This window comes from Pseudomonas sp. ICMP 3272 (assembly GCF_001466905.1).
Lineage (GTDB): Bacteria > Pseudomonadota > Gammaproteobacteria > Pseudomonadales > Pseudomonadaceae > Aquipseudomonas > Aquipseudomonas amygdali.
Genome location: NZ_LKEK01000062.1, coordinates 1 through 55809, shown reverse-complemented (window position 1 = coordinate 55809; position 55809 = coordinate 1). Strand labels below are relative to the sequence as shown.

Below are 55809 nucleotides of genomic sequence, written 5' to 3'. Positions count from 1 at the left end.
TGAACAATGCCGCCAGGGTCGGCGCCAGGGTCAGGGAGACGACCACCGAAATCAGAATGGTTGCAGTGGCGGTCAGGGCGAATTCCTTGAACAGCCTCCCGACCACGCCGCCCATGAACAACAGCGGAATGAACGCGGCCACAAGCGAGAAGCTGATCGACACCACGGTAAAGCCGATTTCCCCCGCGCCCTTTATGGCGGCCTCGCGCATGCCTTGTCCGGCTTCAAGGTGGCGATGGATGTTCTCCACCACCACGATGGCGTCGTCCACCACGAACCCTACCGCGACCACGATGGCTACCAGTGTCAGGTTGTTCAGGCTGAAGCCGAACAGGTACATCATCGCAAAGCTGGCGATCAGCGATACCCCGAGCACCGCGCTGACGATCAGCGTGGCCGACAGCTGGCGCAGAAACAGCGCCATGACCGCCACCACCAGCAGCACTGCGATCATCAGGGTCAGTTCCACTTCGTGCAACGAGGCGCGAATGGTGCGGGTCCGGTCGTTGAGTACCGAGACGTCAACGGTGGCCGGGAGCATTTCCTGTAACCGTGGCAGCTCACGCTGGATGCGGTCCACGGTGTCGACAATGTTGGCGCCCGGCTGACGAAAAATAGCAATGTTGACGCCTTGCTGGTCGCCGGACCAGGCCTTGACGTAGGCGTTTTCCGAACCCGCGACCACCCGCGCCACATCCTTGAGCTGGACGGGAGCACCGTTCTTGTAGGAAACGATCAGTTGCGCGTAGTCCTGCGGCTTGAATAACTGATCGTTGGACGACAGTGTCGAGATGCTGTCCTTGCCGTACAAGGCACCTTTGGCCAAGTTGAGGCTGGTCTGTTGCACCGCCAGGCGAATGTCGGCCAGGGTCAGCCCCAGCGCGGCCAGTTTTTCGGGGGCAGCCTGCACACGAATCGCTGGCCTTTGCTGGCCGGTGATGAACACCTGGCCCACGCCTTCGATCTGGCTGAGCTGGCGCGCCAGGATGGTTTCGGTGACATCGCTCAGCTCCGTGCCGGGCATCAGGCTGGAACTGACACTCAGGATCAGCACCGGGCTGTCAGCCGGGTTGACCTTGCGCCAGGTCGGCAGGCTCGGCATGTCGGCTGGCAGACGCCCCGCCGCAGTGTTGATGGCGGCCTGGACTTCCTGGGCGGCAGTGTCGATGCTTTTGTTGAGGGTGAATTGCAGCGTCAGGTTGGTGGACCCCAGCGCGCTGCTGGAGGTCATCTGGGTCATGCCGGGGATCGCGCTGAACTGCACTTCCAGCGGTGTGGCAACCGAAGACGCCATGGTTTCCGGGCTGGCACCGGGCAACTGCGCGGTAACCTGAATGGTCGGGAACTCCGCTTCCGGCAACGGCGCAATCGGCAGTCGTGGAAAGGCAATGACCCCCAGCAGTACCAGCGCGAAGGTCAATAACAAGGTGGCCACCGGGTGGTCGATGCACCACGCCGATACCGAGCCTCGGCCACTCATCGTGCGTGCTCCACTTGCGCGCTCGCGACATCCGGGGCGGGTGCGCTGACCACTTCGACAGTTGCCCCAGGCCGCAGTCGCGACTGGCCGTCGCTGACCAGCACATCTCCGGCATTTGGACCGCTGATCAACGTCTGCTCGCTGTCCTGATAAAGCACCTTGACCGGTACGACTTCCACTTTTTTATCAGCAGTGAGTCGATAGACGAAGTGCTGATCGATGCCGCGCTGCACTACTTGTGGCGGTACTTTGAGCGAGTTGAATTCGACACCGGTCTGGATCTTCACCGTGACCAGTTGCCCAGGCCAGAGTTGTTCGCCGGGGTTTTTGAATTGAGCCTTGGCGCGGATCGTGCCGGTGGTTGCCGAAACCTGATTGTCGATCAGCGAAAGCGTGCCTTCACCCAAAAGCAGTCCGTTGGCCGCGCCGTCGCCCTGATACGCCTTGACGGTCGCAGCGCTACGCTCGGCAATCAGCCCCTGCAGGGTCGGTAACATCTGCTGAGGCAGAGAGAATTCCACCGCAATCGGGTCGATCTGTGTCACCGAAAACAGCCCGGTAGCATCGCTGACGCGCAGGAAGTTGCCTTCATCGACATTGCGGATGCCGACCCTGCCCGCAACCGGCGAGCGAATCTGGGTGTAGGAGAGCTGCACCTGTGAGGCGTTGATGCTTGCTTCGTTGCCTTTCGCCGTGGCTTCGAGTTGCCTGACCAGTGCCTGCTGCTGATCGAATGTCTGACGCGAAATACCGTTGTCCTGAGTGAGCTGGCGATAGCGTTTCAGGTCCAGTTGCGCGACATCAAGCTGCGCCTTGCTCTGCGCCAGCTGGGCGCGTGCCTGCTCAAGCGAGGCGCGGATCGAGCGGTCATCCAGCGTCGCCAGCAACTCGCCGGCCTTGACCTGTTGACCTTCCTTGACCAGCACGCGCGTCAGTACGCCATCTACCTGAGGACGGATCACCACACTTTGCAGCGACAGCACCGAGCCGATCCCGGTGACGAAACGTGGTACGTCCTCAATGCTGACCGTGATCACCTTGACAGGCACCGCAGTCACGGAGCTTTTCGGGAGTGTGGCAGGGCGTGTCAGTTTCCATCCGGCAATGGCCACGCAGGCTATCAGCAGGACTACAGCGGTGACGGTCAGGGTCTTTCTGCGCATATGAAGAAAACGCCAAATGTCGGTACGGGAGTAATATTTTTTTACGGCTTCCTTATAGCCTGCAAACCCGGTCAGCAGAATGACTTTTAGCTGTCAGGTTTGTCAGAAAGCCTCCACTGCGCATGGCGTGCAGTCAAGAAAATCCGCTAACGGACGATATCTATGTTGAAGAGCTATTTGTCCAGATGTTTATAAAGTCCTAAGAGTTTTCCTACATTTTCCTAGGTCGGCTTCTGGCAGCTAATTCTCCCATCAACTTAACTCACTGTATGAGCCTATGAGTGGAGAACGCCATGAACAGTAAAAAATCGACCTGGAAAGTTATGTTGAAATGTTTGTTTCTTCGCCAGGGTTTGGGGGCCGTCATGGTGTCGGTTCCCTTGCTGGCTGCGCCTGCTTTTTCATGGGCAAAGGACGGCGCATTGACGTTGCATGGCAGTATCGTCAACAGCAGTTGCGTGATTTCCGACATTAATGTGAATGCGCCTGTTGCTCATGCGCGCATTCTGCAAGTTGCACCGGGCATCAATATGCAGGTGAGCACCGAACACAATGCATGTGGTGATCAATTCGTGCCGTTTGTCGCGCACTATCAGGTACTTCCGGTCGCCGAGACCGACGGCGAGGCCCTGCAGGCCCGCGCTGGAGTCATCACGTTGAGCTATCAATAAATACAGATCTGTACTATTTTTTCGACCGGACTGTCACCCACGTTTAAGTGACGGTCCAGTATCCAGTCAGCCCTTTCAAAACTGAAATCGCCGCGGTTTAAAACATCGGCGCCCCACTGTGTAACAGCCTTAATTAGCCTACTTGCGCAAGACGCCTGGTATTCCTACAGACCTGTCCTGCGTGTCGTGTTGTGTTGTCTGCGGGTTAAAAGTTATCCAGCTGACAGCATCGAAATAGACCTGGATCTATAGTGCTCACCGTCCGATAGCGGGCACACACGACATAACACAAGGAAGGTCGTTAGCATGAAAAAGCTCTCTCTTACATTGGCAGTTCTGGGCGTAATGGGCGTTGGTATGGCGGGTACCGCCAGTGCGGCGAACAACGGAAAAATGGTCTTCAACGGCACCCTGACCAATATCTCCTGCGATGTGGGACCGGGCACGGGCGTCAGTGCGGGCACCAACCCTGGCGAAATCAATGTCGACCTGGGTAACGTCTCCTTCTCTGATATTGGTGTATCGAGTGAAAGTCGATTCGAAACGGCTACGCCTATTCAACTGCTGGTCAACTGTAGCGCGGGCGCAGATCAATACAGCATGGTCAAGATGCGCCTTACTGCCCGTAACGGCAGCGGTCTGGACAATAACGATGCCAAACTTCTGCGCACTACCGGCGCGGCAGATGGCGTCGGTATCGGCCTGCTCAATGCCTCAAGCGTTCTGATGGATCTGAGCGGTGCTGAAACCGTCGACACCACGCTCATCAAGGATGGTGCCAGCGGTGCGACTGCTGAAATCAATTTTGGCGCGGTCTATGTGCTCAACGGCACGCCGACCAATCCGGGTAATGCCGACGGCTTCCTGCCGTTCGTGATGGATTACGAGTAACCGTGTCGGACAGGGCGGGCACGCTCGCCTTGTCCCTTATCGAATTCAAGGCGAACGCCAGTATGTTTCCTGATTTTTTTCGCTACACGATGCTGGTTGCGACAGTGTGCTGTGCGTCCTCTGTTCAGGCGGGCATCGTATTGAATACGACGCGCGTTATTTATCAGGGTAATGAAAAAGAGGTCAGCCTGGGTGTTCACAACAGTGGCGGGGGAGAGATTCTCCTGCAGTCCTGGCTTGAATCTCCGACAGTGGCGACCAACAAGACTGACAACAACGACACCCCAGCCTATTTGCCTTTTATCGTTACGCCTGCGCTGACGCGCATGGCCGGAGGTGGCAAGCAACTGTTGCGCATCATTCATTCCGGTGCAGACATGCCCACTGATCGTGAATCGGTGTTATGGCTCAATGTGCAGGAAATCCCCCAGACCGCCGCAGAGAACACGCTGCAGATTGCGATACGTCAGCGCATAAAAGTGTTCTTCCGGCCGGACGGTTTGCAGGGCGATCCGCAGCAGGCACCTGAACAACTGAACTGGCAATCAATCGATAACGCGGGTGTGCAGGTGGAAAATCCGGGGCCCTATCACGTGTCCATGCTGAGGATTTCCATACGCCAACACGATAGTGAGCTTGCCCGTCTCGACAGTCAGATGCTTGCCCCCCATCAGCGCTTGCGTATCCCGTTGCTGCACACCCCGGGAAGTGCACCGTTGCTGGTGAGTTTCGTCAGTATCAATGACTACGGCGGGCAAGTGCCTTATCAAGTGACACTGGCCGATAAAGAACCGGGTCATGCCCGCAAGGCCTTGCCTCGATAACCTGCCGCCTCACACGTCAGCGTTCACTTTTCAAACCGTTGGGCCTGCGTGACAAACCGGCCCGGCAGACCTGCGTCTGTGTAAAGGATTGCGCGGCGCGCGCGACAGCCGAAGTAGAGTGAAGACCGCTATGGAATGGCGCAAAAAAGATCACAAGGGAGTCATTGCACAGTTCGCTCTGCCTCACCCACGACACTGTCCGCTGGGTATCGGCCTGGGGTTGACGTTGATGTTTTCGCTCAGCGCGTTCGCAGCCCCGCCCGGCGGTACTCGGGCTGACGGGACAGTCAAATTCAATACGGCGTTTATCCAGGGAAGCGATCAGCCGCCTGACCTCCAGGAGTTTCTGCGTACCAACAGCGTACTGCCCGGCACTTATCGGGTTGATATTTACGTCAATCGCAAACTGAGCGGCAGGCGAGATATCACTTTTTCAAAAAATAGAGTGTCAGGCCTGATTGAACCCTGTCTGTCGCTTGAAATGCTGCAGAGCTTCGGTCTGGACCTGAGTCGCCTGCCTTCAGATGAAGGCGCTGCTCAGGGCTGTTTCGATTTGCCTGCGCGTGTCGAGTTTGCGCGTGTCGACTATCAGCCCGGTGCGTTGCGACTCGCTATCAGTGTGCCGCAAGCCGTTATGTCGCGGGGCGCGCGCGGTTATGTTTCACCGGAGCTTTGGGACCAGGGTGAGACGGCAGGTTTTATCAATTACAACGCCAATGGCAGCAGGCGCCGTAACAAGGGGCTGGAAACGGACCAGTATTATCTCGGGATGCGCAATGGCCTGAACCTCGGGGCATGGCGATTGCGCAATGAGTCCTCGCTGGTCGGCGGCAGTGATCGGCCCTGGCGTTATCGCAGCAATCGTACTTTCGCGCAGCGTGATATCACTTTCCTGAAAAGCCAGTTTACGGTGGGGGAGACCTTCAGCGATTCGCAAGTTTTCGACAGTGTTCGCTTCAAGGGCGCTGCACTGGCTTCTGACGATGGCATGTTGTCCGACAGCGAGCGCGCTTATGCCCCGGTCATCCGCGGGATTGCCGAGACCAACGCCACGGTGGAAGTTCGTCAGAACGGTTTTCTGTTGTACAGCGGCAGCGTTTCACCCGGGCCTTTCGAAATTGCCGATATCTACCCCAGCGGTTCCAATGGTGATTTGTCGGTGTCGGTCATTGAGGCCGACGGGCGCATACGGACTTTTACCGAGGCCTACGCATCGCTGCCGATCATGATTCCTTCGGGATCCTTGCGTTACAGCCTGGCCGTCGGGCAGGTCGATAGCAACGACGATGTTCAGGCCTCTCCCGATTTTGCCAGCACGGCCCTGATTTATGGGCTTTCCGAGCGGATTACCGGGTTCGGTGGTCTGCAACTGGCCGAAGATTACCAGGCCGCGAATATAGGTGCCGGGATCAATACCGGGCTGGGCGCAGTGTCGCTGGATATCACCCGGTCAGTCAGTCAGGTGGCTCAACAGTCGCGCAGCGGCCAAAGCCTGCGGGTGCGTTATGCCAACACGCTGGACGTTACCGACACCACGCTGGCCGTGGCAGGTTACCGCTACTCCACTGAAGCGTACCGGACCCTGAGCCAGCACGTCAGCGATACCGACCCGCAGAGACATGCGCTGTCCGCTGGCCTGGCTCGGGATCGGCTTGAGCTAAGTGTTACCCAGATAGTGTCGAGCCACGCCGCATCGCTGAGTTTGACCGCTTCCGAGCAGCGCTACTGGAATCTGCCCGGCAAAACCCGGCAACTTTATCTGTCATATAACGCTGCCTGGCAGACCGTCAATTACAGCCTGTCCATTGAACGCAACGAGGACTTCGGGCGAAACGGTGAAGCGAGCACCGACAATCGTGTTGCCTTGAGCGTGACCCTGCCACTCGGATCGAGCCCTGGTTCGTCGCGACTGTCTTTCAATGCCGTGCGCGACAGCACCGGTGAGTACAACGCTCAGACCGGGCTCAACGGCCAGGTGCTGGGGGATCGTGATACGTTTTATTCGGTACAGGCCGGGCATGACAGCAGCTCCGGCAGTTTCGGTGCCGGGAAGATCAGTACCACCACCGGGTTCGGTCGCTTCGAGGCAGGTTATAGCCAGGGCCAGGACTACGATGCATTCAGCCTGTCTGCGGCGGGTTCGCTGGTGGCTCACCCCGGAGGTGTGAACCTAGGGCAGGCGCTGGGTGAAACCTTCGCCCTGGTTCAGGTTCCGGACGTCAGCGGGGCTCGGTTGAAGTCCTTCAGTAACGTCGAAACCGCAGGCAACGGCTATGCGGTTCTGCCCTATGCGCAGGCCTACCGGACCAATTGGGTCAGCCTGGATACCCGCCAGTTGGGTGCTGATGTCGACCTGGAAAATGCCATCACCCAGCTCGTACCGCGCCGGGGAGCGATACCGGTAGTGCGCTTCAAAGCCATTGTGGGCCGCCGCGTCCAGTTTGAACTGGTGCGCGCCGACGGCAGCAAGGTACCGCTGGGTGCCAGTGTCGAGGATGAACAGGGCAGGGCGCTGGCGGTGGTCGACCCTGGCAGTCAGGCGCTGGTGCTCAGTGAGCAGGATGTCGGCAGCTTGCGGGTTCGCTGGTCTGATCAAAGTTGTCAGGCAGCATTCTCGCTGCCGCCCAGAGATCCGGCCCGTGCCTACGAGCGAATCAGGGTGACATGCCAATGAGCGCGCTTGCTGATTCACGCCCGGCGGTGTTGGCGGCGCTGCTGCTGGCGGGCAGCGTTGGCGCACAAGGGGCGATTTCGCTGAGCGGAACACGACTGGTCTTTGATGGCCAGTATCACGAAGCCAGTATCGAGGTGCGCAATCGAGGTGATTCGGAGGCGCTTTTTCAGGCCTGGCTAAGTGATGCCCAGGATGACGACGACACTCCACTGGTTCGGCGTAGAACGCTGCCGTTCGTGGTCACGCCGCCGCTTTCACGTCTGCCGGGCGGCGGCAGGCAGGTCCTGCGCGTGTTGTATCAGGGTACAGGCATGCCGCAGGGGCGCGAGTCGCTGCTGCATTTGTATGTGCTTGAGGTGCCTCGACGGCAGGAAGGCACTCGTCAGTTGAATGTCGCCGTGCGTCAGCGCATCAATGTGTTTTACCGGCCCGTTGGTCTAGAGGGGGATCCGGCTGACACTGGCGCAAAGTTGCAGTGGACACTGACTCATGACGAGGCAGGCGTTTCCTTGCTGTCGGTCCGTAACCCAATGCCTTATCACGTGTCTCTGCAAGCGTTGCGCATTGACGCTGTTCAACTCAGCGCGTACCTGCTGCTGGCACCGGGTGCCCATTTTGAAATGGTTCTACCAGCGAACGTTCTGCCCTCCGCAACCCATCGTTTTTCATACAAGGCGCTGACCGACTATGGCGGTCAGCGTACTTATTGCACACCGCTCAAGGGGCAGGCGGCCTTTACGGCCCGCTTGCTGGAGCCCCATTCCTTTCAGGACGAATGCTGATATGAAACGACTGTCTGCCAGACGCTGGCTGCTATCCACTGTGGTGTTGCTGATGCTGAATCCGGCTTCCGTCTTCGCGTTGGTCTGTACCACTCAGGGGACGGGCGAAACCGAAATTCACGATGATCTGGGCAGCACGGTGGCGATCCCGGAGTCGATTCCCAACGGGGAAGTGGTGTGGCGTTCCGAGCCTGTGAATGTTCAGGTCGAATGTGCCAAGGACGGCTCGCAGTCTGTCGAGGAAGAGATTTTCATCTACCTGAACCCGGACAATCGTTTGATCGGTCAGGGTATCCGCGCTGGCATGACGCTTCAGGGCACCGATCATCTGCAAGGCAGCGGACGGGTCAGTACCGGGAGCTACTTGCCGGCCTGCCATGAAGGCGACAGCAATATCGAAAATTGTCCAAAGGTGCGCTTCAATCTGGCGTTTTCCGTATTTATCCAGAAGTTCGGCGCAACACCACCCTCTGGCGTGGCCAGTGATCTGCTGGATTACCGGTTTTTTCAACTGGGTGGTGCGACGGACTCAAGCCGGGTGCCGGGGCGCAGCCTCAGTTACGTGATCAACAACCTGCGGGGGCTGCGGTTCGTGGCCTGCGACGCCGACCTTCAAGTGCTCCCCGAAACCGTGGAGTTCGGCGACGTTGCCATACATCAGGTGACCATTGGCAAGGTAATCGCCACGCAGACATTTTCTTTGCTGACCAGTCGTGCGTGCGATTCGCCGTTCAGCATTGATGCGCGTTTCAGGCCGGTGACAGGCAATCTGTCCGGCGAACTGCTCGTTCCCTCCGGCAATGATTCGCTGGGGATTCGTATTGCCAGCGCTGTCAGTGGCCAGCCGTTACGTTACAACGAACCGTTCCATCTGGCAGAACTGCTGGGTGAAACCAACGCTGCCAGTGCTGACTTCAATGCGCAGTTGCTGTGGAATTCCAATACACCGACGCCGGGACCGTTCAATGCCGAGATCATGGTCGATCTGTTCTACAAATGACGGCGACAGGAGGCTCGGGCGGTTACGCGGCGATTGATGTATGCTGCGCGACCGCGGGCATGTGCCCGGCCAATTCGACTTTCTGGTGACACCATGACCACTCCTGAACAACCCCCTGTTCAAGACGCCGCAGCCGACTCCGTCGCAGACACTGAAAAGAAGGCTGTCATTGCGCCTTTCAGCTTTCCGTTCAAGCCTTCGGAGTTCGCCCAGGCCAAAAAGGAACCCGCATGGCATCAGAAAGCCAACAAGCATGGTCATCACAAGACCCCTGGCGTAGCCCCGGCGGGCACGCGCAGATCGATGGGCAAGCGCTGATCGCGTGAATAATCCTGTTCAGGCTGCCTGCAAGGGTATGAACAGGTAGGAAACCGGCTCCCGATCCGTAACGTCGGCACCCTCCTGTTGCAGGGTGTCCAGAACCTGCTGTCCCGCCACATGAAATTCCCAGTGCGAGCCATTGGGTTGCATATCCTGCGCACGGTTTGCGACCTCCGCGATGGCGGTCGCAAATGCGTTCATGTCCGGCAGATACGCGACGAAGCCGTTGCCCTTGAGGGCGGTGGTGCGTATGCCCAGTTGCTGACAGATCAACTGTTTGGTCTCTATCTCATCCCGATCGGCCTGACGGGACTGTTCGATCAGGTCCATCAACTGCGTATCAACCAGCCTGTCGCCAATGATCAGGTCTGGACCCTGCTCCCAGGACTCTGGCGGGCAGCCCTTGGTTTCGGGGCGTAATGGAATGTGCGGATTGATCTCCATCGGATAGATCCGGCACACCAGCGGCCTGCGCTCGTAAATGCGACACAGGTTTTTCTCGTCAAGATTCCGGCAACGCCCAACGTTGTAGGCCGCGAAGGTGATCGCCACGAAGGCTCTTGTGCTGCCGCTGTTCACCTGCGTCGAGCGCCGGCTGGCATGGGTCAGTTGGGCCTCGGAAACGCCATAGCCATTGCTCAGAAAAGCTTCGGTCAAGACAATCACGGTGCCGCCGTCTGCCGCCCATTGTGCGGCTTCGCCAAGCGTAAGAGGCACGTGGTGGTCGGTGCAGCAACCGCCGCAACCCACACAGGAAAACTTGGTGTCCATTGTCTCGATGACCCTTTCAGAGCTGCGCGCCGAGCGACAACAATTGGTCACTCTCCTGGCTGATACAGCTCAGGAAGCAAGTTGTGCGCCAGTCGCTGGTTGGGTCAACGGTCCCGTCAGGCTTCGGGAATATCGAAACGTTTCAGGTAGGACATCCCTGATTTCTCGTAAAGACGCCGTGCCTTGAGGTTGTTTTCCATGACGTGAAGATCGACCGCTGCTTCGCCGCATGTACTCAAATGGGCGAACAGGTGGTTGAGCAGAGCGGAGCCTATCCCGCTGTGTCGCACTTCGGGATGCACGACCAGGTCTTTGATGAATGCGCTGGTCCAGCAGACGATCACGCCCACCACTGTTTCGTCGAGCACGGCCAGAAAGCACCGCGACGTGTCGAATTCCGGGTCTTGTTCGAAGGCGGCTCGCCAGTGCGGATAATCCGGCACACTGCCTGCCGCGCTGGCATGACCCTGTGTCAGCAGGCGGTGAACCTCTGGAGCTTGCTCAAGGGTGAAAGGTCGCAGCAGGACACGCGGCGGCCAGATCGCAGCGGGTACGGGTAAGGCGAGAGTCCGACGCATCAGCCAGTAATGTCCGGCAGATGCGTCGGTAAGGTTCGGACGTTGCGTCGGTGCTCGCTCAGGGATCAGAGCCCTTGGGCGACCACCGTACGTGCGGCCTCGATCAGGCATTTGGTCAACTCGGGTGACGAGAACTTGGTCAGCACAGCGTTGGCCCCGGCGATCTGCGACTTCTCGCTGTTCATCGCGCTGTCGAGCGAGGTGTGCAAGAGGATATACAGATCGCTGAAGTCGGGCGTGTCGCGCAGAGTCCGGGTAAGCGCGTAGCCATCCATTTCCGACATCTCGATGTCGGACACCACCACGTTGATCTGCCGATCAGTACCTTGAAGATCCAGCAGAACGTCGATGGCTTCCTTGGCACTGCGCGCCGTGTGGCATTCGATGCCCAGATTGCGCAAGGTGATGATCGACTGCTGCAGGGCAACCTGGCTGTCATCGACGACCAGAATCCGCGCCTTGCCGAGCATTTCGGCATCCTCTTTGGCCAGCTCCGTCGACTGCACGACGATCTGCGCCGGAGCAATACCGTGAATCACTTTTTCGATATCCAGAACCTGTACCAGCACGCCATCGACCTGAGTGACCCCGGTGATGAACGATTTGCTGCTCGACCCGTAGGGTGGCGGACGGATATCGGTGGTCAGGCAGTGCACAATCTTGCTCACGGCCTGAACGTGCAGTCCCTGTTTGGAGCGGCTGACATCGGTAACGATCAGGCAGCCACCATCGGGATCGGCCAAAGGGCGCTCACCGATTGCACGACTCAGGTCAATGACCGACAGTGATGAGCCGCGCAACGTGGCGATACCTTTGACGTGCGGGTGCGATTCGGGAAGATGGGTCAGGGGAGGGCAGGGAATGATCTCACTGACCTTGAGCAGGTTGATCGCCATCAGCTTGCCGCTGCGCAACGTGAAGAGGAGCAGCGACAGTGAATCTGCTCGGACGTTATTGGACATATGAACCTTCTGGCTGTAGGTGTTTCGTCGCCTGGAAGCGGCAAACAACTTTCTATGACAGGTTATCGACCTGCGACAGGCAGGCTTGAGGATTTTTAACGGACGGCTGGCCGCGTCGCTCGCTGGTCCTTGAAAGTTGTTTCAACACGTAACGGCAGCCAGCATGAGCTGCCAGTGCAAGCGTGAATAGTGGCAGTCTGGCTCCGGTCCAGTCAAACCGGGCGAGATGCGGCACACTGTCGCTCTGCGCATTCCGACAGTCAGCGTCGCAGGTTCGTACGCGACTGTGCTTTGACATCAGTATGCCCTGCGACAAAATACCGCAGCTATATATAGAAGAAGAGCTGCGACAAACTGACGCACCCTTCTATATATAGAAGGGCATTGCATCCGGCTCCCGCAAAAATGTCCTGTTGGTCGTGGATCTGCTGACGCGCAGACCATCCGGCGGGCAAATGTGTCCGTATGGCTGGCGAGCGCTTGAGTTGCCGAATCAGACAGATGATCATCGCGCACGCTTCGGTGCGACCGGGCCGTACACTCCTGTTTCAGGCTTCGCCCATACGTAGCAGGGCGTTGACCAACCACCTCATCAGTTCAGTAAGGTATGTGAATGAGCGACAACACGTTGTACCTGAGACGCGAAAAGCGCTTTCTGGTTTTGCTGGGGATTATCTGCCTGGCCTTGATCGGCGGTGCCCTGTACATGCAGATCGTGCTGGGTGAGGCGCCTTGCCCGCTGTGCATCCTGCAGCGCTACGCACTGCTGTTCATCGCCATTTTTGCATTCATCGGTGCTGCAATGTCCGGACGTCGCGGCGTTACGGTGTGTGAAACGCTGGTCACCCTCAGCGCACTGGGCGGAATTGCCGCGGCCGGTCGGCATGTATGGATCCTCGCCCATCCGTCCGACAGCTGCGGTATCGACGTGCTGCAACCGATCGTTGATGGCCTGCCATTGGCTACACTGTTCCCTACAGGGTTTCAGGTCAGCGGTTTCTGCACGACGCCATATCCGCCGGTTCTCGGATTGTCACTCGCGCAATGGGCGCTGACGGCGTTTGTCCTGACCGCAGTTCTGGTACCGGCGTGCATCATTCGCAATCGCCGCAAACCTTACTAACTACAGGGGCTTTCGCAAAAATTGCCCCGTGAATACGGGGCTTTTTTCGAGTGAAATGAGGCGATTGCAAGACGATTGTTACGAATATAGAGAATAACTGTTACAAAATTAGGCATAGTCATTAAAAATTTACGTATCTACAATCCCCGTCACTTGTCGTTCAGCTTGGCCGAACGATCAGCATTTTGAGGCTTGGAGCGTCCCCTGTGCACTCTGAACAGGCAGCGCAACGCTTGCCTCTGAGGGCGTATAATGGCCGCGTCGAAAGCGTCTGCCCGAAGTTTTGGGCAGTTCCAGCAACTCAAAAAACAAGAATCCATAGCTAAACCCGGACTTGTCGATACGCCGCTGTGCGTACTGGCGGCCCTTGTTCAATTCAAAAAAATTAGCCGGCACTGGCAGGGCGAAGTGTTGGCGGTCGAAACCCAACTGCACCGCGCAAGCTGCTTTTAGAGGTCGTGAAATGAGTAAAAAAAGGTACCCCAGGTTTTTTGGCTTCTTGGCCCTTTTCTGTATGCTTTTGCTCAGTGGATGCGATGGCGTACCTCTGCTCGATCCAAAAGGGCAGGTGGGTATCGAGCAGCGGAACCTGATCGTAATCGCAACGTTGCTGATGCTGATTGTCGTGATCCCGGTCATCCTGATGACCCTGATCTTCGCCTGGAAGTATCGCGCGTCGAACAAGGCCGCCAAGTACACGCCGGACTGGTCTCACTCCACCAAGATCGAAATCGCAGTCTGGGGCGTACCCATGCTGCTGCTGGTCTTCCTGGGGTACATCACTTACGTTTCGACTCACTCGCTGGACCCTTACCGTCCGCTTGATTCGGACGTCAAGCCGGTCACCATCCAGGCGATCTCGGTCGACTGGAAGTGGGTATTCGTCTATCCGGACTACGGCATCGCCACGGTCAACAAGATCGTGTTCCCTGCCAAGACTCCGATCAACTTCCAGGTGACCTCGGACAGCGTGATGAACTCGTTCTTCATCCCGGGTCTGGGTGGTCAGATCTACGCGATGGCGGGCATGCACACCAAGCTGCACCTGATTGCCAACGAAAATCACGAATTCAACGGTATCTCGGCCAACTACAGTGGCGCAGGCTTTACCGGTATGAAGTTCAAGGCTATCGCCACCAGCCAGGCCGATTTCGACAGCTGGGTCAGCGAAGTCAAGAGCTCACCTAAAAAGCTTGGCACGGCCGAATACGCCGAGTTGATCAAGCCGAGCGAACGCAACCCTGTCGAACTCTTTTCCTCGGTCACCCCGAACCTGTTCCAGATCGTCATCGACAAGTATGAAGGTATGAATCCAGGCAAGAAGGTTGTCGCTGGTGAGAAGGAAGTGGCCGGTGACGCTGGTGCGGAAAAAGGCAAAAATTCAGCTGCTGGGGCAGAGGAGTAAACGATGTTTGGCAAATTAAGTCTGGAAGCGGTGCCGTTCCACGAGCCCATAGTCATGGTGACACTTGCCATGATTGCGCTCGGCGGCATTGCGGTTGTCGGGTTGATCACCTATTTCCGCAAGTGGACGTACTTGTGGTCTGAATGGCTGACCTCTGTCGACCACAAGAAAATCGGCGTGATGTACATCGTCGTTGCCATGGTCATGCTGCTGCGCGGTTTTGCCGACGCCATCATGATGCGTACCCAACTGGCGATGGCCCAGAACGGTTCCGAAGGGTTCCTTCCGCCTGAACACTATGACCAGATCTTCACCGCTCACGGTGTGATCATGATCATCTTCATGGCGATGCCGTTCTTCACGGGTCTGATGAACATCGTTCTGCCTCTGCAGATCGGCGCTCGCGACGTGGCGTTCCCGTTCCTGAACTCCCTGAGCTTCTGGCTGCTGGTCGCAGGTATGCTGCTGATCAACATCTCCCTGGGTGTCGGTGAATTCGCCAAGACCGGCTGGGTAGCGTATCCACCTCTTTCCGGGTTGCAATACAGTCCTGGCGTAGGGGTTGACTACTACATCTGGGCGCTACAGTTATCCGGGTTAGGTACGACGCTGACGGGGGTCAACTTCCTCGTGACCGTTCTGAAGATGCGTACCCCTGGCATGAAACTGATGGACATGCCGATCTTCACCTGGACCTGCACCTGGGCAAACATCCTGATCGTGGCTTCTTTCCCGATCCTGACCGCTACCCTGGCGTTCCTGACCCTTGACCGCTACCTGGACTTCCACATTTTCACGAACGAAATGGGCGGTAACCCCATGATGTACGTGAACCTGTTCTGGGCGTGGGGTCACCCTGAGGTGTACATCCTGATCCTGCCGGCCTTCGGCGTGTTCTCGGAAGTCATCTCCACGTTCTCCGGCAAGCGTCTGTTCGGCCACAAGTCGATGATCTTCGCCTCTGGTGCGATCTGTATCCTGGGCTTCATGGTCTGGCTGCACCACTTCTTCACGATGGGTGCGGGTGCCAACGTCAACGCCTTCTTCGGCCTGGCGACGATGCTTATCGCGATCCCGACGGGTGTGAAGCTGTTCAACTGGCTGTTCACCATGTATCAGGGCCGTCTGCGCTTCACTCCGCCGGTACTCTGGACCCTGGGTTTCATGGTCACCTTCTCGATCGGCGGCATGACCGGCGTTCTGCTGGCGATCCCTGGTGCTGACTTCGTGCTGCACAACAGCCTGTTCGTGATCGCTCACTTCCACAACGTCATCATCGGCGGTGCGGTATTCGGTTACATCGCCGGCTTCGCGTTCTGGTTCCCTAAAGCGTTCGGCTTCACCCTGAACGAGAAGTGGGGCAAGGCAGCGTTCTGGTTCTGGATCGTCGGCTTCTTCGTCGCGTTCATGCCGCTTTACGCGCTGGGCTTCCTGGGCATGACCCGTCGTCTGAACGCTACCGACATGCCAGAGTGGAACATCTACCTGGACGTCGCGCTGTTCGGTGCTGTGCTGATCGCGATGGGTATCGCTTCGCAGCTGATCCAGCTGTTCGTGAGTATCCGTGACCGCGACAACAACCGCGATCTGACCGGTGACCCATGGAATGGCCATACCCTGGAATGGTCCACTTCTTCGCCACCGCCGTTCTACAACTTTGCCGAACTGCCAAAAGCTGACGACATCGACGCGTTCACCGACGCCAAACGTGCCGGTACCGCTTATAAGGTCCCTGCTCGCTACTCGGCGATTCACATGCCTAACAACACGGCGACCGGCCTGTACATGGGTATGTTGCTGACGGTATTCGGCTTTGCATTCATCTGGCACATCTGGTGGCTGGTAGGCGCAAGCCTGGTTGCGACCATTGCAGTCTTCGTTGCTCACGCTGTCCGTGACGACCAGGGCTACATGGTGCCTGCTGAAGATGTAGCGCGTATTGAAGGTGAGCATCACAAGGTCCTGGCGGCCAACGGTGCATACACTCCTGTCAAGTCCTCGCTGGAACAGGTTTAAACAATGTCAAATATTGCAATCAACTCCGGAGCCCACGATCACGGTCACGACCATGATCATGGGCATGACGATCACCACGACAGCGGTGGCATGACGGTCTACGGCTTCTGGCTGTACCTGATGACCGACTGCGTGTTGTTCGCCTCGTTCTTCGCGGTATACGCCGTGATGGTCAACAGTGTCGCGGGTGGCCCGTCGGGCCAGGACATCTTCCTGCTGCCATTCGTGGCTGTGGAAACCGCGTTCCTGCTGGTCAGTAGTATCACCTACGGCTTCGCCATGCTGGCGTTGTACAAGGGCAAGAAAAGCCAGGTTCTTGGCTGGCTGGCCCTGACCTTCCTGTGTGGTGCTGCGTTTATCGGTATGGAAATCTATGAATTCCATCACCTGATCCACGAAGGTTACGGTCCGAGCCGCAGCGGCTTCCTGTCAGCGTTCTTCGCGCTGGTAGGCCTGCACGGCGCGCACGTGACCAGCGGTCTGATCTGGATGGCGATCATGATGTTCCAGGTCCAGAAAAAGGGCCTGACCAACACCAACAAGACGCGCCTGAGCTGCCTCAGCCTGTTCTGGCACTTCCTGGACGTTGTCTGGATCGGCGTGTTCACCGTTGTCTATCTGATGGGAGCTTTGTAATGTCAAATTCGCATCACTCCGCTGAAGACAATAGTCACGGCTCGGTGAAGTCGTACATCATCGGTTTCGTACTGTCGGTCATCCTGACCGCCATTCCGTTTGCCCTGGTGATGTCGCCGTCGCTGCCGAAGGACATGACGATTGCAATCGTTCTGGTCTTCGCGATCATCCAGATCCTGGTGCACCTGCATTACTTCCTGCACCTGGATTTCACGAGCGTGCAGCGCAACAACGTGATGGCCTTCGCCTTTACCACGATGGTTATCGTCCTGCTGGTTGGCCTGTCGCTGTGGATCATTTTCAGCGTCCACCGCGAAATGATGGCGCATTGAGGAATACCAGATGTCACTGAAGCACTTTATCCAAATCACCAAGCCGGGGATCATTTTCGGTAACGTGCTTTCGGTGGCAGGTGGCTTTTTTCTGGCTTCCAAGGGAAATATCGACTTCGGCGTGTTCCTCGCTGCTGTAATCGGTACTTCCCTGGTCGTTGCGTCTGGTTGCGTGTTCAATAACTGCATCGATCGCGATATCGATCAGCGTATGGAAAGGACCCGTAACCGGGTCCTGGTGCAGGGCCTGGTTTCATTGAAACTGGCGCTGCTCTACGCAACCATACTCGGCGTTGCGGGCGTTGCCCTGCTGTACACCGAGGCCAACCCGTTGGCTGCCTTGTTTGCGGTCATCGGGTTTGTGATCTATGTCGGCCTTTACAGCCTGTACCTGAAACGCAGATCGGTTCACGGCACGCTGGTGGGCAGTCTTTCGGGGGCCATGCCTCCAGTGATCGGCTACTGCGCAGTGACCAACAGCTTCGACTTTGCGGCCCTGACGCTACTGGTGATGTTCAGCCTGTGGCAGATGCCGCATTCGTATGCGATCGCCATCTTCCGTTTCAATGACTATCGTGCGGCGAAAATTCCGGTACTGCCGGTCAAGCGCGGCATTCTGGTCACCAAGCGCCACATCATGCTCTACATCCTGGCGTTCCTCGTGGCGACCCTGATGTTGACCGTAGGTGGTTATGCGGGCCTCAACTACCTGGCTGTTGCAGCAGGCATGGGCATGTACTGGTTGTACATGGCCTGGAAGGGTTACAAAGCCGTTGACGATACTGTCTGGGCTCGCAAGCTGTTCGTGTTTTCTATCTTCACCATCACTGCCTTGAGCGTGATGATGTCGGTGGACTTTCAGGTGACAAAAGAATTGTTGGTGACCTACGCCTTCTGATTTTCACCTGATGCACAACCTGAAAACCCCGTTCTGCGAAGAACGGGGTTTTTTTTCGGATGCGATCTACACTTGATGAATGACAGCAAACGGCAGCAGATTCCTGGCGGCTGGATACGCCTGTTTACACGGCGTTTGTGACCTGCTGTAGAAAATCAGGATCGCTTGCCGCATGATGTGCCGTTTTCAAGCGACCTGTTATAGATATCCGGTTTCCGAGCCCGTCAGGGCCGATAATGATTATGGCTACTACCCCATGATGCCCTCAGAAAGTCAGAGCCTCACGCCTCAACCCCTGGTTTCGATCGTCGCCCCTTGCTATAACGCCGAGCGCTTCCTTGAAGCTGCCCTTCAGAGCATCTTTGCTCAGGACTACGGTAATTTTGAAGTCATCATCGTTGACGATGGTTCGACCGACAACAGCATCGCGATGCTTGAGTCATTGCAGGCGCGTTACCCGTTCCAGCTCTATCGCCAAGCCAATCAGGGCGTCAGCGCTGCGCTCAATCATGGTCTGCGCTACGCAAAGGGCGTCTATCTTTCCACACCCGACCTCGATGACATCATGCTTCCTTCATCGGTGCGCATTCGTGCCGATTATCTGGACAAGCATCCCGAGGCAGGCTGCGTAGGCGCACTGATCAGCTACATGGACTGCGACGGCAACACGATCAAATGCCAATCGCGCGACTATGTCGAACGGCTGACATTCGACGACGTGTTGCGCGGTGCGGTCGTTGTAGGGGCACCGGTGGCGCTGTATCGGATGCAGGCCATGCGCGACGCGAACGGCTACGACCCGGAGATAAAGGTTCAGGATTTCCAGGCCACGCTGAGAATTGCCCGCCTGGGCTATGAAATGCATGTGATTCCCGATGTAGTGACACGCTATCGACGTCACCCCAACAACCTTTCACGCAAGTACAAGGTGCTGCTTGAGGCTGATCTCAAAAGTATCGAGCCCTACCGTGAGCATCCCGAATATCAGAGTGGCCGCACTCAAGTCGTCAACAAGGCATTGAAATACGCCGCTGTCGCGGATAAGCGATACGCCTGGAGTCTTTTGCGTACCATCCCCTGGAAATATTTCAATGGAACGACCTGGCGACGCTGCAAGCGTTTGCTGCTGAGCTATCGGTAAGCATCATCGTCGTTGGTCAACTCACTGAGCATACAGAGCGCCGATGTTTGGGCCTGGGTCAGAAATGCCATGTCGGTTTGCATTTATTTCGAGCCTCAGGGCCTGAATGATCTGGCAGAATAAGGCATTGGCCTGACTCGTCCAGGCAGTCGCTAAAATGATAGAGGGCGTTATGAGTCAAGAAAGCATCAACTGGGACACTCTGGGTTTCGATTACATCAAGACTGACAAGCGCTACCTTTCTCATTGGCGCGACGGTGCCTGGGATCAGGGGTCGCTGACCGAGGACAACACGCTGCATATCAGCGAGGGTTCGACCGCGCTGCATTACGGTCAGCAGTGCTTCGAAGGTCTCAAGGCCTATCGCTGCAAGGATGGCTCGATCAATCTTTTCCGTCCCGATCAGAACGCGCAGCGCATGCAGCGCAGCTGTTCGCGCCTGTTGATGCCTCATGTACCGACTGATGTGTTCATCGAGGCCTGCAAGCAGGTCGTCAAGGCCAACGAACGTTTCATCCCGCCCTACGGTTCCGGTGGCGCGTTGTATCTGCGCCCGTTCGTGATTGGTGTGGGTGACAACATTGGCGTGCGTACCGCCCCGGAGTTCATCTTTTCGATCTTCTGCATTCCGGTGGGTGCCTATTTCAAGGGCGGCCTGAAGCCAAATAATTTTGTGATTTCCGGTTACGACCGCGCTGCGCCCAATGGCACCGGGGCTGCCAAGGTCGGTGGCAACTATGCCGCCAGCCTGATGCCCGGTTCTGAAGCCAAGAAACACAGTTTTGCCGATTGCATCTATCTCGATCCACAGACTCACTCCAGGATCGAGGAAGTGGGTTCGGCGAACTTCTTTGCCATCACCAATGATGATGTGTTCCTGACGCCGAAATCACCGTCTGTGCTGCCGGGCATCACCCGTCTGTCGTTGATCGAGCTGGCAAAATCCCGTCTGGGCCTGACGGTCGAGGAGGGCGATGTATTCATCGACCAGCTCGACACCTTCAAGGAAGCGGGCGCTTGCGGTACGGCTGCGGTGATCACCCCGATTGGCGGGATTTCCTACAAGGACAAGCTGCATGTGTTCTACAGCCAGACCGAAGTCGGTCCGGTCACTCAGCGTCTGTACAAGGAATTGACCGGCGTTCAATCCGGTGACATCGAGGCGCCAGCCGGCTGGATCGTCAAGGTCTGATAGCTTGACCTGTATCGTTCCAGTGCCATGCGCTGGAACGATCGCTGGCCGCATGTTCAAGGTGCAGCGGCTTTCCCTTCCTCGACCAGGTCTTTCGCTGGGCCCAGCACAATCGCCAGATGCCGCAAGTCATCGACTTCCAGGCCATAACGCTTGCCCGATGGACTTTGCGTGACCGTTCCCAGTGCATATACCGTGAAGAACTTCACGTCATCCGCGTGGCTTAATAACTCACTGATATAGCGGCTTGAACGGTAGGCCTGCATTTGCGCGGGCGATACGTAAAGCGTCACCAGTTTGCCGTCGATACGGTCAAAAAACCTGAACTTGAAGCCCAGTCCGTAACGTTGCTCAATCAACCCGCCACCAAATAGCACACGGCCGTTGTCACCCGTTTGCGCGTATTTGATATGGCGAAAATACCCGCGTAGCGACACTTCGCCCTGACCGGGAATTCTCAGTTTCAACAGCTTGAAATCGTCCAGTGACAACTCGGCCTTGGCCTGTCGATAGCTGTCTACCAGGCGCTCCAGGTTGTTGGTGCGGGTTTCGCTGTAGCGGGCGGCCTTGGGTGACGCCGGTTCGGTCAAAGGCTGGCTGACGACGGGCTGCAGATTGCCTGCACCGGCTTTTTCTTCCCCGGACTTCTCTTTGGCGGGTGCTTTGAGCGTCGGGTCGAATATGTCGATGTAATCATCCAGCTTGCGCTTGGCCTGGCGCAGACGCGTCTGAGCATCTGCTTCTTCGACATGAACGTCCGGCTTTTCGTCGGCGCTCTCGTCCACCCATTCACACCCCGGATGGTGATCGTAGTGCGGGTTGGCACGGAAGTGCGCAGCAACGAAGGTCGGGTTGTCCTGTGGTTTCACGTCATAGCGAACCCCCGTCACCTTTGCCCCCATTGCCCTGCAAGCCTCATTCGAGCAGATAAACTCGAAGCGTTTGCGTGGCGGCTCCTGAGAGAAGTATTCGCGTCGGGCAGCAGCGATTGACAGCTCTTGCTGCAACTCGACACAGAATGCGCGTGTGATAGGTTTGCCGGGCTTCATGCTCGTTGACTGCCTTCCTGTATAGAGTTGTTGCAACACGCTATTTCACCCGGACACGCCTTGCAACTATCGCAGCGCAGGAAGTTGAATACGATTCCCGTCGAATCCTCCTGAGACTTACTCCGAGGGTACTGCCAGCCATTCCCCGAGTGCCTGCTGATACTCGCCAGTGGCCTTGCTCAGGTGCAGCCATTGGTCAACGTAGCTTTTCCAGGTCACATCATCGCGGGGCAACAGGTAGGCCTTTTCGCCGTATTGCATGTACGCGGTCGGGTTGACCGCACACAAGCCAGGCATACGTTTCTGCTGATAAAGCGCTTCGGAGGCATCCGTGATCATCACGTCAGCCTTTTTGTCCAGCAGTTCCTGGAAGATGGTCTTGTTGTCGTGAAATGCCAAAGATGCCTTCGGCAGATGAGCGCGCGCGAAGGCTTCATTGGTGCCGCCAGCAGGTTCTATCAGGCGCACCGAGGGTTGATTGATCTGCTCGACCGTCTGGTACAGGGCCTTGTCTTCACAGCGCACCAGAGGAATCTTGCCATCGACATCCAGCGTATTGCTGAAGAAGGCTTTTTTCTGCCGTTCCAGGCTGACCGAGATGCCGCCCATGCCGATGTCGCATTTGCCGGCGACCATGTCCGGCATCAGGTTCTTCCAGGTGGTAGGCACCCACTGCACGTTAACTCCCAGGCTCTTGGCCAGCGAGCGTGCCATGGTGATATCGATGCCTTCGTATTCACCGTCTTCGCGCAGCAGGGTATAGGGCTTGTAATCGCCAGTGGTGCAGACTGCCAACTGGCCGGTTTGCAGAACCTTGTCCAGATGCGAGGTGGATTCCTGAGCCTGAGCCATGCCTGTCATGCCCAGCAGCAGGGCGGTGAATGCGCTGTATTTAAGGTTCATCATGAGTCTGAGTGCTCTCAGCCGTGCAGTCGGTTTTGTTTGAGTCGACAGATTGCTTCATTTGTCAGGCCGATGTGAAGCTGTAATGAAAACATGAAGTCAAATGTGCGTGCATAAATCAGGGGTTGAACATTTCGTAAAAAAGCGTAATGTTATGCCCCATGATTCTTGAGCAAATCAAAGCGGTCGGCAATGACACTCGCATGTTGATCATGGAGTGGCTGAAAAACCCGCAAGCCCATTTCCCCCCACAGGACCACGGTGATCCGTCGATAGGCGTGTGCGTCTCGCACATTCAGGCCAAGGCCAGTCTGTCGGCTTCCACCGCGTCTGCGCACCTGGCGATCCTGCAACGCGCCGGGCTGGTTCAGGCGACAAGGATCGGAAAATGGACTTATTTTCGCCGCGACGAGCAAGCCATCGACCGGTTCGCCGATAGGCTCAAGAAAGAACTATGACTCTTTAGCGTTACTTACACATTTCGTCATTTTGCGTAATGTTGAATTGATAGGAGATTGACCATGAGCAATACAACCATCTACGTGCAGGCTGGCGGCGGCTACGATCAGGTCAGCGTTGGCGAAAGCGAAGTGCTGGCACCGAAAGCCGGTGAGATCACTGTGCGTCTGCACGCAAATTCGCTCAACTATCACGACTTCGCAGTCGTCACCGGTATGTGGGCGCCGACTGAAAAACGTATTCCCATGGCCGATGGCGCAGGCGTAGTAACCGCAGTAGGCGAGGGCGTCAGCGAGTTCGCTGTCGGCGACTCTGTCGTCAGCACGTTCTTCCCTGAGTGGATCAGCGGCGAGCCGCTGGTTGAAGGTTTCGTCACTGTGCCGGGCGACGGCGTCGACGGTTATGCCCGCGAGCAGGTGACTGCCCGTGCCACCTCATTTACCCACGCGCCACTGGGTTATACCCATGCCGAAGCGTCCACGCTGACCACCGCAGGCTTGACCGCGTGGCGCGCGCTAATGGTCGATGACGCGTTGAAAGCCGGTGATACCGTTCTGGTGCAAGGCACTGGCGGCGTATCGATCTTTGCGCTGCAGTTCGCCAAAATGGTCGGTGCGACCGTTATCGCGACGTCGTCGAGTGATGAAAAGCTGGAGCGTCTGCAAGCCATGGGCGCTGACCACCTGATCAACTACCGCAAGGACAGCAACTGGGGCGAGACCGCCCGCAAGCTGACTGGCGGTCGTGGTGTTGATCACATCATCGATGTGGGCGGCCCTTCGACATTGCAGCACTCCATGACAGCCGCACGGGTCGCTGGGCATATCTCGGTCATCGGCATTCTGAGCGGTGTCGCCGGTCAGCTGGAATTCGTCCCGGCACTGGTCAAGCAACTGCGCATGCAGGGTGTATTGGTGGGCAGCCGCACCCAGCAGCAGGACATGATCCGCGCCATTGATGCCAATGGCATGCGTCCGGTCATGGATCGCTCCTTCCCGATGACCGACATTGTCGAGGCGTTCCGTTATCAGGAAACCAATCAGCACTTCGGCAAGATCTGCCTGGATATCTGAGTGATGCCCCTGCGCCGATAGCTGAGCGCAAGTCAAAATCGCTGGTCTGCCAACGTTCGTGATGGCAGGCCAGTCGAGACGTTTTGCATAACTTTCCCCGGTCATCTTTTTGCATCAAGTGCGCTGGTCTGTGGTCACACCCTCTGTGACATCAAGGACGTTGCGTGGCATATAGCTTCACGCTGCCCGCCGCGACGTTCAATCCGATTACCAGATCAGGGACGCATTGAAATCATGAAACCTCATCTTTGGCTAGGCCTGCTTGGCGTTTTCTCCCTCAGTGTCCAGGCTGCATCGCTGGACGTTCCCATCAATCTGGTCAGCGCTGACGGCGCGCCCAAGCCTGTTGGCAACGTGACGGTGAGCGAAACACAGTATGGCTTGCTGTTTACCCCGAATCTGAAAGACCTGCCTGCGGGCATTCACGGTTTTCACGTACATGAAAACGGCAGCTGCGAAGCTGGTACGAAGGACGGCAAGAAGGTCGCCGCGCTGGCCGCAGGCGGTCACTTTGACCCGGCCAAAACCGGCAAGCATCTGGGGCCTTACGCTGATGGCCATCTAGGCGATCTGCCTGCGTTGTACGTTAACGCCGACGGCACCGCCAACTATCCGGTACTGGCGCCACGGCTGAAGAAAATCTCGGAAATCAAAGGCCATGCGCTGATGGTTCATGCGGGCGGCGACAACCATTCCGACCACCCTGCACCCTTGGGCGGTGGCGGTGATCGTGCAGCCTGTGGCGTGATCTGATGCGCCGTGCCTGTGTCCGGTTCGGGTGCAGGCACCCCCTGAATATTTTCACGCCCGATCAGCATCACCAATGTTACAAATGGCCGTCAGTGCGTTCCTGAGAGTCAGGCGCGCCATAGGGGGCGCAAGTGCTTATCTATCATCCAGTGAGGCTGCCCGGGCTGAATGCAGACGCCGCCAACCCAGCGCGCTTGATGGCAGTAGTCTGGCCAATAGGCCTTTGCGGCCAATACTTGCTGTCCCAACGGCGTTAGCTTTAGCGAGCGGCGAGGCCACTCAAGTCGCGTGTCTGATTCGATCAGCAGCGCCGTCGGAGAATCAATCAAGGGACGCATCATCGCGTGAAACATCATGTCGCCCAGAAACGGTAAAGGCTCGCGCTCGTCCGTCAGCTCAGCAAACACTTGGCCGAAGGTCATTGCCCCGGCTTCGCTGATGCACTGCAACGACAGGCGCTCGGTGAGTGACAGGCCGTCATCGACGCCTGGTAATTCCTGTAGCTGACGTAACAGGGCCGGGGCAAGGCAGGGCAATGATGGTTGCGCGGTGTGGGCCAGTTCGGCAAGGGCAACCGGCGAGGCGTTGCAGTAAGCCGCCCATGCCTGGCGGGCCAGATGCAGCATTTCCTCAGTCACCGCCTTGCGCTGCGGCCACAGCCAGGCAAGCAGGTCGGGCGCCAGTTGGCCAATGCCGATGAAGCGCTGGACGCCGGGAATCTGGCTCACCTGGATAATTTCAAGCCTGGCAGGCAATTGCTCAAGGGCTGCCAGCGTCCTGATCAGGAAGAGCTGGTCGTAGGCATCTGCCTCGCACCACAGCACGCTGTGATCGGCACTGCTCATCTGCTGCAGATCGGTGTATTCATCATCAAACCGGCGTGCGACATCGGTAAGGCTCAGCCCGAATGCCTGGCTGATGTAGTGGCTGCGCGCTGCCTGATATGCCTTTTCAGGCACAGCCTGAACCGGACCCATGCACAAAGGGTCTGTCAGCATCTTGAAAGAGCCTTTGAAGCCCGCGAGTTTGAGAGTGTGGGCAATGTCGCTGCCGCATCGCCAATGCACGGTTCGCGCTTCGTCGCTTGCTTCGAAGTCCGGATTCCGGGCTGCGAAGTCGACTGCATCGACATGGGCCTTTAGCCTGGGCCAGCTGCTGAAGCCCAATTGCCTCGCGATCAGCCATTGGGCATCCGATAAGGTCGGCGTCGTCTTGTTGAGCAGGATGAGCTGATCAGCTGCAGTGCCGTCTTTCATTCGCAGCAGAAGCTCTTTGGCACGCTTGCGCTGCTGTTCGAGGTTGATACGGCCGTGATGGGACGAGGAGTTTTTATTGCTGGACATACGATCTCCTTGCAAAAACCTTGTCCGCTTGAAGGTCGGGAGTCGTAGTGACGGAATATCGAATCAGAATCCTGGGCGCAGCCCTTTCCGCGGTAGGTGGCGTAGATGGCGCCACGCCGGAATATAGGTAATCGGATGGGGGACTGCAACTCCGTCAGGTCGTACTGATCACGTGTGTTTCAAGGCACATTGATCATTCGAGCCCTTTAAGGCATTGCCTCATTTCAAAGCGGGGATTCTCGCATCATTGCTCATGGTGTAAGTTTGAAATCTTACTGATCAAGTGGTCAGAATTTTTGCGTGCTGTACCTGCCAAGGAATGCCCTGAACAATGAACCTGTCACTCAAGCAACTGGCCGCAACCGCGTTGGTAATGGCCAGCCTTTCGTCCTTCACCAGCGTGGCGAATGCCAACGTCACTGCACAACAGAGCACGATCATTCTCAAGACTTTCAATGAGAAATCGGTCACGGATTTCAGGCAGTTTCTGAAAAGTCTGTCCAGCACTGATGTTGTCAAAGCTGCTGATTTTGGCCCGGCCATCAACGCCTTTCTCGACAACAAAACACTTTCCGACGTGCAACAGAACGACATTCATCGCCTGCTCGGTCTGTATACCCGGTTGAAGTATGGCAATGCGGCAACCGACACATTGCGTGAGCTGGTCACCATTCCAACCGCCCGTGTTGACGGCGTTGCCCAGCATGAAAACCCGGAGTTCATCAAGATCGCCAACGCGATCAAAGGCCTTGCCGAACGCTTCGATCTGAAATTTCGCAACGTCGATAACCGCGTTTATGAAGTTTCGCTCGACGGGGCGGGCGATGAAGTCGTGGGCATTCACGTCCATGCCGATGTTGTACCGGTCACGCCGGAAAACTGGGTGTTGCCGGACGGCACGCGGCTCGATCCGTTCAAGGTTACATTGATTGGTGATCGCCTGTATGGGCGTGGCACCGAAGACGATAAGAATGGCATCGTCGTGGCGCTCTATGCCATGAAAGTCATCAAGGAAGAAAAGCTGCCGCTGGCCAGAAACTTCAAGTTGCTGATCGATACAACTGAAGAAACCACGGGTGACGCCATCCCCTACTATTTTGAACGCAACCCCACGCCTGGTTACAACCTGGCGCTGGATGGCAGCTACCCGGTTGTCATCGCGGAAAAAGGTTATGGGACGGTCATGGCCAGTTTTGCCCGGCGCAACGCCGACGGCGAGGGTGCTGAAATCGTGTCGATGACCGGAGGTGCGGCCACCAACCAGATTCCATCGAAGTCGGTGGCCACTCTGGTGACCGACAAGCCTGCCGAGCTGGCTGCCAGCCTGCAACAGGCCGGTGCCGAGTACGTGAAAAACAATGGCGGCGACTTCGAGGTCGATGCCAGGGTCGACGGCAATGACGTCAAGCTGACAGTGACGGGGGTTTCAGCTCACTCATCGGCGCCTCAGTCTGGAGTCAACCCGGTTGCGAGGATGCTTGACTTCATCAACAGCCTTCAAGGCAGGGTCGCGCTCAAACATAACCAGATTACTGATGCCGCTCGCTATGCAGCCGACAACTGGGGCCTTGATTATCTGGGGAACAAGTTGGGCGTTGGTTTCTCCGACGAGTTCATGGGACCGCTGACCGCTTCTCTTACCTATGTCGCGATGGATGAAACAGCGTTCAAACTTGCGGTCAACTTGCGCGTGCCCAAGGGCAGGTCTACGGAAGAGCTTAAATCCGAAATCTCCGAAAAACTTGCAGCGTGGAGCGTGAAAACCGGCATCAAGCCTGCATTCGACTATTCCATTGCCAAGCCGATGTACCGCAATCCAGAGGGCGAATGGGTCAGGGCGCTGCTTGCGGTTGCCAGCGAAAATCTCGGTATGGAACATGCGTTCGGCACCTCGGCTGGCGCGACGTCGGTACATGAACTGCCCAATGGCGTGCAGTTCGGTCTGGCGAGGCCCGAAGTCAAATATACCGGCCACACGGACAACGAGTTCAAGACGACCGGACAGTTTTTGCTGGACCTGCAGATCGTTACCGAAATGATGGCGCGCATCGGTGAGTTACCGAAACTCTGATGTAACTTCCGGGCCTGCCAGGGCAGGTCCGGTTTCGATGAGTGACTGTTTGATCGCGCGTTATCATGCGACTGGCCTCTTGATTGGTAGTGGCACAGCGACGTTGTCTTTCCACCCAGTGTTCTCGCGAACAAGGATTTACCCATGAAAACGCTCTTCGCATTTGCACTGACCTTTGCTGCCGTTTGCGCTGCAAGCACTAGCGTCAATGCGGCGGTACTGTCTGTACCCGCAAACTCTCAACAAAGCACCACCAGCAACGGCAAGCTTCAGCCCCCCGTCAAGTACGCCACTGTCTGGGCCGACGAGGCAGGGGCCACCCATGTCGATCATTGTCGTATCGAGGGGCTGGAATTCAAAAGTTACGCGCCACCCGCCGAGCCTCAGTGGATCGGAGTTTCGCCCGACGAAGTAGAAAGTATTGCCTACGCGGTACTGCCGCCGGGTTACGTCGGCAGTTGGCACCATGCGCCGGGCCCTCAGTGGGTGATCACCCTACAGGGTCAGTGGTCGGTGGAAACCACTGATGGCACGGTATTGGTTCAGGGCCCCGGGGAAATGCAGTTCAATGCCGACAGCAGCTCCAAAGCAAGGCCTGGCGACAACAGGGTCGGGCATCTGACTCGTACCGTGGGTGATCAGCCCAACGTTCAACTCATCGTGAAACTCAAACCGGATGCTGCTGCCAAACGTTCTTCCGGCCGGTGTGCCTACTGATCAATTGGGGCGAAATGCATGAATCGAGTCTTCCGTCATCCAGGCAAGAAAACCACTTCGCTCGTGTTGGCGGGCGCGCTTCTCGCTGCAGGCGCAGTGATGGCTTCAGACGCTTCGCCCGTCACGGTGGTTGCCAGTAATCCCCGGTTTGCTGCACTCATCCAGCCCGACGCGCAGGCACAAGTGCTTACCGCCGATGCGCAGTGGGCGGAAGGTCCTTTGTGTTTGCCAGACGGTCAGTTGATCTGGAGTGATGTGAAGGCGAACAAGGTCATGAGCTGGAAAGAGCATGACGGCGTGACTGTATGGCTGGACCCTGCCCATTATCAGAACGGGCATGCTCTGGATGCCGAAGGCCGAGTCATCGCCGCATCCCATGGCGAACGCGCAATAGTGCGACAGGAAGCGGATGGTCAATGGCGCACAGTGGTCGACAGGTACGAAGGCAAGCGTTTGAACAGCCCGAATGATGTCGTGGTCGATAAGCGTGGCGGTATCTGGTTCAGTGATCCAACCTTCGGCGTGTTGAACAAGGCTGAAAGTTATGGCGGCAAACCGGAGCAGGGCGGCGAGTATGTATACCGCTACGATCCGGAACAAAACCAACTGGTGAGGTTGAATACCCCGGGACTTCATTCGCCGAACGGCCTGGCGTTTTCACCCGATCAAAGCTTGCTGTATGTCGCGGACTCGCAACTGGCGCATGATTTCAAGAATCCGAAACTGGCACACAGTATCCGGGTGTATCAGGTGCGCGACGGGGCGCTGAGTAACGGCAAGGTGTTTGCCGAGATTGCCCCCGGCATCCCTGACGGGCTCAAGGTCGACGCGCAGGGCAACGTCTGGAGCAGCAGCAAAGAGGGTATTCAGGTGTTCTCTGCCAGCGGCGAGTTGCTGGGGAAAATAAAGGTCACGGCGAAAGACACCGGCAATCTTGCATTCTGTTCTACCGGTTCACAGCACTGGATTTACATCACCGCTGCCAACAAGGTGCTGAGAATACCCGCTCTTGTTGGCGGCAGTCGTCCGTAAGGCGTCCGTCACCATGAAATACCGATAGCGCCGTGCGCTATTCCTGACGACTCCGCTCGCAGACAACCTCAATAGATCGCATCGTCTGCCTGTGCGATGTCGACACGGTTACGGCCCAGGCGCTTGGCTTGATAGAGCGCTTTGTCTGCGCGCTGGATCAGGCTTGCTGCTGTTTCTCCCGGGCTGAGCTGCGCAACCCCCAGAGAGATAGTCACCGAGCCTGTATCCGGTATCAACAGACTCTCAACGCCCTTTCGAATGCGGTCGGCCAACTCCGCGGCATGATTCAATGAGCTATCGGGCACCAGTATCAGAAACTCTTCTCCTCCCCATCGGGCCGCGACATCCTGCAGGCGGATCCGCTGTTTGAGGATGACGGCAACGCTGGTCAATACCCTGTCGCCAGCGGGATGGCCGTATCGGTCATTGACCGATTTGAAGTGATCGATGTCGCCAATGATAAGGCTGAATGGCCTGCCCGATATTCGCGCGGTATCGATCAGCCGCTCAAGGGTGTGTTCCGCCGCCCTTCGGTTATTCAGCCCGGTCAGCGGGTCGCTGTGAGCAATCTCCAACAACTTTTGTTCACGGCCCAGCCGCGTGGTTACATCCTGGCTGATGCTGACGTAATGCGTGATGGTTCCCTCCAGGTTACACAGCGGGGAAATGCTGTGTTCTGCATAGAACAGAGAGCCATCCTTGCGCTTGTTGATGAAGGTCGTACGAAAGGGCGTACCACTGGCCAGCGCCTCATTGAATTGCGCATAAAACATCTCATCATGTTTACCAGAGCTGAGCACTCGCGGGTTTTCGCCGATGATTTCCGGCGCGCTGTAACCGGTGATGTTCTGAAAAGCCTCATTGGCAAAAACGATAGTGGCGTTGCAATCGGTAATCATGATCGGATCAAGCGCGGCGTTCAGCGCCTGAGCCAGCAAATGCTGTTCGCGCTCCGCCCGAATGCGCGGGCTGATGTTTTGCTGCACCGATACAAAGTTGCAAACCGCACCCGCTTCGTCGCGCACCGGGGAGATTTTCCACTCGACGACATAGGGGCTTCCGTCCGCGCGGTAATTGACTGTCGACCCTTCGAAAAAGAGGCTCTCGCTCAGGCACTGGCGCATACGCTCGATCACCTGACGATCGGTGTCGGGTCCTTGCAGGATCCTTGGCGAACGGCCTATCAATGCCTCTGCTGCGTAGCCGGTCATCGCGCAGAATGCCGGATTGACATACACAATGAACGGGCCGCCATTGGTCAGATTGGCATCGGTGATCAAAACGGCATTGAATGACTGCTCGACAACTGCTTCAAGCAAGGCCAGGCGCTGGCTGGATGAGGTCATCTGATGTCCTGTCGAGTGATCCGTTAAATTGATCGCGGCTCTGATCAGATAATGGGTGACGCAATGCCGGACGGGTACTGAATGCAGTGGGTTGGACCGCAGGCACCGGGCACTTGTTGCACAGGCACTATACCCACATGATTCAAAGGGTGCATTACGCGCGTAACGACCATATCCGTTGCGCTGCGGGGCGTCTGCGGCTGACGCTGCCGCGGGTGCTGCGAGGATTCAGGACATTTAGTTCTTTACCCGAATTTCTGACCGGTCTGGCAAATACTGTCCAGGCGTATGCACATTGAAGAACCCGCCGAGTTGGGCGAGTTGTTCAGTGCCAAGCCTGATACCCGTCGCCAGCCCGGGTTCGGGACTTCCTTGCTGATCATTCTTCTGTCGGTGATTCTGATGGTCCGCGAATACTTCGGCCTGCAACTCAAGCAAACCCTTTGGTTAGGGGCGGTGTTGCAGACGATTGTTTCGGTAGTGGGGCTGATAGGTACGCTGTTGTCGTGGCATTGGCTGGTGTGAAACGGGATTGGCGCAGACAGGTCTCTCGTTTGCGCCACATCTGGTAAACAAGGTTAATCTGTTTTTATGCAGTTCAGAATACGACCTCATTAGCTACGTCCGGAGAGTTCTAGATGGCCGTCGCAACTCAACAGCGCCTGTAATCTTTCCTGGCCGACGTCGACCGGAACTATCCACCAGTGGGTACGATTGTCGTAACGGGCGCCGTCAGGAATGGTCACGGCTTTACCGGCTTTTGGTGGATGTTTGTCAAAATACGCGTTGATGGATTCAGCAAAAAAATTCGCATCTTTGTCAGGGCAGTGCATTTCGTCGCCATCACCACTTTGCGCCAGCCATGCAACCGCGAGGATCAACAGCACCAACAGTACGGCTCGTGTCATTGTGGGCTTCCATTTCCGGAAAGTGCTGAGGATAGCTTTAATAGCTGAACAACGACGAGCACGCTGTTTTTCTCTGAAAGGCGTTTTGTCCAACTCACGTATCGCAAGCCTGCCACCGGTGTACCATGTCTGATTTTTTCGCACCTGAGGATGCGGCTGCCATGCGTGAGTTTCTAGAGATTTTTCGTAATCGCGCACTGGACGTCATGTCATCCGCTTTGCCCGCCCAACCGCTTCTTGAAGATTTTGCCATTGCGCTGCAAGTCAGATTGCCGGGTGCCGTCGTCGGCATCAACGTGCTGGATAAGGCCGGCAGAACATTTCGTCAGTCTATTTTCCCGAACCTGCCGTCCGATTTTTCTCAAGCGCTGGTGGGTAACATCATCACCGGCAAGCGCGGCTCATGTGGACTAGGCATATTGACCGGGAAAACCATCGACGTTCCGGACGTGGCAAACGACCCGCGCTTTTCGCAAGAGTGGAAAGCGCTCTTCGCCCGACATGATCTGCACGCGATGATTTCGATTCCGGCACTGAGCGCTGATAAAAACGCCCAGGGAAGTATCGCAATCATCCATCCGCTGGGCATGTCGCTGACTGTTGAACAGCGCGAGTTTCTGCAATTGGCATCATCGTTATGTGCGCGCATTTGTGCGTATAGCAGGTCGCAGGAATCCAACGCGCTTATTCTGGGCGAGCTTGAGCACCGTATTCGAAATCTGTTTCTGACGATTGGCGGTGTCGCCAATCTGACCTTGAAACGATACCCCGACGTAAGGCAGTTTCGGGCGGTGTTTAGCGAGCGGCTGGTAATGATGCATCGCGCGCACTCGCTGGCACTGAGCACGTGCGAAATCGAAATGGCTGCCTTACTGCAGGAAATGCTCGCGCCTTATCAAAAAGACTGTGCTATCAGTTTTTCCGGTCCCGATGTCTTGCTGACCCAGAAGGCTGCATCGGCGCTGGCACTGGTGATACATGAGCTGTGTACCAACGCTACCAAGTACGGCTCGCTGTCTCGGGAAGCGGGAGAACTGAATGTGCAGTGGGGGATTGTTGCGCAGGGCAGTGATGATCTCGAGCCTGTTTTCAGGCTGGTCTGGGCGGAGAGCGGCGGCCCGCAAGTCGATCAGCCGAGCCGCAAGGGTTATGGCACGGCGATGATCAAGGGCAGTCTGGGTAATGCGTTTGATGGTTCGGCAACGTTCTTCTACGAACCGGTCGGGCTGAGGTGCGAGATATCCGCACCGTTCACCGGCAAACTCGGCAGAAGCAGCTGATAACCGTCAACGCTTCATGCCTCATGCCGCCGTCGCGCATCACTGAGCATCGATATCGTCAGTTTGCGCACTTCGAGTTTGCTGATTTCCACATGAGAGCGCAGTAACAACAGCGCTTCGTCCCGTTTGCGTGCCTGCAATGCATTGAGGATCGCGGCGTGCTCCAGGTAGGTATGTTCGATGCGGGCGCTTTTGAAGAAGTCCAGTCTGCGCACGATGCGAATGCGCTCGGTCACTTCCTGATGAACACGGGCCATTTCCAGATTGCCCGAGGCGGCCACCAGTTGGGTGTGAAACTGTTCGTCGAGGTCTGCGACGACCTGCATATCGATCTGCCAGTGGCTGCGATCAATCAGCCAGTGCTGACGCAGCACATTGAGTTCCGGATGCACTTCGTGGGATGCACAGATACGTTCGACCGCAGCACATTCAAGCACGATGCGCAGATCGTACAGCTGGTCGATCTGGTCGAAATCCAGCGGCTTGACTGACCAGCCCCGTCGAAACTCGACGTCCAGATAACCCTCGCGCTGCAGCCGGTACAATGCGTCACGCACCGGCGTGCGTGACACCTGATAACGGTCTGCCAGTTGCGTTTCGGTGAAGCGGTCGTAGGGCAGCAGATAGAAGTCGAAGATCTCCTGCTTGAGCCGCCGATAGACGTCTTCTGCCAGCGCGTTGGTGGTGTTGGGGGAATTCAAGGGCGTGGCTCCAGGCTGCTCAGGTCAATGCTGACATGTGCGGCAACGACTTTCCAGCCGCCGTCCAGGCGTGCCCAGGTTTGCATCTGCCGTCCCAGACGCTCAGTAACGCCATCGTGAAACTCGGTGCTGACGGTGGCGAAGTCTTCACCGAAGGTGCTAACCACGGTGCGCAATAATTTTCGACCGGGCCCGACTGGCTGACAGTGGCGTCGATAGCGCGCGATGGCTTTGGCACCGTGCAGGTTTTCCGCGACGCCATAGCGAACGGTCTGTTCGGAATTCCAGAAATACCCATCCAGCGTGGTCAGCTCGTTGGCCAGCAGGGCGCGCTCGTAATCAGTGAACGCGCTGGTCACTTCGGCGACGATGTGCGCAAGGTTGATGTCCATCAGGGTGTACTCCTTGTTTGCAGGGCGTGTTGCAGATCGGCCAGTGACGCTGCACGCCCGACAATCGCGTTTTGTGCGGTGATCATGTCCAGAGTGGCCTGTTTGAAGGCCGGGAAATAGCTTTCGGTCGCATCTTCGATCAGCAGGCAGCGATAACCCCGATCACTGGCTTCGCGCATGCTGGTCTGCACGCAGACTTCGGTGGTAACGCCTGCGAAGATCAAATGAGTGATCCCGGCGTCGGTCAGCCGCTGATGCAGGTCGGTGGCGAAGAACATGCCCTTGCCCGGTTTGTCGATGACCCACTCGCAGGCGAGCGGCGTCAGGCTGTCGATAATCTGATTGCCGGGTTCGCCGCGAATCAGGATGCGGCCCATCGGGCCGAGGTCGCCGATACGCAGGCCCGGTGAACCTTGGGCCAGCTTGGCGGGCGGGCAGTCGGCAAGGTCCGCGCTGTGCGATTCACGAGTGTGTATGACCACTATGCCCTGATCACGGGCCAGCGCCAGCAGTTGTTGCACCGATGGCACGATGGCCTGCAACGGTGCGACATCGTTGCCCAGCGCGGCACCAAAGCCGCCGGGTTCGAGGAAGTCGCGCTGCATGTCGATGATCACCACAGCGGCACAGGAGGGGTCGAACGTGAAGCAGTCCGGACGCGCATTGACGCTGATCATGCCGGTTCTCCGGCAAGCTGCTCGGCACCGGCCATGTGTCGACCCAGCTCGGTTCGATCAGCGGCGGCTGCGCTGGTTTCAAAAACCAGTTCGCCGTCATGAATGACCACGATGCGGTCTGCCAGGCTCAGCAGTTCGTCGAGATCTTCACTGAGCAGCAGGACTGCTGTGCCGCTGTTGCGCGCGTCGATCAGGCGCTGGTGGATAAGCGCGACACTGGCGAAGTCCAGGCCGAATACCGGATTGGCGACGATCAGCACCGCGACGTCATGGGTCAGTTCTCGCGCCAGTACGGCGCGCTGCACATTGCCTCCCGACAAGGTGCCGATGGGACGGTTCGGGTCGTTGGGCGAGACCTTGAACTGTTCGATCAATGTGCGCGCCTGTGCGCCTATTGCACGACGATCAAGACGCCAGCCCTGACGGCACAGCGGCGGCTGGTCGAAGTTGCGCAGGGCCAGATTGTCGGCCACGCTGAAGCTGCCGATACAGGCGTTGCGCAAGGGCTCTTCGGGCAGGCTGAACACGCGCAGACGCTGCATCTGTTCACGCTGCGCATGGTAAGGCTGGCCATCGACCGATATCTGCCCGGCACTGAAGGGTCGCTGGCCGAGCAGGGCTTCGGTGAGTTCGCGCTGGCCGTTACCGGAAATACCCGCAACCCCGACGATCTCTCCCGGCTGCACTGCCAGAGAAAGGTTTTTCACCGCCAGCGTGCCTTTGTCACCGGGTACATCCAGCCCCTCTACCTGCAACTGGGGCGTACGGGTTGCCATGACCGGCCGATCGTTGCTCACGCTACGCACTTGCGCTTCGCCCATCATCCAGGCAGCCATCTGCTGCGTGGTGGTGTCGGCCACTGTCGCTGTGCCTACCCAGCGGCCCTTGCGCAGCACGGTGACGTCATCGGCATAGGTGCTGACTTCGCGAAACTTGTGGGTGATCATCAGCACGGTGAGTTCACCGCGATGTGCCATCGACTGCATCAGCCCCAGCACTTCATCGGCCTCTTGCGGCGTGAGTACCGAGGTCGGTTCATCGAGAATGATCAGCCGACGTTGCAGATACAGCTGCTTGAGGATTTCCAGTTTCTGTTTTTCACCTGCGGCCAGACTGCTGACCGGCCGATGGATATCCAGACAAAAAGGCATCTTTGCCATGAAGGCTTCCAGGCGCTCGTACTCGCTGGCCCAGTTGATACGCCACGGCAGATCACCGCGCGACAGCACCAGGTTTTCCGCAACGCTCAGGCCCGGCGCCACGGTGAAGTGCTGATACACCATGCCGATATGCAACTGATGAGAGTCGCGCGGGGTGCGAATCTCGTGTTCGCGGTTGTCGATCAGAATGCTGCCCGACTGCAGCGGGCTGTAGCCGATGATGCCTTTGACCAGCGTACTCTTGCCGGCGCCGTTCTCCCCGAGCAGGGCGTGGACGGTGCCGGCGCGGACCTTGAAGGACACCTCGTCGAGTGCGCGAAACGCTCCGAAATGCTTGCTGGCACCAATCGTCTCAAGGCTCGGGGCGCGCATGTTCATGCTCCCAACAGGTCGCGAAGCATTGAGGAATGGCCGACTGCGCCGAACACGCCACCCTGCATTTTGACCATGCTCAGGGCCGCCGCATGATTGCCAGGGTCGGTCGCCCCGCAGCAGTCTTCCAGCAGCAGGCACTCGAAGCCACGGTCATTGGCTTCGCGCATGGTGGTGTGCACGCAGACGTCGGTGGTGATGCCGGTCAGGATCAGATTTTCGATGCCACGAGTGCGCAGAATCAGTTCCAGATCGGTGGCGCAGAAGGAGCCTTTGCCGGGCTTGTCGAGCACGATTTCGCCGGGCAGCGGTGCCAGCTCGTCGATGATTTCCCAGCCCGGCTCGCCACGTACCAGAATCTTGCCGCAGGGGCCTGGGTCGCCGATTCCCGCGCCGATGCGCTGCGAGCGCCAGCGTTTGTTGGCGGGCAAGTCGCTGAGGTCCGGGCGATGGCCTTCGCGGGTATGGATGATGGTGAAGCCCAGCGGGCGCATCGCGGCGAGCAGCGCCTTGATCGGCTCGATGGGCGCTCGGGTCAGGGCCAGGTCGTAACCCATGCTGTCCACGTAGCCGCCGACGCCGCAGAAATCGGTCTGCATGTCGATCACGATCAAGGCTGTGTTGTGCGCATGCAATTGCCCATTCCAGGGCCAGGGGTAGGGCGCCGATGCAATATGACGTTCACTCATGGCGTTAATCCTTCCAGCTGCTGGGGGTGGGTTTGAATTCGCGCTCAGGCGCAGTAAAGCCGCAGGCGCTACCGTCGGTATGCACGACATCGTCTTCCCAAGGCAGACGGTATTGGCCTGCGGTCAGATCATGCATGTAGGTGTAAGGACAGTCGCGCGCGCCACCCTTGACCGCCACGTAACCGCGATGGCCGAATTGATAGATGTTGTTCTCCACGCCCCAGTGCACACGGGCTTCGCGTACCAGGTCGGGGCGCAGTTCGCAGCAGACGATTTCGTCGGCCCGACCACCGCCTTCAGCCATGATCGTGCCGTCGAAGTCGACGAACATGGCCTCGCCCATGGAGTCGAACGTGCCGTCGGAGCCACACATGCAGACGCTTGCGGTTTGCATCAGGTTGGTGAAGGCATTGCTCTGGTTGGTGATCTTCCACGAGTGACGGATCGGTGCGGTATAACCCGCTGTGCGCAGCATGATGTCGGCACCCTTGTAGGCGCACTCGCGGGCCATTTCCGGAAACATGCCGTCGTGGCAGATGATCAGCGCCAGCTTGCTGCCACGCGGCCCGTCGCAGACCGGAATACCCAGATCGCCAGGCTCCCAGGGCTCGACTGGCACCCACGGATGGAGCTTGCGGTAATACAGGCGAATCTCGCCGAGGTCATCGACGATCAGGCCGCTGTTGAACGGGTTGCCGTGCGGGTTGGCTTCCATGATCGAGAAGCAGCCCCATATGCGCTGCTCCCGGCACGCCTCACGCAGCGCCAGGACTTCCGGCCCGTCGAGGCTGCACATGATCTCTGGCGCGGTGCTCATCGACAGGCCATGCAAGGAGTACTCGGGAAACACGATCAGGTCCATGCCCGGATTGCTGCGTCGCGCCTTGGCCACCATGCTGACCACTTTCTGCGTTTGTGCCCACAACGCCTCGCGGGTATGCGGATCAGGCAGCGCCAGTTGCGCCAGGCCGATCACCACACCACTGGGCGACTTGTTCAAACCACCAAGACCACTGGCCATGTGCATGCCTCCTCGAAAAGATCAGTTCATCGCGTCAGGCTGAGTTCACCAGGTGCGCCGTTCAGGGTGCGACCACGGCGGCAAGTGGCGTACATCACCACCAGCGTCAGCGCATAAGGTGCTGCGGCAAACAGGTAATAGCCGGTGCTGATACCGACCGCTTGCAGGGCCGGGCCGATGGCACCGGCAGCGCCGAACAGCAATGACGCCCACAGACACGCCAACGGGCGCCAACGGGCAAATATCACCAGCGCGACGGCCATCAATCCTTGCCCGCTGGACAGCCCTTCATTCCAGCTGCCGGGGTAGTAAAGCGACAGGTAAGCGCCGCCGATTCCGGCCAATCCGCCGCCGACCGCTGTCGCCAGAATGCGCACCTTGAGCGGGCGATAGCCCAGCGCCTGAGCGGTTTCGGCGTGATCGCCGACCAGACGCAGCATCAGCCCCCAGCGCGTGGTGCGCAGCCCCCAGTGCAGAACGAACGCCAGGGCTGCACCGACGAAGAACAGCACGTTGATATTCAGCGCCGAACGCACGCGTTCTTCGTCGCTCCAGGCACCCAGTGCCAGTGACGGCAGCATGGGGGCTTGCGGCTGGATAAACGCTTTGCCAAGAAAAAACGCCAGCCCGGTGCCGAGCAGAATCAGCGCGATGCCGAACGCGATATCGTTGACCCGAGGTAACGAGCAGGCCAGGCCGTGCAGCAGGCCCAACAGAATGCCAACCCCGGCGGCAGCGCCAACGCCCAGCCATGCCGAGCCGCTCAGGCACGCCACGGCGTATCCGGACATCGCGCCGGCAACCAGGATGCCTTCCAGCCCCAGGTTGATCCGGCCGCTTTTCTCGGTCAGGCATTCGCCCAGGCTGACGAACAGAAAAGGCGTACCGACGCGGATCGCGCCAGCCAGCAATGCCAGCAGAAAGGTGCTCAGGTCGATATCAGCCATGTTGCAGTGCTCCCTTGTCGACCGACGCAGGCGACGCCGTCAGCCTGATCTTCCAGGCGGCGATACGCCCACCCAGGGCTTCCCAGAGCAGCAGATTGGTGAACAGCAGCCCTTCAAGAATCAGCGTGGTGGCGTCTGGCAGGCCAAGCCGTCGTTGCAGCAGCCCACCACTGGCTTCCAGTCCACCCAGCAAAATGGCGCAAACGATAATGGCCAGTGGATGATGGCGTGCGGCGAAGGCGACCAGAATGCCGCTGGTGCCGTAGCCGGCAATCAGTGCGGCGTTGGCGCTGCCTTGCACAGCAGTGACTTCGAACATTCCGGCCAGACCCGCTGCCGCGCCGCCCAGCAGGCAACTGAGCAGGATCAAACGGTCCACCGGCAAGCCGATCATCAACGCCGTGCGTACGTTGCCGCCGACCACGGCGAGGGCAAAACCCTTGATGCTGTGGCGTACCAGTACATAGGCCAGCAGACAGGCGACCACGCCCGCCACCAGACCCCAATGCACCTCAAAACCGTCACTTATGGTGCCGATCATATAGGCATCGTCCAGCGGCGGCGTCGAAGGCTTGTTCAGGCTTGCCGGATCGCGTAACGGCCCTTCTACCAACTGCCGGAACAGCGCCAGAGCGATGTAGGAAAGCAGCAGGCTGCTGATCGTTTCGTTGACTCCGCGACGCTGTCGCATCCAGCCACTCAGACCGATCCACAACGCGCCCACGCTCATCGCCGCCAGGGCCATGCAGACGAGCATCACCCCGGCTGACAAATTGCCGAGCCACAAGGGTGTCACTGCCGCTGCCAGACCGCCCAGTACCAGCGCGCCCTCGCCGCCGATAATGATCAGCCCGGCCCGAGCGGGCAGGGCGACGCACAATGCGGTCAGCATAAGAGGCGCAGCGCGTTGCAGGGTGTTTTCCAAAGCGAACCACGAGCCGAACGCGCCTTCGCCGACCAGTTGCAGGGCTTGCCAGGCAGGCTTGCCCTGAACCGCCAGAAACAGCCCGAACAGCACGCACGAGGAAAACACCGCCAACACCGTAGGCAGCCCCGGCAGCAGCGCGCTGGCCAGGCGGCGCAGACTAATGGATAGGCTCATGAACATTCCTCAGAGCTGGCCAAGTACACCTTCGACCAGGTAATTCATGCTCTCCAGGGCGATGTCGGTCTGGCCTTGTGAAACACCATCGGCAATAACCACCGCGCCTTTGTTGTCCTTGAGCGGGCCTTTGAAGATCACGAACTGCCCGGCCATCATTTGCGCCTTGATGGCGTCCGCTTGCTGTTTGGCGTCGGCAGTCACCGAGGGCCCATAGGCGGACGTCTTGACGAAGCCTTCCTTGAGCCCGCCGCGCAGGAAGTTGATCATCGGCGCGCCGCTCTGGGCTGCCGCTACATGGGCGCGATAAGGCGTTTCCCAATTCCATTCGGCACCGGTCAGGTAACCTTTGGGTGCCAGCGCGGCTTGGCTGGCGTGGTAGCCACAGGTCATGACACCGCGCTTTTCAGCCGTCTCGACGATCACCTTGGGGCCGTCGACATGACAGGTAAGTACGTCACAGCCCTGGTCGATCAGGCCATTGGCGGCTTCTGCTTCCTTGACCGGCAACGACCAGTCACCGGTAAAGATCACCGTGGTCACGATGCTCGGGTCGACCGAGCGGGCACCCATGGCGAACGCGTTCAGGTTGCGCAGTACCTGAGGCACAGGCTTGGCGGCCACAAAACCGAGTTTTTTGCTCTTGCTCATGTGTCCGGCAATCACGCCGTTCAGGTATTGCGCTTCGTCGATGTAACCGAAAAAGCTGCCCGCGTTGATCGGGTCCTTACCTTTCTGCCAGAGGCCGCCGCAATGCGCGAAGCGCACGTCCGGGTACTTTTTCGCGACCTTGACCACATGCGGCTCAAAGTAGCCGAATGAGGTCGGAAAAATCAGTGTCGCACCGTCCTGACGGATCATGGCTTCCATGGTCTTCTGCACGGCCACGGTTTCCGGAACGTTTTCTTCCTCGATCACTTTGACGTTGGGCAGCGTCTTGATGATGGCCGCTGCTTGGGCGTGGGCCTGGTTGTAACCAAAGTCGTCGCGAGCGCCGACGTAGATGAAACCCACCACCAGCGGCGCGTCGGCTGAGTAGGCACGACCAAACGGCAGTGCTGCGCTCAGGCCGATAATGCCTGCCAACTTGATGAAACTGCGACGATCAACGTTCGACATGCGTGCTACCCCTGATCAATGAGCGATGGAAGATGTGTGCGCGGCGCGGTAGGCGCGCCAGCCTTTGAAATCAGTGATGTCCAGCGCGCCCTCAAGGCCGGCTGGCTCACAGATGAAACCCTTGACCCACTGGCCGTCGGCCAATTGCAGAGAACCGATGCCCAATGGCGCGGGAATCGCAGCGACAAACGCCCCGAACAGGCTCAGCGGTATTTCCCAGACCTCGACTTCGATGCGCTCGCCCTGTTCAGGCACACGCACCAGGCCCGGCTTCGGTGGCGAAGTACCGGCCAGTGCATACAACCGGTAATCTGCGCTGGTGGTTGTGGTACGCAGCAGACGAGCACTGCCTTCGAGCAATTGCCAGTTGAGCGGCTGGCCGACGAGGTGCGCGCCGACAACCGCGACCTGCACGACAGGGCTGTTGCGGGGCAAGGGTGCCATCGCGACGGCTTCGCTCTGGTCTCTCTGACCGAAGAGCGGCTGCCAGGCTGCGGCTATTTCTGCCAGGCGTTGGTCGGCACCGGCGGGGCCGATCAGCGTGATGCCCGCAGGCAACCCGTCGGCACGGCGCTCTGCCGGAACGGCGAGGGCGCACATATTCATCAGGTTGACGAAGTTGGTGTAGTAGCCGAGCTGTGAATTGAGCTCGACCGGGTTGGCGAGCACTGCATCAATGGTCGGCATGCAGGGCGCCGTCGGGACCACCAGCACATCGACCCCGGCCAGCAATTGCTGGGCTGTTCGCGTCAGTTCCGCCAGTCGATAGCGGGCATTGAATGTGTCCACGGCATCAAACGAAGCTGCGCTCTGCAGGATGCCGCGCACCACTTGATGAATATCGTCAGCATGGGTGGTGAAGAATTTGCCTACCGCTGCCCTTCGCTCGGCCACCCATGGGCCTTGGTACAGCAGGGCCGCGGCCTCGGCGAAGACATCGAAGTCGATGGGTTCGATAGTCACCAGCGGGTCGCTTTGCAGGGCTTCCAGGGTTTTGATGTAAGCCGTTTGCGCCTGCGCATCACCGAAGAACTCGCAGTGCCTTGGCACCGCGACACGCCGAGCCCTGCGCTGCACCGCCAATGCCTGCACGGCCACACTGGCCGGGTCGAGCGGGTCGTAAGCCGCGATGACCTGCGCCACTTGCCAGGCTTGCAGCACATCCCCGGCAAATATCGACGGGCAGTCCAGCGTGCGACAGGCGGGCACCACGCCTCGGCTGCTGAACAGGCCAAGGCTGGGCTTGAGCCCGACGATACCGTTGAACCCGGCGGGCACTCTGCCTGACCCTGCCGTGTCCGTGCCCAGTGCAAAACTCACGTAGCCACGCGCGACGGCCACCGCCGATCCGGAACTGGAGCCGCCGCTGACGTAGGCCGGATCGTGGGCATTGCGCACGGCCCCGTAGGGCGAGCGGACACCCACCAGACCGGTGGCGAACTGATCGAGATTGGTCTTGCCCATCAGGATCGCACCACTGTCGAGCAGTAACTGTACGACGTGAGCATTTTTCTCGGGCGTGTAGGCGAAAGCCGGGCACGCAGCCGTGGTCGGTATTCCGGCCACGTCAAAATTGTCCTTGACCGCAAATGGCACGCCGAACAGCGGCAGTTGCTCATACACCGAATCGCCCGCTTCTGCGGCAATGCTTTCCAGCGTCTTCGCCCTTTCAAGAAGCTGCGTCACGGGCACGCGATGAATCCAGACTTCCGCCCGGTCATCCGCATCAATGTGCGCTGTAAGGGTTTGCACAAGTGCCGTCAGGGTTGTTTGACCTGAACGTAACGCCGACTGAAGTTGGGAAATGTCGAGTGCGGTCATAGTGGTGTTCATTCATGTATACAAGATGAACTGGCACGTTTGCACGTTATGGGCCAAGGTTGACCGAAGGCGGATTGGCAGGGGATTAAAGGCTGTTAGCGAAGTTTTTTGACGCAGTCATGCGTCATCTTTGCGCTTGAACGCGGCAATGTGCACAACGATGGATCACGGCATATCCATTGTGCCGGCAGTGGTGGCGTCAGCCGGACAACCGGTTTATCGGTCTCCGCTGACGTTAATGCGTTTGCCTCAACTCTGGCAGAACCTGATGCGGTTGCCGAACGGATCGCAGACTTCAAGTACCTGGCCCCAGCCCTGCTGAACAATGCCGGGTCGTGCATAACCGTACTGTTTGCCAATCAGCTCATCGCGCAATTGCTCGATGTTTTGAGTGGGAATAAACACCGCAGCCCCCGGGCAGGCGTCGCCGTGATGTTCGGAAAGGTGCAAATGCAGGCCATTGCGGCTGATCCCCAGATACAACGGCAGATCGGCCTCGAAACGATGCTCGAATTCGACGCTGAAACCGAGAAAGTCGAGGTAGAACTCACGCGCTTTGCGTTCGTCGAACATCCGCAGGATCGGGATGGCACTGTCGAAAGTCACAGTGGCTTGCTCGGTCGTGGACATGACTATTCCTTTATTGAAAACGATCGATTGTTTGATGTTTGCAGGCGATGCATGTTTGCTGACCCGAACTTGCCATCCAGGGCCTAAGCCTGATGCGGTCAGGCCGCAGGTTTGACCGGAAATGAGACGAAAGGCTTTATCTCCTTCAAGACGAACATGCTCTGCATCTCTTTAATCCCAGGGAGCCTTCTGACCACCGTCATGGCGAAGTCGGCAAACGAATCCAGGTCGCGTGCCACCACCTGAAGCAGAAAGTCGGCATCTCCGCCGATGCTGTAGCACGCCACGACGTTCTCCAGTTGCATGACTTCCTGCTCGAATTTTCTTGCCTCGGCTTCACTGTGAGAGTCGATGCTGACCCGAATGAACACCATGACACCCAGCCCGATCTTGCGACGGTCCAGCACCGCTCTGTAACCCAGCACATAGCGATGCTCTTCAAGTTGTTTGACCCGTCGCCAGCAGGGCGAGGCAGACATGCCGATCTGATCGGCCAGGGTCTGATTGGTGATCCGGCCGTCCTGTTGCAGGGCCGTGAGGATCCTTACATCAGTAGGGTTCAACGTCTGATAGGTCATAAATTCCGCAACTCCCTGTGGATGGGGGGAATTCTACCTAATTCGGTGATGCTGACAATCAGAATAGATCATTTCTTCCTGTTTAAAGCGTGTAGTATTTTTTCAGGCAAGGCTTGGTAAACGTCTCATCCATACACTGTTTGCATACAGCTGGGTTGTTTAAAAATTGCATAGGGGCAGGCCCGCTTATCAATAACTCTGTAAACGTTGTGGGCTATAAACAAGGACGATGCATGATTCTCCACTTGGTTTTTTTCAAGTTTCACGAGCCTTTTCAGTGGTGTGACAATGAAGTCATTGAGGCAGAGGCTGCCACCCGTCGACACCCGCACCATATTAACGAGATTGCAGGCTGGGCCTGTGGAAGAAATATAAGCTTTCGTAAAAGAGCCATGGATTTTGTGGTTATGGGCTTATTTGAAAGTCAGGAAGAACTTTCAAGTTTTCTTATTCATCCTGATCATCAGGACGGTGTGCTCAAGTGGCAAAAGATCGCCAGTTGGCAGGTCGTGGACATTGATATTACTAGTGAAACAACGCATTGGTCAGGGCTGCTCGAGGGCTGGGCTGACGTTGTCAGGTCACCGCTCGATGCCTTGAGCGTTTCTCGATAGTTGGAGGGGGACCATGAATTTTGATGCGACACTTCATAAGTGTGTAATCGTTGTTGATAAGTCGCTGGGTCTGGGGCATGCCGCGAACGCAGTTAGCGTCATCGGCGTCAGCATGGGGCGTTCCGTAGACGGGCTGGTAGGCCCGGACATGCAGAGCCGCGACAGTGTCAACTATCCCGGCGTTATCTACGCGCCTTTGCCGATCCTGTTGTCTAGCAATGAAAGCCTGCGCGAGCTTCAGGAAAAAGCCTTGGCCGACGATGAAATTTTCAGCATTCCTTTCAGCGCACTGGCGCAGTCCTGCAAAACCTATCAGGAGTATGAGTCACGAATCTCCGAGGCGGACAGTTCGTCCATCGAGTTGGTCGCGATCGGGCTGATAGGGCCGAAGAAAAAGATAAGCAAACTGTCAGGAAACTTTCCGCTGTTCAAGTAAATATCTTAATGACAAGGAGGTTGGCGTGTACGCTTTATTCAAACCGGATCTTCTAGAGTTGGCGCGTGCCACGTACCAGCAGCATGCGTTGTTTGAAAACGATGGTATCTCCCTTGAGGAGTTAAGGTCTATCCAACTCGACCGCCTCAGGCAAACACTTCGTTACGTCAAAGCCCATTCTCCGTTTTATCGCGACCTGTTGTCCCCTTCGGACGCTGCATTGGGCACTCTGGACTGGCACGCTTTCCGTCAACTGCCATTTACGACGAAAGATGACTTGCGCACGGCAGGTCACTTCATGCTCTCTGCTCCGCTGGCCGATGCCTGGATCTATTACGAAACCACCGGTACAACAGGAGCGGCCACGCCCTGTCCGCGTAACGAGCGGGATTCGATATTCAACAACACCCCATTGATACTTCGTTACGAGGCGCTTTTCAAGGCTCACGGCGAACGACACATAGTCGGTGTCATGGGGCCTACGGAGCTTCACTCCACCGGAGATACATTCGAGGACGTCTGTCGAAGTCTGGGGCACACGGTAGTGAAAATGTGGCCGCGATCACCTGTCGTCGGGATGGAACGTGCCATTACGTTGATCAGGGAACTGAAAATCTCCGCACTGGTGTGTACTCCCGCAGTTGCAATCAGCCTGGCAAGGCATTTGATCAACAAAGGGCAGACCCCCTCATCGCTGGGTGTGAAGTTGATATTCACGTTGGGTGAACTCACCACCCCTGGCTTGTTGCGCAACATTGGCGATGTATGGAACAGCGCGGTTTACAACTGTATGTACGCATCCCAGGAGTCTTCCATTCTCGCCGCGTGTGACAAGCAGGGGCATTTGTGCACCGTGCCCTTGAATGTTGTCTATGAAGTGGTCAACCCGATCACCGGCGAAGTCCTGGAACCGAAAGACGGCCAGATGACCGGTGAACTGGTTATCACGCACCTCTATCAGGGCCAAAAGCCCCTTATTCGGTATCGCACCGGAGACACGGTCAGAGCCCGGGTTCTGAATCAGGGCAAGTGGCAGATCATCCCGATCGGACGGCTCAGAGACACGCTGGTTATAAACGGACGCAACCATTGCGCCTACGACGTCGAAGCAGCGCTGTTCGAGCATCTCACAGGCTGTCTGGATTATCACATCCAGGTCGAGACCGTGTCGGGTATCGATAAATTAAGCGTCACTATCGAGTTGCAGCCCAATAGCGAAGCCCGAAATGACCTGAACGCTGTAGCCGGCTTTATGGAGACTGCACTCGGTGTTCCCGTAAGTATTACTGTCGGCCCTACCGACGCTGTGACTGGCACGGCAGCGATGGTCAGCTGGAAAGCTGCCCGACTCCATGACAAACGTACGGGCGGCGATAATCTGGAGCGTGATACCGCCTTGAAGATCGCTGCACGGAGGGCCTGACCATGGTCGACGTGCCGCTCAACACTAAAAGTAGTCCGCGCAAACCTCACCCATGGGTGTACCTGGATGATCGTTTTGTCGCCGCTGCAGAAGCTCTGGTTCCAATCACGACCCAGGCATTTAATTACGGCACTGCGGTGTTCGAGGGTATACGCGCTTACGTTGCTGATAACGGCGAGCTGAATGTCTTCAGGCTCGACGATCACCTTAAACGTATGGAGAACTCAGCCAGGTTGCTGCAGTTGGACAGCCTGCCTGGCCGCACTGAACTAAAGGAAATAATTCTTGATTTACTGCGTCGCAATGAGGCGCTGACCGACTGCTATATCAGGCCCATGGCCTATAAAAAAGCGCTGCTGCCCGGCGTTGGTTTTGGTGTAAAGCTGACCGGCGTCAGCTCAGGGCTGGTGATCAATACTCTGGCAATGGGCGCCTACATGCCCGCTGCCGGCATCCGCTGCGCCGTTTCGAGCTGGCGACGCATCCCGGATGTATCTCTTCCTTCGCGAGCGAAAATCACCGGTAGCTATGCCAATTCGGCGTTGGCCATGGAGTCGGCGCAACGCAACGGTTTTGACGATGCGTTGATGTTGAATATTCACGGCAATCTGGCCGAGTCAACCACCTCCAATGTGTTCGTGGTCAAGGATGGATGCCTTATCACACCGCCTCTCAGTGCACACATTCTAGAGGGCATTACCCGTGATTCGATCATGACCCTGGCCAGAGAAACATTAGGATTAAGCGTGGTGGAACGAGACATTTCGTTTTCCGAATTGTATTCGGTCGACGAGTGCTTTCTTGCTGGCACAGGGGTCGAGATCGTACCCGTGACACAGATTGATCACTACGTATTGCAGGACCACAAAGTGGGCAAAGTAACCGGCGCGCTGAGAAGCCTCTACCTGCAAACGGTAAAAGGTTCGCATAGCCGATATGCCCACTGGCTGAGCCCCTTGCACAATCGAACATCCGGAGATTTATGACAATGGACAGTAAATTCCTGAATTTGAGTGTAGGCGACTGGCGCGAGGTGATGATTCATACATTGGGGCCGAGTGGAACCAGTAGTGAAGCAGCGGCTGGTTTTTTTACCGAATGGCTTGGCCAGCGCTTTCCTGAATCACAGGTGCAGATCAACCTCAGTGACTCTTATGAGCATGCCTGCTCAGCGATGGACGAGCGCATCCCCGGGGTACTGATCGTGGCCAACGCCTATCCGCAGATTCATAACTTTTATATGAACCCGCGGTTAAGCCTTGTGGCCACTTTCGTCTTCGATACCCCAGAGTATGGCCTGGTGAGCAAGGGGCAGTTGAATACCAGAAAACTGACGATAGCGACTCATCCCGCTCCGCTGATGCTGATTCAGGAGTTGCTGCCTGACGGTTTTGAAGTCGACTCGGTGATCTTTTCGCTGTCTACCAGCGCCGCTGCGGCTGCGGTAGCCAGGGGTGAAGTTGACGTTGCGTTGACCACCGAGGTGGCAGCCCATATCCATGGGCTTCAGTTCATATCGAAGACTCGCCCCATCCGCATGCTCTGGTCCGTCTTCGCGCCGATCCGGTGGAGCACTCAACCCGTTGAAGTCAGCGCACGCTACCGCTGATTCCCCAAACATAAGGCCACCTGGTCAAGCCGGGTAGCCCCGAATCACTTTTGATCGAGGTCATCATGACTGTCTTGAAGCTCCACACGATCGATTCTGCCCCCCTGAAAAGTAAAGCGTTGCTTCAGAGTTCAATCGACAACTTTGGCTGGATCCCCAATCAAAGTGCCTATATGGCCGAGTCGCCTTCATTATTGGGCGCTTACCAGCGGGCGCATGACCTAGTTATCGAAAGCTCGTTGAGCGAAGAGGAAAAGGCTGTGGTCTGGATAACCACAGGGGTGGAAAACGCGTGTTCCTATACCATTCAGGCGCATGCCTTCATTGCCTTGTCCAAGGGCGTCGATCAGTCCGTGGTCGATGCATTGGCTCATCAGCCTGCGCACCTGAATGTCCGTTTGCGGACATTGCGCGAGTTTACCCAGCAAGTGATCAACTGCCGTGGCCGCTTGAGCGGGGCAGCCGTAGAGGCCTTACTCAAAGCGGGCTTCAGTAAACAAAACATGCTGGACGTTATTCTCGCTGTCGCACAGAAAAACATGTCAACGATCCTGAACAGTATTGCCGGTACTGAAATCGATGAGCGGTTCAAATGGGAAGCCTTTCAAGGGCTCAACACAGTGTCCGAGGCTTGAACGATGCTTCATTTGGACGGTAATACGGTCAAGTCGCTCATGAATATTCAGCTCAGCCTCCAACTTAGCGAGGCCGCGTTCCTGCTGCATTCTTCAGGGCAGGTAGAGCAGCCGTTGCGTACCGTTATCAAGGGCGGTGATAACGCACTGATGGGCGTCATGCCTGCCTACATCAAGAGCGGTCCTTACCAGGGGTTCGGTCTGAAGTCAGTGGTCGTCAGGTTCGGAGACGCTGCCAGCGGTCCTTCTCACATGGGCACGATACTGATTTATGACGAGGCGCAGGTTGCCCCTGTCGTAGGGGTGGACGCAGGTGCAGTTACGGAAATCCGTACAGCGGCTGCATCTGCTCATGCAACACGGTTGCTGGCCGTCCCCGACGCCAGTCGCCTTGCCATCCTGGGCACGGGCTTGCAGGCGAGAGCTCATCTGCAGGCAATGCAAGCGGTAAGGCCGATCAGATACGTTTCAGTATGGGGGCGTAGCAACGAGGCCTGTCGCGAATTTGCGGCCTGGAGCGCGCAGAACTGCGATCTGCCCATTTCGATTTGCAATACCGCTGCCGAGGCTGTTAGCGAAGCCGATATCATCTGTACCACCACTGCTGCACGTTCGCCCATCTTGTTTCATGCGGATCTTCCGGTGCGCTGTCACATCAACGCAATCGGCGCTTCAGCCCCCGGTTTTCAGGAACTGCACGAGGATATCTATCAGGACGTTACGTTATTCACTGACTGCAACCGTTCGGTGCTGGCCGCATCCGACTGCGTGATCAAGGCCGTTGAGAAAGGTCTGCTTGCGCAGCCGGGTGGCGGAACAGAGATCGGCACACTGTGCAAAGATGAAACGCCGCAAACAACTCGAGGCATAACAGTTTTCAAGTCGGTTGGGCTGGCTGTGCAGGATCTGGTGTTCTCTCGGGAAATAATCCGCCAGTGGGTAGCGTCCCGTTTAAACGGTTAGCGGTCTTACTTGGTTTACGGCGCTGCTCGCCGGGCACTTATAATTATTTCAAGGAGTGCAACATGCTTGATCTTACTCAGGTTCTTACATATTCGGCTGCGCTGGGCATTGCCGCAGCCATTCCCGGCCCCGGTATGGCTGCGCTGGTAGCACGGAGCGTCAGTGGCGGCGCGGTGTCAGGTTTCTGCCTGCTGTCCGGGCTGATTCTCGGTGACTTGACCTATCTTTCATTTGCAGTATTTGGCCTTGCCATGATTGCCGAACACTTCAATGCGTTGTTTCAGGTCGTGCGTTGGGGGGCCGCGATTTATCTGTGCTACCTGGCCTGGCAGTTCTGGTTCGCAGACCATCAAGCCATAGAAATCGGAAAATCAGCAAAGAAAAAAGAGTTGCTGTCTGCGGCCGCTTCAGGATTGACCATCACCTTGGGCAACCCCAAGACCATTGCCTTTTATCTGGCGCTTTTACCGTTGGTCATCAATCTCGAAACGGTTTCTTTGCAGACGTGGGGGCTGGTTCTGGTGCCGTTGACCGTGCTGGTGTTGCTTGGCGTCGGTGCAGTATTCATATTTGCCGCATTGCGCATTCGACATTTATTGTCGAGCGAGCGCGCCCAGAGAAAACTGTTTCGCGGTGCGGCAGCAATCATGGTAGCGGCGGCAGCTTCGATGCTGGTGCGCTGATCTGCCTGGAGGGTAGATGAGGCCGTCTATGGCCTCATCCGGTCAGCCGTTACAGCTCTTTCTTCAAATGCTTCTCGATCTGCTCAAGCGATTTGCCTTTGGTTTCCGGAAGGCACAGGAAGACAAATATCAACGAGCCGACGTTGATGGCCGCAAAGATGAAGAAGGTCGGGTTACCGATGGTATCGACTGCAATCGGGAAGGTGAATGCCACCGATGCGTTGAACAGCCATTGCATCGATACCGCTGTGCCGGTCAGCAATCCTCTCACCTGCATCGGGAACAATTCCGACATCAGCAGCCAGTAAACCGGCGAGATGCACATCTGCATGAACAGCAGGAACACCAGAATGCAGGCGAGGGCGGTGTAGCTCTGGGTCAGGTTCTGCGGCATGAATTGCAGCACGCAACCCAGCGCTGCCTGCATCAGGATGACCATCACCAGCCCGGTCATCAACAAGTGCCGACGGCCGTAACGGCCAATCGCCCAAATGCCGAGCAGGGTCGCGATAACCGATACCACGCCGTTGCCGATGGTGGCGGTCAGCGCGGCGTTGGTGCCCATGCCGGTATTCTTGAGAATGATCGGCGTGTAATACATAAAGGCGTTAACGCCTGTGAGCTGCGCGGTAAAGCCCAGACCAATGCCGATCAGCAGCAACTTGATCACCCAGCCCTGACGCAGCAACTCCCTGGCTTTCGGGCGGTGACGAGCCTCCTCGTCCTGCGCTTTCATCTCGTCCACTTCGCGCTGCGCATCCTGCTTGTTGGTGCGCAGTTGCTCCAGCACATCCTGCGCTTCATCGAAGCGGCCTTTGGACGCCAGCCAGCGCGGCGACGGCGGTACGAAGAACGTACCGACCAGCAGCAACACGCCCGGCACCATGGCGATGGCCAGCATGTAACGCCAGATGCCAGGTGTGTGCAGCAGAGCGGCCATGACCGCGCTTAGAACGTAGGCGAGCAACTGGCCGCTGACGATCATCAGTTCGTTACGGCTGACCAGTCGCGCACGACGCGACGGTCCGGCGATTTCGGCAATGAACACCGGCACCGTAGCCGAGCCGCCACCCACCGCAATACCCAGCAGGAAGCGTGCAGCGACCATGAACGGAATGGAAGGCGCGATGGCCGTGCCCAGTGCGCCAGCAATGAACAGCACCGACAGCAGACGCAAGGTCAGACGGCGTCCGAAACGGTCGGAGATGTAGCCGCTGGCAAGCGAGCCAAACGCAGCGCCGACGATCAGTGAAGCGGTGATCATTCCTTCGCTGTAGGCATCCAGGCCCAGCCCGCCCTGATCAGTGGGGAGCGTCATGAAAGGCAATGCACCGGCGATGATGCCGGTGTCATAGCCGAACGCCAGCGCACCCATGGTGGCCACGAGTACGGAGATAAAGATGAGTCGATTCGGTGAAGCGCTTTGCCGACCTTGCGGATCGGCCGCTGCTGAGGTGCTACTTGAAGACATGAATCTGAAGTCCTTCGCTTGAAACCAGCGTCGCGCCAGTACGTAGATGTCAGGCTTAGGGCGATGTGTTGCGCGCTAGTTCCCTACAAACCCGGTCGGGATTGAATTCTTGAAGATGCTCTGCGTGCGAGGATGGCTGAAACGATTAACTGGATCTGGTCATAATGACCAAAATTTTCCGGATATTAGTCAATAAGACTCAGTCCTTTTGACTTTTAAATTTGCTATTCATTGATTTTAAATGGGTTTTTATCTGGCACGTGCGTTGCTCTGGTTCCATGAACGAAACTGCACACTCTGGAGTGGATCATGCTCAGCACTGCCCATCGCGACATCATCAAAGCCACCGTACCGATCCTTGAAACAGGCGGCGAGGCACTGACCACTCAGTTCTATCGCATCATGCTCGATGACTATCCTCAGGTTCGTCCGCTGTTCAACCAGGCCAACCAGGCAAATGGCGCACAGCCACGGGCGCTGGCCAATGCGGTGTTGATGTACGCGCGCAATATTGATCGCCTCGAAAACCTCGGGCCGTTGGCGGCGCAGATCGTCAACAAACATGTCGCGCTGCAGATACTGCCAGAGCATTATCCGATTGTTGGTGCCTGCCTGCTGCGCGCCATTCGCGAGGTGCTGGGCGCTGAGGTCGCAACGGACGCAGTGATCGAGGCCTGGGCTGCGGCGTATCAGCAACTGGCAGACATGCTGATCAATGCCGAGCGCGATGTGTATGAAAGCATCGCCGCAGCACCGGGTGGCTGGCGTGGCGGACGGCTGTTCAAGGTTGTTCGCAAGGTGCCGGAAAGCAGCGAGATCATGTCGTTCTACCTGCAGCCTGTTGATGGTAAACCGGTCATCGCGCACAAGCCCGGTCAGTACATCGGTATCCGGTTGAACAGCGAAGGCGGAGAAATTCGTAGAAATTACTCGCTCTCTGCGCCTGCCAACGGTGTGAGCTATCGCATCAGCGTCAAGCGAGAGCAGGGCGGCGTTGCGTCCTGTTACCTGCACGATCAGGTCGCAGTGGACGACACCGTAGAATTGTTCCCGCCCTCTGGCGAGTTCGTGCTTGTCGAAGGCAGCAAACCGCTGGTACTGATCAGCGGCGGTGTCGGCATCACCCCGACGCTGGCCATGGCGGAAGCTGCGTTGCAGGCAGGTCACCGACACGTCGTGTTTATCCACTACGCTCGTAATGCCAGCGTGCAAGCGTTCCAGGCGGTCATTGATGACTGGCGCGAGCGATATGCGCAGTTTGCGGCGCACGTGGTCTACAGCGAAGTTGCGGCCGGTGACGCACCGGCGAATAGTGTGACGGGGCCTGCTTCGATTGAGCATCTGCAGCAATGGCTGCCGGCGGACAGGGACGTCGAGGCCTATTTCCTTGGTCCGAAGCCGTTCATGGCGTTCATGAAGCGCGCGCTGCACGAGCTGGGTGTTCCGGACGGGCAAAGCCATTATGAGTTTTTTGGCCCGGCTGAGGCGTTGGCCTGAGCGCATTTCAGATGCGCAGAACCGCATGTCTTTTGACGCAGGCCCTTAAAAAGGCTGCTTCGAGTATTTTGAACAGGAGGGCACGCCATGAATCTGACCGAGCGATATCGAGCTTATATTGCCTGTCTCAACGAACGCCGCTGGCAGGATCTGGGCGATTTCGTCGACGACGACGTGCAATACAACGGCGAGCGGATCAGCGTGGCCGGCTACCGGACGATGCTGGAAAACGACGTCAGCATTATTCCTGACCTGCGTTTCAACATCGACCTGCTGGTGGTTGAGGCGTCACAGGTGGCTGCCCGCCTGATATTCAACTGTTCGCCGCAGGGTCTATTTCTGGGGCTGGACGCGCATGGCCAGCGCATTACCTTTTCTGAAAACGTGTTTTACACATTCAGCGACGGCAAGATTGTCAGCGTCTGGTCGGTCATTGATAAAGCCGCAGTGGAGCGAGAACTTCGTGGTGAGCCAGCGGCCGCCTCCAGTGACAGAAGCGCCTGAGATTTTCATCGGTGTGCAGCTCATCAACGCAGCTTTTCCGGCACGCTCGTCGAAGTAACCGCATTTCAGGGCACTCCCCGGTGGCAGCGCAGTCTTTTCTATACACTATCACCCGGCGGAGCCTGAAATGATCACTGTCCACCACCTGAACAACTCCCGTTCGCAGCGTATTCTGTGGCTGCTTGAAGAGCTCGACCTGCCCTACGAGATCAAGCGTTATCAGCGCGACCCGAAAAGCAACCTTGCACCGCCTGAACTCAAGGCTGTGCACCCGCTGGGCAAATCACCGGTTATTCAAGACGGCCCGCATGTCGTCATCGAGTCCGGTGCCATTGTCGACTACCTGATTCGCCGTCATGGCGATGGCCGACTGCAACCGGACCCTGCCAGCGCTACCTACGATGAGTACGTACAATGGCTGCACTTCGCGGAAGGCTCGGCCATTCTCCCGCTGATGCTCAACCTGTATGTCGGACGTCTGGGGGATGCGGGTGCGCCGCTGCATCCGCGTATCCAGTCGGAGCTTGCCAATTATCTGGGTTATCTGAACGACTCTCTGGGGTTGACGCCTTATCTATTGGGAGAAGAACTGAGTGGCGCGGATATTCAGATGAGCTTCATTGGCGAACTCGCCAAGGCCCAGGGAATGCTGCAGCCGTACCCGAATGTGACGGCGTGGGTTGAAAGACTGCAGAGCAGGCCTGCGTACCGCAAGGCTTTGGAGCAGGGCGGGGAATATTCTTTCGCCAAGTAACCGCCATGCCTTAGGCGTTTGCGCCGCGGTTCCTCATGCTCCGCCAGGTAATGAAGCTCTCGACGCTCTGCGTCGCCAAGAGGACGCAGAGCGTCCGGAAAGGCATACGACGCAGAGCGCCGCACGATAATTGCGATTAGCGTTCCGCACGCTCCAGCGTGGGAATGCAGCTCTCGACGCTCTGCGTCGCCAAGAGGACGCAGAGCGTCCGGAAAGGCAT

The 55809-nt window shown here is 57.5% G+C and carries 58 protein-coding genes (1 of these 58 only partly in view); 35 read left to right on the top strand and 23 right to left on the bottom strand.

Features of this window, described 5'->3' with window-relative positions; all coding sequences use genetic code 11:
• Together AO068_RS17435 and AO068_RS17430 are read right to left on the bottom strand one after the other, a co-directional pair.
• Nucleotides 1-1480 carry the 5' portion of a multidrug efflux RND transporter permease subunit gene (locus tag AO068_RS17435; RefSeq protein WP_058401693.1) on the bottom strand. 1625 nt of this gene lie to the left of the window's left edge, so only the first 1480 of its 3105 coding nucleotides appear in the window; the start codon lies at nt 1478-1480; its stop codon lies beyond the left edge, outside the window.
• Nucleotides 1477-2643, bottom strand: coding sequence for an efflux RND transporter periplasmic adaptor subunit (locus AO068_RS17430; protein WP_058408982.1), 1167 nt, complete (start codon nt 2641-2643; stop codon nt 1477-1479). Before AO068_RS17430 ends, AO068_RS17435 begins: the two co-directional genes overlap by 4 nt.
• 293 nt (nt 2644-2936) lie before the next feature.
• On the opposite strand from AO068_RS17430, the gene AO068_RS17425 reads away from it, so the two are divergent.
• From AO068_RS17425 to AO068_RS17395, 7 genes are all read left to right on the top strand, one after another.
• Nucleotides 2937-3314, top strand: a complete 378-nt coding sequence (locus AO068_RS17425; protein ID WP_058401695.1) for a hypothetical protein — start codon at nt 2937-2939, stop codon at nt 3312-3314.
• A 306-nt stretch (nt 3315-3620) separates the two neighbouring features.
• A complete protein-coding gene (locus tag AO068_RS17420) occupies nt 3621-4205 on the top strand; it encodes a fimbrial protein (protein ID WP_058401696.1) in 585 nt (194 codons plus the stop codon).
• Between the two features lie 62 nt (nt 4206-4267).
• Nucleotides 4268-5029 carry a fimbrial biogenesis chaperone gene (locus AO068_RS17415; RefSeq protein WP_058408988.1) on the top strand — a complete coding sequence of 254 codons (762 nt, stop codon included), beginning with the start codon at nt 4268-4270 and terminating at the stop codon, nt 5027-5029.
• Between the two features lie 202 nt (nt 5030-5231).
• Entirely contained in the window at nt 5232-7703 is a 2472-nt protein-coding gene (locus AO068_RS17410; RefSeq protein WP_058408987.1) for a fimbria/pilus outer membrane usher protein, read from the top strand.
• Complete coding sequence (locus tag AO068_RS17405; RefSeq protein WP_058408981.1) at nt 7700-8485, top strand: fimbrial biogenesis chaperone; 786 nt, start codon at nt 7700-7702, stop codon at nt 8483-8485. Before AO068_RS17410 ends, AO068_RS17405 begins: the two co-directional genes overlap by 4 nt.
• A gap of 1 nt (nt 8486) precedes the next feature.
• Nucleotides 8487-9485, top strand: a complete 999-nt coding sequence (locus tag AO068_RS17400) for a fimbrial protein (RefSeq protein ID WP_058408980.1) — start codon at nt 8487-8489, stop codon at nt 9483-9485.
• Between the two features lie 93 nt (nt 9486-9578).
• Nucleotides 9579-9803, top strand: coding sequence for a hypothetical protein (locus tag AO068_RS17395; RefSeq protein ID WP_002552338.1), 225 nt, complete (start codon nt 9579-9581; stop codon nt 9801-9803).
• Nucleotides 9804-9821: 18 nt separating this feature from the next.
• Here AO068_RS17395 and AO068_RS17390 read toward each other — a convergent pair whose 3' ends face one another.
• The 3 genes from AO068_RS17390 to AO068_RS17380 form a co-directional block, all read right to left on the bottom strand.
• Nucleotides 9822-10577 (bottom strand): YkgJ family cysteine cluster protein, encoded by a 756-nt coding sequence (locus AO068_RS17390; protein WP_058408979.1) that lies wholly within the window; start codon nt 10575-10577, stop codon nt 9822-9824.
• 116 nt (nt 10578-10693) lie between these two features.
• Nucleotides 10694-11155, bottom strand: coding sequence for a GNAT family N-acetyltransferase (locus AO068_RS17385; protein WP_058408978.1), 462 nt, complete (start codon nt 11153-11155; stop codon nt 10694-10696).
• A 65-nt stretch (nt 11156-11220) separates the two neighbouring features.
• Nucleotides 11221-12117 (bottom strand): chemotaxis protein, encoded by an 897-nt coding sequence (locus tag AO068_RS17380; RefSeq protein ID WP_058401701.1) that lies wholly within the window; start codon nt 12115-12117, stop codon nt 11221-11223.
• Between the two features lie 613 nt (nt 12118-12730).
• Between AO068_RS17380 and AO068_RS17370 the strand changes: the two genes are divergently transcribed.
• The 9 genes from AO068_RS17370 to AO068_RS17330 all read left to right on the top strand — a co-directional run bounded on the left by AO068_RS17370 (nt 12731) and on the right by AO068_RS17330 (nt 20860).
• The gene (locus AO068_RS17370; RefSeq protein ID WP_058401703.1) at nt 12731-13240 is read left to right on the top strand and encodes a disulfide bond formation protein B; all 510 of its coding nucleotides are present in this window, start codon (nt 12731-12733) and stop codon (nt 13238-13240) included.
• A gap of 252 nt (nt 13241-13492) precedes the next feature.
• Nucleotides 13493-13693: a hypothetical protein gene (locus AO068_RS28815; protein ID WP_003314077.1), complete on the top strand. Its 201-nt coding sequence runs from the start codon at nt 13493-13495 to the stop codon at nt 13691-13693.
• 10 nt (nt 13694-13703) lie between these two features.
• Nucleotides 13704-14645 (top strand): ubiquinol oxidase subunit II, encoded by a 942-nt coding sequence (gene cyoA / locus AO068_RS17360; protein WP_003433560.1) that lies wholly within the window; start codon nt 13704-13706, stop codon nt 14643-14645.
• Nucleotides 14646-14648: 3 nt separating this feature from the next.
• Nucleotides 14649-16661 carry a cytochrome o ubiquinol oxidase subunit I gene (gene cyoB, locus AO068_RS17355; RefSeq protein ID WP_058401704.1) on the top strand — a complete coding sequence of 671 codons (2013 nt, stop codon included), beginning with the start codon at nt 14649-14651 and terminating at the stop codon, nt 16659-16661.
• A gap of 3 nt (nt 16662-16664) precedes the next feature.
• Nucleotides 16665-17297 (top strand): cytochrome o ubiquinol oxidase subunit III, encoded by a 633-nt coding sequence (locus AO068_RS17350; protein WP_002552344.1) that lies wholly within the window; start codon nt 16665-16667, stop codon nt 17295-17297.
• Nucleotides 17297-17629, top strand: coding sequence for a cytochrome o ubiquinol oxidase subunit IV (gene cyoD, locus AO068_RS17345; RefSeq protein WP_024643949.1), 333 nt, complete (start codon nt 17297-17299; stop codon nt 17627-17629). Before AO068_RS17350 ends, cyoD begins: the two co-directional genes overlap by 1 nt.
• 10 nt (nt 17630-17639) lie before the next feature.
• Nucleotides 17640-18527, top strand: coding sequence for a heme o synthase (gene cyoE / locus AO068_RS17340; RefSeq protein ID WP_002552346.1), 888 nt, complete (start codon nt 17640-17642; stop codon nt 18525-18527).
• 256 nt (nt 18528-18783) lie between these two features.
• Nucleotides 18784-19668, top strand: coding sequence for a glycosyltransferase family 2 protein (locus AO068_RS17335; protein ID WP_058408977.1), 885 nt, complete (start codon nt 18784-18786; stop codon nt 19666-19668).
• 172 nt (nt 19669-19840) lie between these two features.
• Nucleotides 19841-20860 (top strand): branched-chain amino acid aminotransferase, encoded by a 1020-nt coding sequence (locus AO068_RS17330; protein ID WP_058408976.1) that lies wholly within the window; start codon nt 19841-19843, stop codon nt 20858-20860.
• 56 nt (nt 20861-20916) lie between these two features.
• Here AO068_RS17330 and AO068_RS17325 read toward each other — a convergent pair whose 3' ends face one another.
• Nucleotides 20917-21909 (bottom strand): hypothetical protein, encoded by a 993-nt coding sequence (locus AO068_RS17325; protein ID WP_058408975.1) that lies wholly within the window; start codon nt 21907-21909, stop codon nt 20917-20919.
• Between the two features lie 117 nt (nt 21910-22026).
• Nucleotides 22027-22815, bottom strand: coding sequence for a transporter substrate-binding domain-containing protein (locus AO068_RS17320; RefSeq protein ID WP_058408974.1), 789 nt, complete (start codon nt 22813-22815; stop codon nt 22027-22029).
• 146 nt (nt 22816-22961) lie between these two features.
• Between AO068_RS17320 and AO068_RS17315 the strand changes: the two genes are divergently transcribed.
• From AO068_RS17315 to sodC, 3 genes are all read left to right on the top strand, one after another.
• On the top strand, nt 22962-23270 hold the full coding sequence (locus AO068_RS17315) for an ArsR/SmtB family transcription factor (protein WP_080394945.1): 309 nt from the start codon (nt 22962-22964) through the stop codon (nt 23268-23270).
• A gap of 63 nt (nt 23271-23333) precedes the next feature.
• Nucleotides 23334-24344, top strand: coding sequence for a zinc-dependent alcohol dehydrogenase family protein (locus AO068_RS17310; RefSeq protein ID WP_058401709.1), 1011 nt, complete (start codon nt 23334-23336; stop codon nt 24342-24344).
• A gap of 234 nt (nt 24345-24578) precedes the next feature.
• Entirely contained in the window at nt 24579-25097 is a 519-nt protein-coding gene (sodC, locus tag AO068_RS17305; RefSeq protein WP_004656095.1) for a superoxide dismutase family protein, read from the top strand.
• A gap of 104 nt (nt 25098-25201) precedes the next feature.
• Here the strand turns inward: sodC and AO068_RS17300 are convergent, their stop codons facing one another.
• Nucleotides 25202-26437 (bottom strand): DUF1835 domain-containing protein, encoded by a 1236-nt coding sequence (locus tag AO068_RS17300; RefSeq protein WP_058408972.1) that lies wholly within the window; start codon nt 26435-26437, stop codon nt 25202-25204.
• A gap of 331 nt (nt 26438-26768) precedes the next feature.
• Between AO068_RS17300 and AO068_RS17295 the strand changes: the two genes are divergently transcribed.
• From AO068_RS17295 to AO068_RS17285, 3 genes are all read left to right on the top strand, one after another.
• Nucleotides 26769-28508 carry a dipeptidase gene (locus tag AO068_RS17295; RefSeq protein ID WP_058408971.1) on the top strand — a complete coding sequence of 580 codons (1740 nt, stop codon included), beginning with the start codon at nt 26769-26771 and terminating at the stop codon, nt 28506-28508.
• Between the two features lie 144 nt (nt 28509-28652).
• The gene (locus AO068_RS17290) at nt 28653-29225 is read left to right on the top strand and encodes a hypothetical protein (protein ID WP_058408970.1); all 573 of its coding nucleotides are present in this window, start codon (nt 28653-28655) and stop codon (nt 29223-29225) included.
• An 18-nt stretch (nt 29226-29243) separates the two neighbouring features.
• Nucleotides 29244-30257: an SMP-30/gluconolactonase/LRE family protein gene (locus AO068_RS17285; RefSeq protein ID WP_058408969.1), complete on the top strand. Its 1014-nt coding sequence runs from the start codon at nt 29244-29246 to the stop codon at nt 30255-30257.
• Between the two features lie 68 nt (nt 30258-30325).
• Here the strand turns inward: AO068_RS17285 and AO068_RS17280 are convergent, their stop codons facing one another.
• Nucleotides 30326-31603, bottom strand: coding sequence for a sensor domain-containing diguanylate cyclase (locus tag AO068_RS17280; RefSeq protein ID WP_058408968.1), 1278 nt, complete (start codon nt 31601-31603; stop codon nt 30326-30328).
• A 288-nt stretch (nt 31604-31891) separates the two neighbouring features.
• Here AO068_RS17280 and AO068_RS29445 point away from each other — a divergent pair, with 288 nt between their 5' ends.
• Nucleotides 31892-32128 (top strand): hypothetical protein, encoded by a 237-nt coding sequence (locus AO068_RS29445; RefSeq protein ID WP_058408967.1) that lies wholly within the window; start codon nt 31892-31894, stop codon nt 32126-32128.
• 89 nt (nt 32129-32217) lie between these two features.
• Here AO068_RS29445 and AO068_RS17270 read toward each other — a convergent pair whose 3' ends face one another.
• Nucleotides 32218-32511, bottom strand: a complete 294-nt coding sequence (locus AO068_RS17270) for a hypothetical protein (RefSeq protein ID WP_058408966.1) — start codon at nt 32509-32511, stop codon at nt 32218-32220.
• 161 nt (nt 32512-32672) lie between these two features.
• Between AO068_RS17270 and AO068_RS17265 the strand changes: the two genes are divergently transcribed.
• Complete coding sequence (locus AO068_RS17265; RefSeq protein ID WP_058408986.1) at nt 32673-33791, top strand: HWE histidine kinase domain-containing protein; 1119 nt, start codon at nt 32673-32675, stop codon at nt 33789-33791.
• Between the two features lie 14 nt (nt 33792-33805).
• On the opposite strand, the gene AO068_RS17260 is transcribed toward AO068_RS17265, so the two are convergent.
• From AO068_RS17260 to AO068_RS17205, 12 genes are all read right to left on the bottom strand, one after another.
• A complete protein-coding gene (locus AO068_RS17260) occupies nt 33806-34492 on the bottom strand; it encodes a GntR family transcriptional regulator (RefSeq protein ID WP_054079125.1) in 687 nt (228 codons plus the stop codon).
• Entirely contained in the window at nt 34489-34884 is a 396-nt protein-coding gene (gene hpxZ, locus AO068_RS17255; RefSeq protein ID WP_058408965.1) for an oxalurate catabolism protein HpxZ, read from the bottom strand. The genes AO068_RS17260 and hpxZ overlap by 4 nt, the downstream gene beginning before the upstream one ends.
• On the bottom strand, nt 34884-35561 hold the full coding sequence (locus tag AO068_RS17250) for a cysteine hydrolase family protein (RefSeq protein WP_058408964.1): 678 nt from the start codon (nt 35559-35561) through the stop codon (nt 34884-34886). Before AO068_RS17250 ends, hpxZ begins: the two co-directional genes overlap by 1 nt.
• Entirely contained in the window at nt 35558-37099 is a 1542-nt protein-coding gene (locus AO068_RS17245; protein WP_161936595.1) for an ABC transporter ATP-binding protein, read from the bottom strand. Before AO068_RS17245 ends, AO068_RS17250 begins: the two co-directional genes overlap by 4 nt.
• The gene (gene biuH, locus AO068_RS17240) at nt 37096-37782 is read right to left on the bottom strand and encodes a biuret amidohydrolase (protein WP_058397441.1); all 687 of its coding nucleotides are present in this window, start codon (nt 37780-37782) and stop codon (nt 37096-37098) included. Before biuH ends, AO068_RS17245 begins: the two co-directional genes overlap by 4 nt.
• A 4-nt stretch (nt 37783-37786) precedes the next feature.
• Entirely contained in the window at nt 37787-38803 is a 1017-nt protein-coding gene (locus AO068_RS17235) for a formamidase (RefSeq protein ID WP_058408962.1), read from the bottom strand.
• Nucleotides 38804-38829: 26 nt separating this feature from the next.
• Nucleotides 38830-39750, bottom strand: a complete 921-nt coding sequence (locus tag AO068_RS17230; protein ID WP_058408961.1) for an ABC transporter permease — start codon at nt 39748-39750, stop codon at nt 38830-38832.
• A complete protein-coding gene (locus tag AO068_RS17225; protein ID WP_058408960.1) occupies nt 39743-40852 on the bottom strand; it encodes an ABC transporter permease in 1110 nt (369 codons plus the stop codon). Before AO068_RS17225 ends, AO068_RS17230 begins: the two co-directional genes overlap by 8 nt.
• 9 nt (nt 40853-40861) lie before the next feature.
• On the bottom strand, nt 40862-41971 hold the full coding sequence (locus AO068_RS17220; RefSeq protein ID WP_054071374.1) for a BMP family ABC transporter substrate-binding protein: 1110 nt from the start codon (nt 41969-41971) through the stop codon (nt 40862-40864).
• 15 nt (nt 41972-41986) lie between these two features.
• Complete coding sequence (atzF, locus tag AO068_RS17215; RefSeq protein WP_058408959.1) at nt 41987-43792, bottom strand: allophanate hydrolase; 1806 nt, start codon at nt 43790-43792, stop codon at nt 41987-41989.
• A 249-nt stretch (nt 43793-44041) separates the two neighbouring features.
• The gene (locus AO068_RS17210) at nt 44042-44422 is read right to left on the bottom strand and encodes a glyoxalase superfamily protein (RefSeq protein ID WP_058408958.1); all 381 of its coding nucleotides are present in this window, start codon (nt 44420-44422) and stop codon (nt 44042-44044) included.
• 98 nt (nt 44423-44520) lie between these two features.
• Nucleotides 44521-45000, bottom strand: coding sequence for an Lrp/AsnC family transcriptional regulator (locus AO068_RS17205; RefSeq protein WP_005745878.1), 480 nt, complete (start codon nt 44998-45000; stop codon nt 44521-44523).
• A gap of 233 nt (nt 45001-45233) precedes the next feature.
• Here AO068_RS17205 and AO068_RS17200 point away from each other — a divergent pair, with 233 nt between their 5' ends.
• The 8 genes from AO068_RS17200 (at nt 45234) to AO068_RS17165 (ending at nt 51363) form a co-directional block, all read left to right on the top strand.
• Nucleotides 45234-45614 (top strand): Dabb family protein, encoded by a 381-nt coding sequence (locus AO068_RS17200; RefSeq protein ID WP_058408957.1) that lies wholly within the window; start codon nt 45234-45236, stop codon nt 45612-45614.
• A 13-nt stretch (nt 45615-45627) separates the two neighbouring features.
• Nucleotides 45628-46050: a DUF2000 domain-containing protein gene (locus AO068_RS17195; RefSeq protein WP_005743265.1), complete on the top strand. Its 423-nt coding sequence runs from the start codon at nt 45628-45630 to the stop codon at nt 46048-46050.
• A gap of 25 nt (nt 46051-46075) precedes the next feature.
• Nucleotides 46076-47473, top strand: coding sequence for a phenylacetate--CoA ligase family protein (locus AO068_RS17190; protein WP_058408956.1), 1398 nt, complete (start codon nt 46076-46078; stop codon nt 47471-47473).
• A 2-nt stretch (nt 47474-47475) separates the two neighbouring features.
• Nucleotides 47476-48459 (top strand): branched-chain amino acid transaminase, encoded by a 984-nt coding sequence (locus tag AO068_RS17185; RefSeq protein WP_005743267.1) that lies wholly within the window; start codon nt 47476-47478, stop codon nt 48457-48459.
• 2 nt (nt 48460-48461) lie between these two features.
• Nucleotides 48462-49082: a bacilysin biosynthesis protein BacA gene (locus tag AO068_RS17180; protein WP_046835320.1), complete on the top strand. Its 621-nt coding sequence runs from the start codon at nt 48462-48464 to the stop codon at nt 49080-49082.
• Nucleotides 49083-49132: 50 nt separating this feature from the next.
• The gene (locus tag AO068_RS17175) at nt 49133-49717 is read left to right on the top strand and encodes a carboxymuconolactone decarboxylase family protein (protein WP_230017731.1); all 585 of its coding nucleotides are present in this window, start codon (nt 49133-49135) and stop codon (nt 49715-49717) included.
• Between the two features lie 39 nt (nt 49718-49756).
• On the top strand, nt 49757-50680 hold the full coding sequence (locus AO068_RS17170) for an ornithine cyclodeaminase family protein (RefSeq protein WP_235592563.1): 924 nt from the start codon (nt 49757-49759) through the stop codon (nt 50678-50680).
• A gap of 62 nt (nt 50681-50742) precedes the next feature.
• Nucleotides 50743-51363 (top strand): LysE family translocator, encoded by a 621-nt coding sequence (locus tag AO068_RS17165; protein WP_005743272.1) that lies wholly within the window; start codon nt 50743-50745, stop codon nt 51361-51363.
• Between the two features lie 49 nt (nt 51364-51412).
• On the opposite strand, the gene AO068_RS17160 is transcribed toward AO068_RS17165, so the two are convergent.
• A complete protein-coding gene (locus AO068_RS17160; RefSeq protein WP_002552378.1) occupies nt 51413-52834 on the bottom strand; it encodes a sugar porter family MFS transporter in 1422 nt (473 codons plus the stop codon).
• Nucleotides 52835-53143: 309 nt separating this feature from the next.
• Here AO068_RS17160 and hmpA point away from each other — a divergent pair, with 309 nt between their 5' ends.
• From hmpA to AO068_RS17145, 3 genes are all read left to right on the top strand, one after another.
• A complete protein-coding gene (hmpA, locus tag AO068_RS17155; RefSeq protein WP_058408954.1) occupies nt 53144-54331 on the top strand; it encodes an NO-inducible flavohemoprotein in 1188 nt (395 codons plus the stop codon).
• 87 nt (nt 54332-54418) lie between these two features.
• On the top strand, nt 54419-54835 hold the full coding sequence (locus tag AO068_RS17150) for an ester cyclase (RefSeq protein WP_058408953.1): 417 nt from the start codon (nt 54419-54421) through the stop codon (nt 54833-54835).
• Nucleotides 54836-54962: 127 nt separating this feature from the next.
• Entirely contained in the window at nt 54963-55589 is a 627-nt protein-coding gene (locus AO068_RS17145) for a glutathione S-transferase family protein (RefSeq protein ID WP_058401732.1), read from the top strand.
• Nucleotides 55590-55809: the final 220 nt, after the last annotated feature.

What these genes read in the sequence shown, in the direction of transcription:
- AO068_RS17430 (WP_058408982.1), bottom strand. Translation starts at nt 2,643, where the DNA reads ATGCGCAGAAAGACCCTGACCGTCACCGCTGTAGTCCTGCTGATAGCC.
- AO068_RS17425 (WP_058401695.1), top strand. Translation starts at nt 2,937, where the DNA reads ATGAACAGTAAAAAATCGACCTGGAAAGTTATGTTGAAATGTTTGTTT.
- AO068_RS17420 (WP_058401696.1), top strand. Translation starts at nt 3,621, where the DNA reads ATGAAAAAGCTCTCTCTTACATTGGCAGTTCTGGGCGTAATGGGCGTT.
- AO068_RS17415 (WP_058408988.1), top strand. Translation starts at nt 4,268, where the DNA reads ATGTTTCCTGATTTTTTTCGCTACACGATGCTGGTTGCGACAGTGTGC.
- AO068_RS17405 (WP_058408981.1), top strand. Translation starts at nt 7,700, where the DNA reads ATGAGCGCGCTTGCTGATTCACGCCCGGCGGTGTTGGCGGCGCTGCTG.
- AO068_RS17400 (WP_058408980.1), top strand. Translation starts at nt 8,487, where the DNA reads ATGAAACGACTGTCTGCCAGACGCTGGCTGCTATCCACTGTGGTGTTG.
- AO068_RS17395 (WP_002552338.1), top strand. Translation starts at nt 9,579, where the DNA reads ATGACCACTCCTGAACAACCCCCTGTTCAAGACGCCGCAGCCGACTCC.
- AO068_RS17390 (WP_058408979.1), bottom strand. Translation starts at nt 10,577, where the DNA reads ATGGACACCAAGTTTTCCTGTGTGGGTTGCGGCGGTTGCTGCACCGAC.
- AO068_RS17385 (WP_058408978.1), bottom strand. Translation starts at nt 11,155, where the DNA reads ATGCGTCGGACTCTCGCCTTACCCGTACCCGCTGCGATCTGGCCGCCG.
- AO068_RS17380 (WP_058401701.1), bottom strand. Translation starts at nt 12,117, where the DNA reads ATGTCCAATAACGTCCGAGCAGATTCACTGTCGCTGCTCCTCTTCACG.
- AO068_RS17370 (WP_058401703.1), top strand. Translation starts at nt 12,731, where the DNA reads ATGAGCGACAACACGTTGTACCTGAGACGCGAAAAGCGCTTTCTGGTT.
- AO068_RS28815 (WP_003314077.1), top strand. Translation starts at nt 13,493, where the DNA reads ATGGCCGCGTCGAAAGCGTCTGCCCGAAGTTTTGGGCAGTTCCAGCAA.
- cyoA (WP_003433560.1), top strand. Translation starts at nt 13,704, where the DNA reads ATGAGTAAAAAAAGGTACCCCAGGTTTTTTGGCTTCTTGGCCCTTTTC.
- cyoB (WP_058401704.1), top strand. Translation starts at nt 14,649, where the DNA reads ATGTTTGGCAAATTAAGTCTGGAAGCGGTGCCGTTCCACGAGCCCATA.
- AO068_RS17350 (WP_002552344.1), top strand. Translation starts at nt 16,665, where the DNA reads ATGTCAAATATTGCAATCAACTCCGGAGCCCACGATCACGGTCACGAC.
- cyoD (WP_024643949.1), top strand. Translation starts at nt 17,297, where the DNA reads ATGTCAAATTCGCATCACTCCGCTGAAGACAATAGTCACGGCTCGGTG.
- cyoE (WP_002552346.1), top strand. Translation starts at nt 17,640, where the DNA reads ATGTCACTGAAGCACTTTATCCAAATCACCAAGCCGGGGATCATTTTC.
- AO068_RS17335 (WP_058408977.1), top strand. Translation starts at nt 18,784, where the DNA reads ATGATGCCCTCAGAAAGTCAGAGCCTCACGCCTCAACCCCTGGTTTCG.
- AO068_RS17330 (WP_058408976.1), top strand. Translation starts at nt 19,841, where the DNA reads ATGAGTCAAGAAAGCATCAACTGGGACACTCTGGGTTTCGATTACATC.
- AO068_RS17325 (WP_058408975.1), bottom strand. Translation starts at nt 21,909, where the DNA reads ATGAAGCCCGGCAAACCTATCACACGCGCATTCTGTGTCGAGTTGCAG.
- AO068_RS17320 (WP_058408974.1), bottom strand. Translation starts at nt 22,815, where the DNA reads ATGATGAACCTTAAATACAGCGCATTCACCGCCCTGCTGCTGGGCATG.
- AO068_RS17315 (WP_080394945.1), top strand. Translation starts at nt 22,962, where the DNA reads ATGTTATGCCCCATGATTCTTGAGCAAATCAAAGCGGTCGGCAATGAC.
- AO068_RS17310 (WP_058401709.1), top strand. Translation starts at nt 23,334, where the DNA reads ATGAGCAATACAACCATCTACGTGCAGGCTGGCGGCGGCTACGATCAG.
- sodC (WP_004656095.1), top strand. Translation starts at nt 24,579, where the DNA reads ATGAAACCTCATCTTTGGCTAGGCCTGCTTGGCGTTTTCTCCCTCAGT.
- AO068_RS17300 (WP_058408972.1), bottom strand. Translation starts at nt 26,437, where the DNA reads ATGTCCAGCAATAAAAACTCCTCGTCCCATCACGGCCGTATCAACCTC.
- AO068_RS17295 (WP_058408971.1), top strand. Translation starts at nt 26,769, where the DNA reads ATGAACCTGTCACTCAAGCAACTGGCCGCAACCGCGTTGGTAATGGCC.
- AO068_RS17290 (WP_058408970.1), top strand. Translation starts at nt 28,653, where the DNA reads ATGAAAACGCTCTTCGCATTTGCACTGACCTTTGCTGCCGTTTGCGCT.
- AO068_RS17285 (WP_058408969.1), top strand. Translation starts at nt 29,244, where the DNA reads ATGAATCGAGTCTTCCGTCATCCAGGCAAGAAAACCACTTCGCTCGTG.
- AO068_RS17280 (WP_058408968.1), bottom strand. Translation starts at nt 31,603, where the DNA reads ATGACCTCATCCAGCCAGCGCCTGGCCTTGCTTGAAGCAGTTGTCGAG.
- AO068_RS29445 (WP_058408967.1), top strand. Translation starts at nt 31,892, where the DNA reads ATGCACATTGAAGAACCCGCCGAGTTGGGCGAGTTGTTCAGTGCCAAG.
- AO068_RS17270 (WP_058408966.1), bottom strand. Translation starts at nt 32,511, where the DNA reads ATGACACGAGCCGTACTGTTGGTGCTGTTGATCCTCGCGGTTGCATGG.
- AO068_RS17265 (WP_058408986.1), top strand. Translation starts at nt 32,673, where the DNA reads ATGCGTGAGTTTCTAGAGATTTTTCGTAATCGCGCACTGGACGTCATG.
- hpxZ (WP_058408965.1), bottom strand. Translation starts at nt 34,884, where the DNA reads ATGGACATCAACCTTGCGCACATCGTCGCCGAAGTGACCAGCGCGTTC.
- AO068_RS17250 (WP_058408964.1), bottom strand. Translation starts at nt 35,561, where the DNA reads ATGATCAGCGTCAATGCGCGTCCGGACTGCTTCACGTTCGACCCCTCC.
- AO068_RS17245 (WP_161936595.1), bottom strand. Translation starts at nt 37,099, where the DNA reads ATGAACATGCGCGCCCCGAGCCTTGAGACGATTGGTGCCAGCAAGCAT.
- biuH (WP_058397441.1), bottom strand. Translation starts at nt 37,782, where the DNA reads ATGAGTGAACGTCATATTGCATCGGCGCCCTACCCCTGGCCCTGGAAT.
- AO068_RS17235 (WP_058408962.1), bottom strand. Translation starts at nt 38,803, where the DNA reads ATGGCCAGTGGTCTTGGTGGTTTGAACAAGTCGCCCAGTGGTGTGGTG.
- AO068_RS17230 (WP_058408961.1), bottom strand. Translation starts at nt 39,750, where the DNA reads ATGGCTGATATCGACCTGAGCACCTTTCTGCTGGCATTGCTGGCTGGC.
- AO068_RS17225 (WP_058408960.1), bottom strand. Translation starts at nt 40,852, where the DNA reads ATGAGCCTATCCATTAGTCTGCGCCGCCTGGCCAGCGCGCTGCTGCCG.
- AO068_RS17220 (WP_054071374.1), bottom strand. Translation starts at nt 41,971, where the DNA reads ATGTCGAACGTTGATCGTCGCAGTTTCATCAAGTTGGCAGGCATTATC.
- atzF (WP_058408959.1), bottom strand. Translation starts at nt 43,792, where the DNA reads ATGACCGCACTCGACATTTCCCAACTTCAGTCGGCGTTACGTTCAGGT.
- AO068_RS17210 (WP_058408958.1), bottom strand. Translation starts at nt 44,422, where the DNA reads ATGTCCACGACCGAGCAAGCCACTGTGACTTTCGACAGTGCCATCCCG.
- AO068_RS17205 (WP_005745878.1), bottom strand. Translation starts at nt 45,000, where the DNA reads ATGACCTATCAGACGTTGAACCCTACTGATGTAAGGATCCTCACGGCC.
- AO068_RS17200 (WP_058408957.1), top strand. Translation starts at nt 45,234, where the DNA reads ATGATTCTCCACTTGGTTTTTTTCAAGTTTCACGAGCCTTTTCAGTGG.
- AO068_RS17195 (WP_005743265.1), top strand. Translation starts at nt 45,628, where the DNA reads ATGAATTTTGATGCGACACTTCATAAGTGTGTAATCGTTGTTGATAAG.
- AO068_RS17185 (WP_005743267.1), top strand. Translation starts at nt 47,476, where the DNA reads ATGGTCGACGTGCCGCTCAACACTAAAAGTAGTCCGCGCAAACCTCAC.
- AO068_RS17180 (WP_046835320.1), top strand. Translation starts at nt 48,462, where the DNA reads ATGGACAGTAAATTCCTGAATTTGAGTGTAGGCGACTGGCGCGAGGTG.
- AO068_RS17170 (WP_235592563.1), top strand. Translation starts at nt 49,757, where the DNA reads ATGAATATTCAGCTCAGCCTCCAACTTAGCGAGGCCGCGTTCCTGCTG.
- AO068_RS17165 (WP_005743272.1), top strand. Translation starts at nt 50,743, where the DNA reads ATGCTTGATCTTACTCAGGTTCTTACATATTCGGCTGCGCTGGGCATT.
- AO068_RS17160 (WP_002552378.1), bottom strand. Translation starts at nt 52,834, where the DNA reads ATGTCTTCAAGTAGCACCTCAGCAGCGGCCGATCCGCAAGGTCGGCAA.
- hmpA (WP_058408954.1), top strand. Translation starts at nt 53,144, where the DNA reads ATGCTCAGCACTGCCCATCGCGACATCATCAAAGCCACCGTACCGATC.
- AO068_RS17150 (WP_058408953.1), top strand. Translation starts at nt 54,419, where the DNA reads ATGAATCTGACCGAGCGATATCGAGCTTATATTGCCTGTCTCAACGAA.
- AO068_RS17145 (WP_058401732.1), top strand. Translation starts at nt 54,963, where the DNA reads ATGATCACTGTCCACCACCTGAACAACTCCCGTTCGCAGCGTATTCTG.